Raw genomic sequence first — 56,278 nt, 5'->3', positions numbered from 1 at the left:
AATGCGATTGCATCAGACCCGACCTGAACTCAAAGCCCTTGATGGGGATCGAAATGAGAAAGCTCCGCTTGCTCCAGTCGACGACGCCGCTTGCCTTTTTGTTGACCGCCTCGATGTCTTCAAGGGGCGCCGAGGAGAAGAAGGAAACCACCGGGTTGCTGAGGCGTGCCACGCTTTGGGCGCGACCACTGGCGGCTGCGAACAGGAAGACGGATGCGAGCAGGGTGCGGGTGAGGATTTTACTTACCATGATTTTTTCTTTTTGCCTTTGAGGACAAAGTCTCTCGAGATATTGAAGCCCAAATGTATCCCGCCGTTGCCCCAGGATTCAGAAGATTCTGTTATAAATCCTTTTTCGACCATCGACAGCGAGTTGGTGAGGTGCAGCTGGAACACGTGGCCGCCGGTTTCGATATCGAAGCCGACCGACAGCGAGTTGTAGTTGTTTTTCCAGGCCGGCGAGGCCGTGTTGGCGGGCGGTATGCGGGCGATGTACTCCAGGTTGAAGGAGGTGCGCCGTGTCAGCTTGACGCGTGCGCCGGCGCCGACGGCGAAGATGTTGTTGGCGTCGGAGATAAAGTCTACCTGGTTCTTGTGAATCCAGGTAGGGGCGAGTTCCAGCGAAAAGCGCTCGCTGAACTTCCGCGCCAGCAGCAGCTGGTGGCAGTAGGAATAGCGGTAGCCCGACCCGTTCTTTTGCGTCGGGTCGATGTCATGCTGGCTGCGGTAGACCACGCTTCCGAAATAAGCAGCCGACAGGGGCATCCGTGTTGCGCCGGTCGACTGGCGGAGCAGCGTCACTTTCGTGTAGGCGTCCCAGTTCTTTTCGAGGGTGCTGCGGCCGATGCCCACCACGAAGGCGCGGTGAACGCCATATTCGAGGCCGAGGCGCATCGTGGCCTGGTCGAGGCCGAAGAATTCGTAACCCCCGCCGTCAACAGCCCCGAAGCGGTGCTGGATGAGCAACTGGAGCGTTCCGGGCGCTGCCTTTTCAACCGACTGAAGGTTAATGACACGCGTGCCCTTGAAGGTGGCGGTGGTGTAAACCGTTTCGGGCTTTTTGCCGGCGGCGAGCAGGGAGTCGAGGCCGTCCTGCGCCCCGGCCTGGGCGACGGCGCCAAGTGCGCCTGTAAGGAAAAGTAATCTCAGGTTCATAAGTATCTTAATTGTTGAGGGCGCCGGCGGCTACCCAGTTTTGGATTCGGGCAATGGTGCAGTCGTCGAGCTTTTGGCCGCCCTGCGGCATCGCCGGCGCGCCGGGTGCATGGCTGATGACCTTTACCAGTTGGCCATTGAGTGCCCAGGGTTGCAGGTTGGCATGGCCTTCGAGCACGACGCCGCGACCCGAGAAGGCGGCGACGACCGAGGCATGGCAGCTGAGGCAGGCGTTCTGGATAACGCCCTGCACAAAGCCGCTGTAGGTGGTGGCGGTAGTGGCGCAGCTTTCAACCGGCTGGTTGAGCGCCTCACGCTTGTTGTTGTAGCAGGCCGTCAGCAAAGGCAGCAGGGGTACGACGATCAGGATCCGGTTCAACTTCATAATTGGGAAGCCTCCTTTTTAGATTTGAAGGCGGCTCGGAGTTTATAAACGCAGGGGAGGGGGGCCGGGGTTGCCTGTGGGTAAAAAATGGCCGGCACCGCGTGGGCCTGCCTTAATTTGCGGGCATGCAGCAGTACCACGATCTTTTGCGGCACATCCTGGCCCATGGCGCCGCCAAGAGCGACCGCACCGGCACGGGCACCATCAGCACCTTCGGCTACCAGATGCGCTTCAACCTGCAGGAGGGCTTCCCGCTGGTGACCACCAAGAAGGTACACCTCAAAAGCATCATCCACGAGCTGCTTTGGTTCCTGCAGGGAAGCACCAATACCGCCTACCTCAAAGAACAGGGCGTCTCGATCTGGGATGAGTGGGCGGATGCGGACGGCAATCTCGGCCCGGTGTACGGCAAACAGTGGCGCAGCTGGGAAGGTGCCGACGGTAATACCCACGACCAGATCCGCGACGTGCTGCAGCAGATCAAAACCAACCCCGACAGCCGCCGCCTCGTGGTGAGCGCCTGGAACGTGGCCGACATCCCGAAGATGGCACTGGCGCCCTGCCACGCGCTGTTCCAGTTTTATGTGAGCGAAGGCAAACTGAGCTGCCAGCTGTACCAGCGCTCCGCCGACGTATTTCTCGGTGTGCCCTTCAACATCGCTTCCTATGCGCTGCTGACGCTGATGATGGCGCAGGTATGCGGCCTGCAGCCCGGCGACTTCGTGCATACCTTCGGCGACGTGCATATCTACCAGAATCACCTGGAGCAGGTGCATACACAATTGCAGCGCGCACCCTTCCCGCTCCCGACTATGAAGCTGAACCCCGAGGTCACGGATCTCTTTGCATTCCGCTTTGAAGACTTTACACTGGAGAATTACCAGTCGCATCCCGCCATTAAAGCCCCTGTTGCCGTATGATGCTCAGCCTTGTGGTGGCCGCCGACGCCGGCAATGTGATCGGGAAAAACAACAGCCTTCCCTGGCGCCTGCCGGGCGACCTGAAATACTTCAAGAACCTCACCTGGGGCGCCCCCATCCTGATGGGACGTAAGACCTTCGAGTCGATCGGCAAGCCGCTCCCGGGTCGGTACAGCATCGTCATCACCCGCAATGCCGGCTGGCAGCGCGAGGGTGCCGAGGTGGTGCATTCTTTCGAAGCCGCGCTGGATGCCGCGAAGGCGCGCGATGTGAAGGAGCTTTTCGTGGTCGGCGGCGCCGAGATCTTCCGCGAGGCGCTGCCGCTCGCAGGGCGTGTATACCTTACGCGTATCGAGCACCATTACGACGGCGACACCTATTTCCCGGAACTGGGAGCGGAGTGGCAGCTTGTTCGCGAAACCGTAGTGGAAGCCGATGGCGACGCACCGAAGCACCGCTTCCAGGTTTGGGAACGGAGCAACCAACCCCAGAACCCCAGAACCTCAGAACCCCAGAACCCCTAAGGCATGCATTCTGCCTTTCAGCTCGCCCGCAAATACATCCGTTACTACCTCACTGCCATGAACGGTAAAGGACACGGCATGCACTCGCCCTTCGTGTTTGCCTTCATACTCGATGTTTTGAACAACCGGCCCCGCTATGTGCCGCCGGTGGAAATAGAAGCGCTCCGGCAGGCCTTGCTCCGCGACAATACGGTGCTGACGATCGAAGACCTCGGTGCGGGCTCGCGCAGCGGTGCCACGAAGCAGCGCAGCGTGGCGCAACTGGCGCGCACGGCTGTGAAGCCGCCGAAGTGGAGCCACTTCCTGTACCGGCTGGCCGCGCACTACCGGCCGCGCACCATCATCGAGCTGGGCACGTCATTGGGTGTGAGCACGGCCTACCTCGCAAAGGCGGTACCCGAAGCGACCGTGCATACGATTGAAGGCAGCGCCGCCGTGCGCGGCCGCGCGCAGCAGCATTTCGCGGCGCTCGGTCTTGATAGGATCCTATCGCATGTCGGCAACTTCGACGACGTGCTGCCGCAACTGCTCGCCGGTATGGAGACAGTCGACCTTGCTTATATCGACGGCAACCACCGCCGGGAGCCGACGGTGCGCTACTTTGAGCAGCTTCTGCCGCACTGCGGCAACGATAGCATACTCGTATTCGACGACATTCATTGGAGTGGCGAGATGGAAGCGGCCTGGGAAGAGATCCGGCAGCACCCGCGCGTGCGCTGCACCGTCGACCTTTTCTTTATGGGGCTCGTGTTTTTCCGGGAGGAGTTCAAGGTGCCGCGGCATTTTGCAGTGCGTTTTTAAATCTTACCACTGGCCCATCGCCGTCCCGACCTCACCCCCGACCCCTCTCCCTGAGGGAGAGGGGTGACTCCCGGCAATCGTTACTATCGTTTGAAACAGCTTACGGTTTGATCCTAATACAAAGAGTCGTGCCAAAGGCATCCGCTCTTTGCTTTTGAAGTTCAGGAAAAAGAAAAGCAACAAAATGTAATGAATGTCCAACAGAGGCACCCCTCTCCGCTCCGGAGAGGGGCCGGGGGTGAGGTCTGAAGTGCGTCGCTATCGTTTGCGTAAATATTTACCCTTGTACCGGCTACACGTTGACGGAGGGGCGGGTATTTTTTCTTTACCTTTCGCAAGTAACACAAACCAATGTATTTATGACGATAGGCGTGCTGAAAGAAGCGGCCCCTGAAACGCGGGTATCGTTGCTGCCGGAGGCGGTGGCGGCGCTCACAAAAAAAGGACACACGGTGCTGGTGGAAGCCGGTGCCGGCACATCGGCATTTGCCGCCGATGGGGACTATACGGCGGCGGGAGCCCGTATTTCTACGGGAGACGAAGTCGCTTCCGTAGCCGACATCATCCTTTCCATTCACCGCCCGGCGCGTACCCTGGCAACCGGCAAGGTGCTCATCGGCGTTTTCGGGCTCCTGGCCGATCCCCGGACGGCGCAAGCCTGGTCGGACGCCGGTGTTACCGCCTTCAGCCTCGACCTGCTGCCGCGCACCACGCGCGCGCAGAGTATGGACGTGCTCTCCTCGCAGGCCAATATCGCGGGCTACAAGGCCGTGCTGATGGCCGCGCAGCTCTACCCGCGCTACTTTCCCATGTTCATGACCGCCGCGGGCTCCATCGCGCCGGCCAAGGTACTCATTCTCGGTGCGGGCGTTGCCGGCCTCCAGGCCATTGCCACCGCCCGCCGACTCGGCGCCGTAGTGGAAGTATTCGACACGAGGCCGGCCGTGAAAGAAGAAGTGATGTCGCTCGGCGGCAAGTTCGTGGAAGTGGAAGGCGCGGCTGATGCTTCGAAAGCAGGCGGTTATGCCGTGGAGCAGAGCGCCGAGTTCCAGGAAAAGCAGCGCCAGCGCATCGCCGAGAGCGTGGCCAAATCGGATATCATCATCTGCACCGCCCAGATCCCGGGCCGCAAGGCACCGATACTGGTTACCGAAGAAGCTTTTGCCCGGATGCGCGCCGGTTCGGTCATCATCGACCTGGCCGCAGCCACCGGCGGCAACACGCCCTATACCCGCAACAACGAGAACGTGGTGCGCAACGGCATCACCATCGTCGGCAACAGCAACCTCCAGGGTACCATGCCTTCCGATGCCTCGAAGCTTTATGGCAAGAACATCCTCAACTTTCTCGCGCTGCTCACCAGCAAGGAAGGCGGCCTTCACCTGAACTGGGAGGACGACCTCGTAAAAGGCAGCTGCGCCACCCACGAAGGCAAGGTGGTGCACGAGCGCGTACAGTCATTGATCAACCCCGCAAACTCTACTCCCGCATGAATAATATAGTGACCTGGATCGCGAACAACCGCGAAATGTTTTACATCGTCATCCTGATGATTTTCGTCGGGATCGAGATCATCGGCCGGGTGCCTTCGGTGCTGCATACACCGCTCATGAGCGGCGCCAACGCCATCCACGGGGTGGTGATCATCGGCGCCATTATCGTTATGGGCAGTGCCGAGCCGAACGATTACCTCGCGCTGAGCCTCGGCTTCCTGGCGGTGGTGCTCGGAACGCTCAACGTTGTTGGTGGCTTTGTAGTGACCGACCGGATGCTGGAAATGTTCAAATCGAAAAAGAAGAAATAAGCCATGGAAGAAAATCTCAATGCCCTGGACAGTATACTTACGTTCATTTATCTCATCGCCTCCATCACGTTCATCATCGGTCTTAAGATGCTCTCGCACCCCGAGACCGCGCGGAAGGGCAACCTCATCGCCGCCGGCGGTATGACCCTCGCCGTGTTCGGTACCATCTTTCTTTACCAGAACCCGCTCAACTCCTTTGAGCGCGTGCGCCTGCAAAACCTGCCGCTCATCTTCCTGGCACTCGTGGTGGGCAGCATCATCGGCGTGGTGAGCGCGCGAAAGGTGAAGATGACGGCGATGCCCGAGATGGTGAGTCTCTTCAACGGCATGGGCGGCGCCTGCGCGGCACTCATCTCGATCCTCGAATTCAACCATCTTTCCAAGACCCATTTCACCGAAGGCTTCCTTATCGAGGACGATTTCTCCGTCATCGGCCAGGGCGACCTGCCGGTGGCTTACGGCAAGCTCGCGGTGATCTTTGTCGGGCTGATCATCGGTGCCGTTTCTTTTGCCGGATCCATGATCGCCTGGGGCAAGCTCAATGGCCGGGTAAAGGACTATTCCTTTCGCGGTCAGCACATCGTAAACCTGGCGCTGCTGGCGGCGCTCATCGGCATCAGCGTCACCCTGCTTTCCAACATTTCCTCGTCATTTACCTACGATCACGGAGCGCTCACCAATACCGCCAACAAGGTGGTACTCAAGTCGCCGCTCAACCTGATCCGGATCAACACCTCGGTATATGTGCTGTTCTACGCCCTGCTGGTGCTGTCGCTGGCCTACGGGGTGCTCTTCGTGCTGCCTATCGGTGGCGCCGACATGCCCGTGGTGATCTCCCTGCTTAACTCTTTCACGGGTGTGGCGGCGGCCTGCGGCGGCTTTTTGTACGACAACAAGGTAATGCTCACCGGCGGTATCCTCGTAGGCGCCGCGGGCACGCTGCTCACCATCCTGATGTGCCGCGCCATGAACCGCTCGCTCAAAAACGTGCTCATCGGCTCCTTCGGTGGCGGCAGCACGGCCGCCGCGGGTGGCGTGTCGAAAGACCAGGGCCACTTCAAGGAGGTGAACCTGGCCGACGCCGCCGTGGTGCTGGCCTATGCCAATAAAGTGATGATTGTTCCGGGCTACGGCCTTGCGGTGGCGCAGGCCCAGCATGCCTGCCACGAGCTGGAGAAGCTGCTCAACGAAAAAGGGGTGGAGGTGAAATACGCGATTCACCCCGTGGCCGGCCGTATGCCGGGACATATGAACGTGCTGCTGGCGGAGGCCGACGTGAGCTACGACAAGCTCCAGGAGATGGAGCAGGCCAACGAGGAGTTCCCCACCACCGACGTGGTGCTGGTACTGGGCGCCAACGACGTGGTGAACCCGGCCGCCAAGCGCGACCCCGGCTCGCCGATCTACGGTATGCCCATCCTCGACGTGGAGGCGGCCAAGTCGGTCATCGTGAACAAGCGCTCTATGAAGCCGGGCTATGCCGGCATCGAAAACGACCTCTTCTTCGAGCCGCGAACCTCGATGCTTTTCGGCGACGCCAAAAAGGTGCTGCAGGATCTTATCGGGGAGATCAAAAACCTGTAGGAATATCGGATAACGAATATCGAATTTTGAATATCGAAGCGGGTGGCCGGGTGGCTGCCCGCTTTGTTTTTGCCTCGGGCTTCAGCCAGAGGGGTGGAGAATGCGCGCTCCCCTCTCCCCCGGGAGAGGGGCTGGGGGTGAGGGGAGAGGAGCGACCGCACCCGCCAACGGCGGTTCAGGGTCCCCGACACTACCCATGCGGCGACACCGACACCCGCCGGGGGCCTCATGAGGCCAACTCACAATTTTGTGAGTGGCATGGATCAGCCTGGCGGTGCCACTCACAGTTTTGTGAATGGCATAAACTGACTGCGGACTGGCGCTCACAGTTTTGTAAGTGGTATGAATCCGTACGGGGATCGCACTCACAGTTTTGTGAGGGGAGGGGCGCCGTCATTTATCTCCCGCTGCTGCGCTACCTTGCGGTTGATGAAACTCCCCGAAGCCCTGCTGCGCTCCCTTGAAGGCCTCCCCGGTTATGACCACGACGCCTTTGTGCAGGTGCACGAGTCGGGCGCCCAGGTGACGTCCATCCGCCTTAACCCGGCCAAGTCGCAAGCTCCCGGTGTTCTGTTTCAGGATCTCAGATCTAAGATCTCAGATCTGAGATCTGAGATCTTAGATCCCGCCAGCCGGATTCCCTGGTCGCGCTACGGCTACTACCTTCCCGAGCGGCCTTCTTTCACTTTCGACCCTCTTTTTCACGCGGGCGCCTACTACGTGCAGGAAGCCTCGAGCATGTTCGTGGAGCAGGCCCTGGCGCAGCATGCCGACCTGTCGGCGCGGCTGCGGGTGCTCGATCTCTGCGCCGCGCCGGGCGGCAAATCCACGCACCTGCAGTCGCTGCTCGCCCCGGGCAGCCTGCTGGTGAGCAACGAGGTGATCAAGGCCCGCGCGGGCATCCTGTCGGAAAACCTCACCAAGTGGGGTGCCGGCAACAGCATCGTTACCAGCAATGATCCCGCGCATTTTGCAAAGCTCGAAGGCTTTTTCGACGTCATCGTGGTAGACGCGCCCTGCAGCGGCAGCGGTCTCTTCCGCCGCGACCCCGACGCGATCGCCGAGTGGAGCCCCGCCAACGTGCAGCTGTGCCAGGGCCGCCAGCAGCGCATCCTGGCCGACGTATGGCCTGCACTGAAAGAAGGCGGGCTGCTGGTGTATTCCACCTGTTCGTATTCGGCCGAAGAAGACGAGGTAATCCTCGACTGGCTCACTACAACTTTCCAGGTAGTACCGCTCCAGCTGCAGTGCCCCGACGCCGGCATTGTAGAAGTACGGTCGCCGGAGGGCGCCTGGGGCTACCGGTTTTACCCCGACAAGATTCGGGGCGAGGGCTTTTTTCTCGCTGCCTTCCGCAAGCTCGATGTGGCCGCCGCGCCGCGCTACAAACCGAAAGGAGCCGACCTGCTTTCCGCGAAAGAAACGGCGCCGCTGGAAAAGTGGATGGATACGGAAGGACTGAAGTTTGTGCGCCATGGCAGCCGCGTGCTGGCCCTTCCGGAAGATCGTGTCTCCGATTTTTCGATTCTCCAAAGCGCCCTGTATATCCAGCAGGCCGGCACCGCCGTGGGCGAGCCGATCCGCGACAAGCTCGTGCCCGATCATGCGCTGGCCATGAGCCCCCGGGTGGGAGGCGCGGTGCCGCGCGTGGAGCTGTCCTACCCCGACGCGATCCGCTTTCTGCAGCGGCAGGACTTTCATATCGACACCGAACGCGGCTGGCAGCTGGTGACCTTCGCCGGCGCGCCGCTGGGCTGGATCAACGCACTGCCCAACCGCATCAACAACTATTACCCGCGCGAATGGCGCATCCGTGCGCAAGGGCCTTCGGGCGGAACCCAGACGTAGGGGTACTTTTGAAAAATAATCTTCATATTTGTGATCCACCGCAAACCGGCCTCAGGGCCGGTGACCGCTAACCCTGAAAACAAAACCGTCACCATCATGAAAAAGATCTTTTTCTTCCTCTTCCTGCTTCATTTCGCAATGGCCGGCATCAGCCAGCAGGCCCTGCAGGTGCAGCATGGCGATAAAGGCCTGTACCTGGTGCACACCGTAGCACCGAAAGAAAACTGGTACTCCGTGGGCCGCCTCTATGCAATCTCTCCGAAGGAAATCGCTGCCTTCAACAACACCGAGATGGCAAAGGGCCTCAACATCGGTCAGACCATCAACATCCCGCTCACCGCCGCTAATTTTTCGCAGGCATCAGCCGCATCCGGCCGGCCGGTGTATTACACGGTGGGTGAAAAGGAAGGCCTGTACCGCGTGAGCCTCAAAAACAACAAGGTGCTGATGGCCGACCTGCGCAAGTGGAACAGCCTCCGGAGCGACGCCATCACCACCGGCCAGAAGCTGATCGTGGGCTACCTCGGTGCCGCGCAGCCCGGTCCGGCCGTGGCTGTAACGCCTTCGGGCGGCACGCCGCATTCGACCGAAGTGCAGAACCCGCCCGCTTTGCCGCGTAAGGATACCACCGTGAAGACCGAGCGTCCGCCCACCGAAGACCCGGGCAGCGCCGTCATTCCCGCCAAAAAAGTAGAGGTGGTGCCCACGCCGGCGCCTTCGTCTTCAACACCGCGCACCGCCAGCAGCGATGGCCGTGGTGGCTTCTTCCGCACGCAATACGAGCAGCAGGCAAAAGGTGGTACCAGCAAGGATGCCACCGTTACTTCCGGCATCTTCAAGACCGCCAGCGGCTGGCAGGATATGAAGTATTATATCCTCATCGACGGTGTGGAACCGGGTACGCTCGTTAAAGTATCCAACACAGCGGGCAGCAAAACCATCTATGCCAAAGTGCTGGGTGGCATGAGCGGCATCCGCCAGAATACAGGCTTCGACGTGCGCATCTCCAACGCTGCCGCCAACGTGCTGGAAACCGGCGACGCCGAGAAGTTCCAGGTGCGTGTTCAATATTGATCCCGATGACCCAGGCAGAAGCCCGCGCGCTCTTGCTGGCTGCCGGCCCCCGGCATTACCGCAAGCAAGGCCATTTTCGCTATAAAGTCGCAGACCGCGAAGAAGAAGTTGTTTCTGTCATCGATGGCGTTGAGGAAACGCGCAACCGCGCTTTTCCCGGCGATTATATCGTGACCGGCACGCGTGGGGAGCGCTTCGTGGTGAAGCCGGAATCGTTTCGCAAGCGTTACCGCGACAAAGGCAATGGTATTGCCGAAGCAGCAGGCGAATGCTGGGCGGCGCGCTACGATGGGCCTTCGTTTGAATTCGATTCGCCCTGGCAGCAAGGCGCCCGCATCTTTTGTGCGCCCGGTGATTACCTGGTGGCGCCCGACGCGGAGTTCAGCGAAGTGTACCGCATCGAAGCCGCCGTGTTTGCAGAAACCTATGTTCCGGTCAGCTGAAGCGATAGCCGCGTAGGAATTCTTCCACGCCCATCCGCTTCTTTCCTTCCAGTTGTAGTTCTACAATGTTGAGATCGCCGTCGGCGCAGGAAAAGCGCAGGTAGGTCTTGCCGTCGGTGTCCGGCTCGCCGGGCATGTCCGCAGCTTTTCCGCCCGCAACGGTACTGCGGAAGATCTTGAGCGTTTTCCCGTTCAGCGTTGTAAAAGCGCCCGGGAAAGGGGAGAGGCCGCGCACCTGGTTGTGCACATCGGCAACGGTGCGGGTCCAGTCGATGCGGCAGGTATCGGTAAAGATCTTCGGGGCGTGTTTGAGCGTGGCCGGGTCGAGGTGCGACTGCGGCGTTTCGGAGATGCTGCCTTCGGCGAGGCCTTTTACGGTGCGCACGAGCAGCGCCGCGCCGAGCTCCTTCATGCGGTCGTGCACTTCACCGGCGGTTTCGTTTTCGCCGATCGGCATACGGTCTTGCAGCAGGATATCGCCGGTGTCAATTTCGTGCTTGAGGCGGAAGGTGGTGACACCGGTTTCGGGCTCACCGTTAATGATGGCCCAGTTGATCGGCGCGGCGCCGCGGTATTGCGGCAGCAGCGATCCGTGTACGTTGAGGGTGCCCATGGGCGGCATATTCCAGACGATCTCCGGCAGCATCCTAAAGGCAACCACAACCTGTAGGTCGGCGTTGAGGGCACGCAATGCTTCCACGAACTCCGGTGCTTTCAGCTTCTCCGGCTGCAGCAGGTGCAGTCCTTTCTCCACCGCATACTTCTTCACGGCGCTTCCCTGCAGCTGCATGCCACGGCCGGCGGGCTTATCCGGCGCTGTAATGACGCCAACGATGTTGCAGCCGGCCTGCACCAGCGCATCGAGCGAAGCGACGGCAAATTCAGGTGTGCCCATGAAAACGATCCGGAGGTCCTGGTAGTTCATGGCGCAAATGTAGGCCCGCGGTCGGGCGGAGCGAAAGAACGCAGATTTTTTATGATCTGTCAGGATTGAAGCGGATATCGGTCGCGGCATCCGCCTAAATCATAACCAATCTGCGTATCCCGCTTGCGGGATCAGCGTTCTTTATCTACTGCTCCGGGTACAGCAGATACTTCTTCCGGATCGCCTTGAAATTCGAAAGCGCCGGCTCCCATGAAGCGCGGATCTCGGCTTCTGTCTTGCCATCCCTGATCTGTTGCTGCAGCACGTCGTTGCCCGCGAGGCGGTTGAAGGTGCCGCGGAAGAAGCTGTCTTTTTGCGGGTAGAGGCGGTAGGCTTCCAGCAGGTAGCGGAGCTGCAGCTTGCCCGAGTTTTGCGGCCAGCTTGCGGCGGGCTCGGCAGCGAGGTTCCAGCCATAGCAGGCCTGCCCGTTATAGCGCGGCTTCGGCGCGCCTTCTGTGGGATGGGGGGTGAAAGCATACAATCTTTTCGGCAGCTGCGGCGCGCCCACGATGGCGAAGGGACGTTCCGTGCCGCGGCCCTCGGTGATGGCCGTTCCCTCGAAAAGGCAGGTGGACGTATACCAGTAGATCGCAGGCATATCGGGCAGGTTGGGAGAGGGACGCACTGGCAGGATATAGCGGCTGCTGTGGGTATAGTTGGCACAGGGCACCACCTGCAGGCTGAAGTGGCGGGCACCGGCCCGGTAGCGCGCCCGCTGCACCACGTCCCAGGCGCGGTTGGCTTCTTCGGAAAGCATCTTTTCGCGCAGCAGCATGGTGGCGTATTCACCGGGCGTCATCCCGTATGCGATAGGCACCGGCTGGAGTCCAACGAAGGTCTTGAACTTCGGGTCGAGCACGGGGCCGTCCACCAGGTTGCCGACGGGGTTGGGGCGGTCCAGGATCAGCAGCGGCACGCCGTTCTCGAGCGCAGCTTCCATCAGGTATTGCAGCGAAGAGATGTAGGTGTAAAAGCGTGCACCCACATCCTGGATGTCGTACACCAGCAGGTCGATATCCCTGAGGTCGGCAGGCTCGGGCTTGAGCTTTTTGCCATAGAGTGATACCACGTGCACACCGGTGGCAGGGTCGGTGCTGTTCTCGATCTTGTCGCCATCGGGTGTATTGCCGCGGAAGCCATGCTCGGGTCCGAAGATCACCTGCAGGTTGACGCCCTTCGATTTGAGAAAGTCCGCCAGGTGCTGCCGGCCGACCATCGAGGTCTGGTTGACGAGGATGCCCACGCGCTTTCCTTGCAGGAGGGGCAGATACTGGTCGGGGCGGTCGGCGGCGGGTTGTATGATCCGCGGCAGGGCCGGTTTGGCGGTGGCGGCTCCTTTCTGCTTGATTTTGATCTTCGTTTTCTGTGCGCCGGCGTCCGTAAGAGGTGCCGCGAACAGCAGAGCCACAAGGCAAAAGCGTGCAAACATGGTATTCATTTTGTGCGCTTCAAATTTCCGGTTTTTTCATGCTGAAAGCGGTAAAGACTTACCTTTCCGCTTTTGGCCCACATTAAATAACAACTATGCAACAGGTGCAAAACGGCGACAAGGTTCGCGTACATTACCATGGAAAGCTGCGCAGCGGCGAAACCTTTGACAGCTCCGAGGGACGCGAGCCGCTGGAATTCACAGTGGGCAGCGGCCAGGTCATCCGCGGCTTCGATGATGGTGTGAAGGGTATGCAGCCCGGTGAGAAGAAAACGGTTGAGATTCCCGTGCAGGACGCCTATGGTGAGAAGAGCGAGGAGATGCTCATCGAGTTTCCGAAGAACCAGTTCCCCCCCGAGATGCAGCCTGAAGTGGGCATGCAGTTGATGATGAATAACAGCCAGGGCCAGTCCTTCCCCGTGCAGGTGGCCGAAGTGCGCGAAGACTCCGTGCTGCTCGATGCCAACCACCCGCTGGCCGGCCAGGACCTCATCTTCGACCTCGAACTGGTGGAGATCGTTCCGACCTCGCGCATCATCATGCCGTAAAGAATATCGATCAAGGAATATCGAATAACGAAATACGAAGTAAAGGCCCCGCACCGCGGGGCTTTTTCATGTACCACCATTTTCTATTACCCCATTCCCCCATTCTCCAATTACCGCATTACCGCATTACCACATTACCCCATTACATTTGTCTCATGTTCCAGAACTACGCCTTTACCGCAGCTGAACGCTTTATGCGTTACGTGCAGATCGATACGCAAAGCAACCCGCAGTCCACCACCCAGCCGACCACTGAAAAACAAAAGGACCTCTCCCGGGTGCTGGTGGAGGAACTGAAGGCCATGGGCATCGCCGACGCGGAGCTCGACGAGCACGGGTATGTGTATGCGACGGTTCCGTCGAACGTAGATAAGGATGTGCCGGTGATCTGCTTCTGCTCGCATGTAGACACGGCGCCCGATGCAAGTGGCACCGGAGTAAAGCCGCTGTTGCACCGTAATTATACGGGACAGGATATCGCGCTGCCCGATGATCCCTCGATCGTGATCAGCAAGGCCGACTTTCCTTACCTGGAACAACTCACCGGGCATGACATCATCACCGCTTCGGGCACAACACTGCTCGGTGCCGACGACAAGGCCGGCGTAGCCGAGATCATGGATGCCGCGCACTTCCTGATGACGCATCCCGAGGTGAAGCACGGTGCCATCCGCATCCTGTTTACACCCGATGAGGAAGTGGGACGTGGTACCGCGAAGGTAGATATGCAGCGTCTCGGCGCGCGCTTCGGTTACACACTTGACGGCGGAGAGGCCGGCTCGCTCGAAGACGAGACCTTCAGCGCCGACGGCGTTACCATTACGATCAACGGAGTTATCACACACCCCGGATACGCAAAGGACAAGCTGGTAAATGCGCTCAAGATTGGTGGTGAGCTGCTGGCGCGCCTGCCGAAAACGGAGCTCTCGCCCGAGACCACCAACGGCAAGCAGGGCTTTGTGCACCCGGTTCGCTTTGAAGGCATCGCGGAGCGCTGCACGCTTGAGTTCATCATCCGTGATTTCGATACGAAGCTCCTCAAACCGAAAGAAGACTTTCTGAAAGAGTTCACCGAACTGGTTCTGGAGGCCTACCCGGGTGCCACCTTCGAGTTCAAAGTGACGGAGCAGTACCGCAACATGAAGGAGGTGCTCGACCAGCATCCCGAGGTGGTGGCGCACGCAAAAGAAGCAATCCGCCGCGCGGGGCTGGAGCTTAAAATGGAAAGCATCCGCGGCGGCACCGACGGCAGCCGGCTTTCCTTTATGGGGCTGCCCTGCCCGAACCTGTTTGCCGGCATGCAGGGTATCCATTCGATGAAGGAGTTCGTAAGCGTGCAGGACATGAACAAAGCCGTGGAAACGATCGTACATTTATGCAGCATCTGGGCTGAATAACAATTCGTTGATACTTCCACCCGGTCCCGGTGCGTTACCGTGTATGCGACAGCTTCTGCTCTTCCTGTTCCTGTTTGCGGCTGCCGGGGGGCGGGCCCAGGGCCTGCTGCTCAACGGCGGCTTCGAGGAGGAAAATATCTGCACCGAGTACAAGCAAAACTGTGCTCCCGAAGTATGGCTCAGCACGACGCCCACCTATCCCTATTTCTACGAGGACCCGGAAAATGCCTTTGAGGGGTCACGCTATATCAGCGTGTCTACGGGTAATGCGCGGATGAACCTGCAGCGTGGCTTTATCCGCGCACGCCTGCTTTGCGCGCCACGCGCCGGGGCCCGCTACCGCCTGCAGCTCCATGTGCGCACCGACTATCCCGGTGCGCTCGACAGTATGGGCGTGCTGTTTTCGCCCTTCGATTTTTTGTGCAATAAAACCGAGAACAAAGACCTGAAGGCGACGCTCTACTTCCGCGATGCGGCCCGCGCGCCGGCCGGAAGGGGCTGGATCCGTTACACGTTCGAGTACACGGGTGAGGGTGAAGAAGGCTACCTGGTGCTGGGCAATTTCCGCCGCGGCGAGTGGAATACCGGCGCCGCCGGCCGCACCGAGCGCTTCCAGGTATTTATCGATGCGGTGTCGTTGCTGCCGGAAGATCCTTACGAGCGTCCCTGCAAGGACTGGCAGGAACAGAAAAAAGCAATTTATTCCGAGAACGACCGCCATGAATACCAGATCCGGCACATGTACAGTTGCAGCCGCAAGCCGCAGGCGCCGGTGGTGCTGCCACCCGACATCCTGGTGCAGGTGGACACACTGGTGGTGCCCGACGTGTTATTCAACACGGCGTCGTACGAGCTGAACCGGCGTGCCGTGGCCCTGCTCGATTCACTCACCCGCAAGGTGGGGCCGGGAGGGCTTGATTCCGTTGTAGTGGAAGGCCATACCGACAGCCAGGGCGACACGGCTTACAACCAGGAGCTTTCCGAAAACCGCGCGAAGGCCGTAGGGCAGCACCTCGAATACTCGCTCAGCGTGCCCGTGCTGACGCGCGGCTACGGGCCGATGCGGCCGGTGGCCGATAACAAAACACCCGCCGGGCGAAAGCGTAACCGGCGGGTGGAGATCTTTTTGTTCCGGCGCGTGTAGCGGCAACGGCCGAATGGAGAAATACAGCCGCGTATTGTTCCGACTTGCTAACTTCCCGTTTCAAAACAACCTCGCTTATGGAATTCCTGCAACACTACTGGTGGCTGATCCTGCTCCTGATCATCCTGTTTTCCGGCATCTTCACCATCAACCAGGGTTATATCGGCGTCATCACGTTTTTCGGAAAATACCAGCGCGTGGTGCGGCCCGGCCTCAACTTCAAGATCCCGGTGCTGGAGCAGCTGTATAAGAAAGTGTCGATCCAGAACCGCTCGGTGGAGATGGAGTTCCAGGCCGTAACGCAGGACCAGGCCAATGTTTACTTCAAGAGTATGCTGTTGTACGCGGTTCAAAATGCCGATGAGGAAACGATCAAGAAGGTCGCTTTCAAATTCATGAGTGAACGGGAGCTGATGCAGGCGCTGGTACGCACCATCGAAGGCAATATCCGCTCCTTTGTAGCGACGAAGAAACAGGCGGAGGTGCTTGGTTTGCGCAAGGACATTGTAGAATATGTAAAAGTGGAGATCGATCATGTGCTGGAGGAGTGGGGCTACCACCTGCTCGACCTGCAGATCAACGACATCACTTTCGACAAGGCCATTCTTGATTCGATGAGCAAGGTGGTGGCATCGAATAACCTGAAAGCTGCGGCGGAAAACGAAGGCCAGGCGCTGCTCATTACCAAAACCAAAGCGGCCGAGGCCGAAGGCAATGCCATCAAGATCGCTGCTGAGGCCGAGCGTGAGGCGGCGCGTCTGCGCGGCCAGGGTGTGGCGCTCTTCCGCCAGGAGGTGGCCCGCGGCATGACCGAGGCCGCCGAACAGATGAAGCAGGCCAACCTCGATACCAACGTGATCCTGTTCAGCATGTGGACCGAAGCGATCAAGAACTTCGCGGAGTACGGCAAGGGCAACGTAATCTTCCTCGACGGCTCCTCGCAGGGCATGGAAACGACCATGAAGCAGATCCAGGCGCTGATGGTGAAGCACGCGGGGCAATAGAATAACGAATATCGAGCAAGGAATAATGAAAGTTGAAGGTCAAGGGCGTCGCACAAGCGACGCCCTTGGCATAAGTAAGTAGCGAGACGACGGCCTCCGGCCGTCATTGCGAGCGGAGCGAAGCAAACTCCAGCGTTACGCAGGGTGACAGCAACCAAGAGCCACTTTATCCGAGAGGCTGCTCGCGAAAGGCAATCTTAAGGTGGCGGAGTTTGATTTGCTGTCGGCTACGCATCCCCAACGGCTTGTTAAAACGACATCGGTCTTAAACAACCGCTCCTCATTTTCCTCTTAATTTGAAAAATAAGCGCGTGCCGGGTGCGTTATTCCCGCATACACTACATTTACGACCCCAAAGACGAATTATGCTGTACCTGCTTCAAGCCCTTGACACCGCCACCCGCGCAGCCCAGGTTACCACGGATGCCAACCACGACGGAAATATCAGCTTATACGAGCTGCTGACCCTGGGGGGCTGGCTGATGATCCCGCTGGCGGTACTTTTCCTGCTGACGCTTTACGTGTTCTTCGAGCGCCTCGCCGCAATCCGCAAGGCATCGCAGATCGACGACAACTTCATGAACATCATCCGCGACCACATTGTGAGCGGTAACGTCGGCGCCGCGCGCAGCTTCGCCAAGAACACCAACAACCCCGTGGCCCGCATCATCGACAAGGGCATCCAGCGCCTCGGTAAGGACATTGACGTGATCGAGAAAAGCATGGAGAACGTGGGCAAACAGGAAGTGTACCGCCTGGAGCGCAACCTCTCGGTGCTCTCGCTGATCGCCGGCATCGCGCCCATGTTCGGCTTCCTCGGCACCATCGTGGGTATGTTCAAGCTCTTTTACAACCTGGCATCCACCGGTGACTTCACCATCCAGACGATGGCCAACGGTATCTATACCAAGATGATCACCTCTGCGTCCGGCCTCATCATCGGTCTGCTGGCCTATATCGCACACAACTACCTCAGCACACAGGCGGATAAAACGGCCAACCGCATGGAGGCCTCCAGCGCTGAATTTCTCGACATGCTCCAGGAGCCCGCCCGCTAAGCCTTTTAACCGGTAACACTATGAACATCCGAAGAAAACTAAAGGCGCATACGGAGATCCATACCGGGCCGCTGAACGATATCCTGTTCATCCTCCTGCTGTTCTTCCTCATTGCAGCCACGCTGGCCAACCCCAACCTCGTGCGCGTCAACAACCCGCGCAGCGGGAAGGATACAAAGGCAAAGCAACATATTATCGTGAGCATCGATAAGAACCACCAGTTCTTTATCGGTACCGCTCCCGTGGCCACCAACCAGATCGATACCCTGCTCAAACAGCAGATTGAGCTCCAGCGCAAGGCCGTGGATACACCTTCGGTAGTGGTCAATGCCGATACCGCCGCCTATTACGGCGAAGTATTCCGCATCATGACCATTGCGAAAAAGAATAATGCGAAAGTGGTCGCACTGGTGAAATAGAATGTGATATTGCGGTAATGTGATAATGCGGTAAATGCCGTTCCATCATATAGGAAAGCCGCTCGGGGAGCGGCTTTCCTATACATCTGATTATCGCATTACCGCATTATCACATTACCGTATTACCCGCACCATCCGGTCCTTCCCCTGCATGTCTTTCCGTAGTTCTACCGATTCATAGCCGGCTTCCCGGAATAGCTGTACAACCGCATTCCCGAGGTCTTCGTGGATTTCCAGGTAAATGCGCCCGCCCGCGTGAAGGCGCCTGGGGGCGAAGCGGGCAATGGCGCGGTAAAAGAGCAGCGCGTCGTTGTCGGGCACAAAGAGGGCGGTATGCGGCTCCCATTCCACTACATTGCTGTGCATCGAGGTTTTGTCTTTCAGCGGGATATAGGGCGGGTTCGACACCAGCACGTCAACCGAAGGCAGCAGGCGCTGCTGGGCCTCATCCAGGAAATCGACGCCCTGGAAGTCGACGCGGATATTATTGTCGGAGCCGTTGCGACGGGCTACGTTGAGCGCTTCATCGCTTACATCGCAGCCCCACACTTCGGCGCGCGGCATCTTGCTTTTAAGCGCCAGCGCAATACAGCCGCTTCCCGTTCCCACATCGAGGATCTTCAGCAAAGCCGTTGCATCAGCCTCCGTTTCTTTTTTGTCGAACACCGGCAGACCCAGTTCCAGCAAGTCTTTCACGATCCAGTCTACGAGCTCCTCCGTTTCGGGGCGCGGGATGAGTACGGAAGGATTCACATACAACTCAAGGCCATAGAAGAAGGAGCGTCCGCTGATGTATTGGATCGGCTCCTGGCGCAGCAGGCGGGCCGCGGTATCCCGGAGCGCCTGCTCTTCTTCGCCGGAGAGCGGCTCTTCGCGGCGCAGCAGCCATTCGCCGCGGCGGAGGCCGGTTACATGCTCCAGCGCCAGGGCGGCAATGGCGGCGCTTTCGCCGGGGTCGTACATGCTTTCGAGCTGGTTTCGGAGCCAGGCTTCCGCTTCGCCGTTTTTCATGGTTCAAACATAATCCTTTCTTTATTTTTGGCTCCTGCCGCTTATGACCCCGGGCCACGAAACCTATATGCAACGCTGCCTGCAACTGGCGCGCCTCGGCGCCGGGAGTGTTGCGCCCAACCCCATGGTTGGCGCGGTGCTTGTTCACGGACACCGCATCATCGGCGAAGGCTACCACCGCCGCTATGGCGGTCCGCATGCCGAGGTGAATTGCGTGAATGCCGTGGCCGAAGCCGACCGGCACCTCATTCCGGAAAGCACACTGTACGTATCGCTCGAACCCTGCGCGCATTTTGGAAAAACACCGCCCTGTGCCGACCTGATCGTGCGGGAAAGCATCCCGCGCGTGGTGGTCGGCTGCCGCGACCCTTTCCCTTCGGTGAATGGCAAGGGCATCGACAAGCTGCATGCCGCGGGCATCGAAGTGATCAGCGGCGTGCTGGAAAGCGAGTGCCGCGAGCTGAACCGCTTTTTCTTTACCGCCCACACCCGCCACCGGCCCTGGATCACGCTGAAGTGGGCCCAAAGCGCCGACGGCTTTATCGCCGGCGCAAACGGCCGCCCGGTGGCCATCTCCGGCGCCCTTACGGCCCGCTATGTGCACCACCTACGCGCCACACACAGCGCTATCCTGGTGGGCACCAATACCGCTTTTTTCGACAATCCGCAGCTCAACACCCGGCTCTGGCCCGGCCCCGATCCGTTACGCATCGTACTCGACCGGCAACTACGCCTGCCCGCGTCTTTGCACCTTTTTAACGGCGAGCAGCCAACGCTGGTGCTGAACGAGCTGCGCACCGAGCAGCACCACAACCTTGAATATGTGCGGCTGGAGGCAATGACCGGTCCGAACCTGATTAAACGCCTCGGGAGTATGCTGTACAGCCGCGGCGTACACAGCCTGCTGGTGGAAGGCGGCGCGCAGGTGCTGCAGCACTTTATCGATGCCGGCTTTTGGGACGAGCAGCTGATCATCACCGCACCGGGCATGCGTCTTCAGAAAGGCATTCCGGCGCCAAAGCCGTCGGGTGGTGCGCTGGAGGGTAGCGACCACTTCGCCGGCGACCGGGTAGACCGCTACCGCAATCCCGCGAATCCGTACTAAGTTTGCGCCCTCTGATGACGCATTTTCACACGATCGAAAAAGAGGCCCTGGCCGAATTCCGCGACCGCGGCAGCACCTTCCTGGCCTATGCCTTTCCTGTCGCCTCGGCCGACGAGTTCAAGAAGCGGCTCAAGGAGCTGAAGGAAGAACATCCCAAGGCAGCGCACCATTGCTTCGCATACCGCATCGGCACCGACGGCAACAACTTCCGCGCCTCCGACGATGGTGAGCCCTCCGGCTCGGCCGGCAAGCCGATCCTGGGGCAGCTGGATAGCAAGGGCGTCACCAATACGGCTATCGTGGTGGTGCGCTATTTCGGCGGAACACTCCTCGGAGTGCCGGGCCTGATCAACGCGTATAAAACGGCCGCTTCCTTTGCCCTGCAACTGACGCCGCTCATTCAGCGGCCGGTGCTGGTCAACTACGAGCTGAATTTCGATTATACACTGATGAACGATGTGATGATGGTGGTAAAGCGCTTTGGCTGCACCGTCATCGAAAACGAGGCGCAGCTTTTTTGCCGCATGGTGATCGGTGTGCCGAAGAAGGATGAGGAATTATGCCGGCAGAAATTGCGGGATATGCATACACTTGATGTGCGACCGGTGAAGTAGGAGGTGGGTGTTGGCCTGCTGGGTTTGCCTGACGGCGGTATTTTTTAACGCTAAGGATATTTTCGGGGAGGTGGACTTGGGTGCGGTCACGCTGCTGCTTTTGGAAGTGCAGTTAGTCTTATAGTTCGTGGTTGCGGAAGGCGCGCTAAGCGGGGCCGGGCGCTCAGGGGCACCCGGTGTGCTCTTTTGGGTCAAGGCATCACTGCCCGATGATTCTGCGCCTTTACGCGTTAATTATTGGATGCCTGCCGCAGGCAGACATAGCTCCCGCAACGCACTGACCGGGATCATAGGACATTAGCCGACCAGTAAAACTGCCTCCCCAAACGGTAGTCGTAGAAAAAGCCTCCGTGCCCTCTGCGAAACGCTCTGCAAACTCTGCGAGAAAAAACCTCGTAGTCTGAGGCACTACCACTTCCGTGCTAAGTAGGCCAGCAGCAGGCAGCCCGCGATGAACAGCAGGATGTTGATCAGGTAATCAACGCGCGAGGAGGGAATCTCGTGCTCGGGATATTCGATGTTCCAGTAGCCGGCGTTGGCCATCTCCCAAAGCATGAGCGGGGTAACCGGGATGCGCTGCACGCGCTCGTAGGGCGGTTTGTAGAACATGCCGCCGATGCTGTGGTCTTCTTCGTTGGTATGAAAGTACCACTTGTAGTTGCTGACGTCAGCACCGAAGCGCATGCTGAAGTGCTCCACCAGGTCGGTGAACTTTTTGCCGGTGCAGCCCAGGTCCTCGAAGAGATCCTGTTCCGCTTCCGCGTCGGGGCGTCCCGTCTTCCAGCGTACGAAAGACAGGACGTCCGCGAGCGGGATGCCGTGTTGTATTTCTCCGGTATTATTTTCTGAATCCTGCACTGACTACAAGGTCTTTGCTGCCGGGAGTATAGGTGTAGAATCCTTCGCCGCTCTTGGCGCCGAGCTTGCCGGCGGTTACCATATTCACCAGCAGCGGGCAGGGCGCGTACTTCGGGTTGCCGAAGCCGTCGTGGAGCACACGCAGGATTGAAAGGCATACGTCGAGACCAATGAAGTCGGCCAGCTGCAGCGGGCCCATCGGGTGCGCCATACCCAGCTTCATCACGGTGTCGATCTCCTCTACGCCCGCAATGCCTTCGAAGAGGCAGGAGATCGCTTCGTTGATCATCGGCATCAGGATGCGGTTGGCGATAAAGCCCGGGTAGTCGTTCACCACGCAGGGAATCTTGCCCAGTTGCTTGCTGAGCGATACGATCGTTTCGCTCACTTCTGCTTTTGTTGCATAGCCGTTGATGATCTCCACGAGCTTCATCACCGGCACGGGGTTCATGAAGTGCATCCCGATCACGAGCTCGGGACGCTTTGTTACCGAGGCGATTTTCGTGATGGAGATGGATGAAGTATTGGAAGCAAGGATGCAGCCGGCGGGTGCGGCCTCATCGAGCTGGCGGAAGATGTTCAGTTTGAGATCCACGTTTTCCGTGGCGGCTTCCACCACGAGTTCCGCGTCTTTCACGCCATCGGCGATGGCGGTAAAGGTGGTGATATTGGCAAGGGCCGCAAATTTCTGCTCCTCGGTGACACTGCCTTTGGCCACCTGGCGGTCGAAGTTCTTACCAATGGTAGCAACCGCCTTATCGAGCTGGGCCTGCGACACGTCGATCAGTGAAACCGAAAAGCCCGACTGGGCGAAAACGTGGGCGATGCCGTTTCCCATGGTGCCGGCGCCGATCACTGCAACTTTCTTCATATGCAAGATTTGAGTGCCGCAAAAATAAGGTTTTAAGGTTGTGGGGTTCTGAGGTTCTACGGTTAGGATACCGGAATCTGGAAACTGCGACCCTGAAGCACAAGTGAAAATTTCGGGCGTCCGGAAGGGTTGGTAGCGAATAAGTACCAATTAACCAATAGACCAATTAACCAATAGACTTTTATCTTCGCCGGTCCATGCAAAACACCAAAGCTACCTCCCTAATTTACGTATTACGCCTGGAAACGCGCCGCCCCGGGCTGACGACGCCGGCCCTCGAGCTTATGTCCTTCGACCCGGCAAAAAAGCTCTATGGCATCCCTGAAAAAATTACTACCCGCGCCATCAAGCAGCACTTCGGCACGGCGCCGGTAGCCGTGCAGCAGGCGCTGACCGCTTTTTCTGAGGAGGCGCTCAAAGCGAAGCGCGAAGAGCTGGCCAAAAAGCACAAGGCAGGTCGCAACAGCCAGACGCTGGCAGCCTTCACCACGGCGGCGATGCAGCGCTACGGACAGGAATGCTTCGCGGCCCTGCGCGAGCAGGCCCCGGCGCTGCGCCTCATGCATGCCGTGCCGCTGGAAGGTTCCCGTGTTCGCCTGCAGTCTTTTCGCTTTCTAACCGAGCAGCCGCGCCTTTCTTTTGTTGTAGAACGGGAAGGCGCCGCCCTCGCACTGCGGACGCTGGTAGACCTTGGCGGCGGGCCCGAGCCGCTGGAGCAGTTCCTGCGGCACCACTTCCTGCTGGAGCGCAACAACGAGTATGCCCTGCTGGCGCAGCGCGACTATGCCACGCTGCTGTGGCTGCACAAAACCTGCCCGGGCACCTGGGAGGGCGACCCGCTGCAGTTTTCCGAGCAGGTGCTCGACTTGCTCGACAAGCAATACAGCGTCAACCGCAACAATTGCTTCGAGGAAAACATCATCGAATGCGTTCCGGAAAACCGCGTTTACCTGAGCGAGATGATGAATAAATACCTCGTGTTCACGCCCGCCTGGAACTACGAAGGCATCGAGCTCGATGGCGTTGGCAAGACCGAGGAACGCCGCAAGGCCGGCGGCCGCGAGTGGCTTATCCGGCGGCACCGCGAAACGGAAAATGCCTTCGTGGAGGAGCTGCGCGCCCTGCATCCCAACTTCGCCAACCAGCTCAATGGCTACTTCCACCTCGACTTCAAAGACGCCCAGCACAAGGGCTGGTTTCTCAATGCCTTTTACAAACTGCTCGACCGCGACGTTGCCGTGCTCGGCCTCAGTATGCTGCAGCATTTCCGCTGCTCCGAGCACAAGCCGGTGACAGAGACAGAACTCCTTTCCGCACCCGACGATCCGCAGATCCGCGTGCGCTTCAGCCTGCGCTTCGGCGCCGAAGCGGTGGCCCTGCCGGCGCTGCAGAAAGCGATCTTTTCGGGACAGCGTATTGTATTACTACGGGACGGCGCCATGGGCGTGTTGCCCGCCGAATGGTTCGATACCTGGGCGACGCTGATCCGCCATGCGCGGATCGAGAAAGACGTGTTTACGGTGCCGCGCTGGCTGGCCCTGGCGGGCGACGAAGGCGAATCATCCGTACTCAAGCCGGTGATCAATACCGGCTGGTGGACACGCTGGCAGCAATGGCAGAAAAGCGAGGATGCGCAGGTGCCCCTGCCGTCGCTGCTGCAGGCCCGCCTGCGACCCTACCAGCAAAAAGGCTTTGAATGGTTGCTGCTGCTTCGCGACGCGGGTGCTTCTGGCCTTCTTTCGGACGATATGGGTCTCGGCAAAACGGTGCAGACGATCGCCTTTATCTGCCGCCTGCTGGAGGAAACGCCGGGCGGGCAGCACCTGATCATCTGCCCGGCCTCGCTGGTGTACAACTGGAAGCAGGAGTGGGAGCAGTTTGCGCCTTCGGTGCGTGTTGGCCTGTTTCAGCGCGAAGGCAGCGACGCCGATGCCGCGCCGCCGCAGGTGCTCATCGCCACCTACCACCTGGTGCGCAACCATGCGGCAGTGCTGGAGCAAACCATGTTCGACTCGATCATCCTTGATGAAAGTCACCAGATCAAGAACCCGGCGGCACAGATCACGCGCGCCGTTTGTGGCCTCCAGGGCCGCTTCCGGGCTGCGCTGAGCGGCACACCGGTGATGAATAACACCTTCGACCTTTACGCGCAGCTGCACTTCCTGCTGCCCGGGATGTTCGGCTCGCGCGAGTTCTTCCGCCAGCAATATGCCGATGCCATCGACCGCAATGGCGACGCCGAAAAGATCGCCGCGCTGCGTCGCCTGACGGCGCCCTTTATCCTTCGTCGTACGAAGAACCAGGTGGCTACCGACCTGCCTGCCAAGACCGAGCAGGTGCTCTGGTGCAGCATGGGCACCGACCAGCGGATGGCTTATGAAAGCGTAAAAGAAAAGATCCGCAGCAACGTATTGCTGGAGATCGAGCAGCGGGGCCTCGAGCAGGGCAAGATGAGCGTGCTTGCCGGCATTACCCGCCTCAAGCAATTGTGCTGCTCGGCCGAGCTCGTTCGCGACGAAGACGTGTTCACACAGGATTCGGTAAAAACCAATGTGCTGCTCGAAGAGCTCGAACAGCTGGTAACGGATCACAAGGTGCTGCTCTTTTCGCAATACACCGGTATGCTCGACCTGCTTGGCGATGCGCTTCAGAAAGCCCGCATTCCCTTTCTTCGTCTCGATGGCAGCACGCCCGCCGAGGCGCGACAGGGCCTCTGTAACCGCTTCAACGACGAGGCGTCGCCGGAACGCGTCTTCCTGCTTTCACTCAAGGCTGGCAACGCCGGTCTCAACCTGATGGCGGCCGATTATGTCTTCCTGTTCGATATCTGGTGGAACGCCTCCGTGGAGCAGCAGGCCATCGATCGTACGCACCGCATCGGGCAGACGCGGCCGGTATTTGCCTACCGCCTCATTTGTAAAGACACGATCGAGGAGAAGATCCTGCAGCTGCAGCAGCGCAAGAGCCACCTGTCGTCGGAACTGATCCAGGCGGAAGAAGGCTTTGTGAAAAGCCTGACGCTGGAGGATGTGAAGTTTCTGCTGGATTAGGTTGATTAGACGTTATAAATGAACCCCTATATGACCAATCAAAATTTTATGTTCACTAATCTCTTGTAGACCTTCATGGAAATATATCCGGTATTGATAATGTTTTGAATCACCAAGATTGTCACTTTGTGAAAGTCTCAAATGTGGGTAGCAAGTCACATCTATATTTTCCCCTCGATTATTTTGAAATGTAAAAGTGAGTTGACGTTTTGCCGAATTTTTGTCTTTTGACGCCGCTGGCTCTTCTAGATTACACTCACTCGTCAGTGTTTGGTATTTGATCGACTCATTCTCAAATCTCCTTTGGCGGTAATAAAAAAAGACGTCATTCAAATATCCGAGATGTTTTACTATTGACTTTGCGAAATCAGGAAGTATCGCAACTACAGTATTGTTGACCCTTGGATGAAAATAGAGGTTGGGAAAATATATGCTACATTCACTTATGAAATCTTGATTCGGATATTGCGCTAAAAAATACCTTCGAAATTTATACCAGCCCTCTATCCCGTATATCAGTTGCGACTCTTCTGCTACACCATCGATTCTATGAAACGCTATTACTCCATGACAGGTATTGTGATCATGAAGTGGTAATAGATCTTGGATGACTTCTTCGGATGTAAAGTTCCTATTATTTGCTCTTTGAAGTAAACCAAGAAGAGCGTTGACTACGTCTCGATCAATGATTTTTTTCAGTTCATCGGCGCGCTCAAAGAAGTCGCTAACTAAAAAATCGCCATAGAAACTAACAACATAAATTAAATCATAGTTGACATAAAGCTTATTCCGGTCTGCATGTTCATTAATGTATGTAAAATCAATTGCAAGTTGCTTTATCTTATTTTCTATTTCAATTGCAGAATAAGTGTTATTATGCTGAAAAGATTCCGGTATTATGTACAGCTCTGCAATCATGCACTATTTGCCTAGTTTAAAGATTTTAGCTAAATCAATCTCTTGTTGATCAAAAAATCCGGCGGGCCAATTGTCTATTTTTCCTTTTTCTTGGATAGTCAGTAGGGTTGGACGAAAGTTTTCGTTGAAATATTGAATAGTGATGTCCTCTCGATCGAGTGAAATATTTGGGTTTAAAGCACTTACTCGTAGGCCATTCAATATGTGCTCACTGTGCGATTCAATAAATACTTGAACACCGCAGGATGCAACTTTTGAAAAGAACTCGGCGATTCTAGATTGTGCTCTAGGATGAAGGTGGGCCTCAGGGTTTTCAATGATAATGACATCGCCTTTTTGCGCAATCAAACCAGTCACAATTAGTGGCAAAATGTAACTGTAGCCGAATCCAACGTTAGTCGGTTTGTAATTATGGGAGGTATTTCGATTATTAATTAACATCCAAAGGACACTGCTGGATTTTTCCATTCCTTCCAAACGGATTTTCGCCCCTTCTAGAATGTAGGACAACCATTCCTCTGTTTGTTGTCTGACTGAGTTGGCATTCTCTCCGATATATAAGTTTTCATGAACAGACGGTAAGTCCGGCCTCGATAAAACATTTAAAACGTATTCTCCCTTTGGTCCAACATTTTGGAAGTCTTCGCCCTTCAATCTTGCTTTGTCAACATACTTAACAGGACCTAATCGATCGGCGCTTATGTAGTGAATGTTTTTAATTCCTTGGTTGAAAAATATCTTCTTCGATTCGATAAACATGTGAGTTGGATCCGGGATGCCTTGGAAAGAGTCCTTTAAGTTTTCTTGAAAGAGGCCTAAGATTTGATCCAATTTAGAAATTTCCTCGAACTCTTCGCTTACTATGACTTCATACTTTCCGGATTTAGCAATTAGGTCATCGGTTTCATCTTCATCAAAAGTCAAATTTGCTTTGAGATGATCATTCACGCCGATATTGAAGCTAATTGCAGTATTTCTAGGGGTATCGCTATTTTTAATATCATCAAAGTTTCCTAGTTGAATATAACGCCCGTTAAGGACAAGCTTTTCGATTTTTCCAGTTGCTTCAAATGATTGAGAAAGTAATAGGATACTTTGTAAAACTGTTGATTTCCCTCGCCCGTTAATTCCGGTTAATAAATTTAGTTTTCCGAAGTGGAACACCGGCGATTCTTGAAAGCATTTGAAATTGTTTATCTGAATAAAATTTACCATTTCTATGGATTTAGTAGTAAATGTGCCAATCGAAAGCGGTCGATAACTTTTTGCCTATTGCCAGTTGATTTCGTTACAGCCTCTAAATAGACTTTATCAGCTATCAATGTAAAATAATTGTGATAAATTATATGTTCATTCTCTACTAAGAATTGGTCATCTTTTGATGATAAATAATTGCAGACGCTCTCTAGAATAGCAGTATTAATTGTACCTCTGGTATGTTGTGTCGGAATACGGAAGTTCTTATGTCGCCAAATACGAAACGACCAGTTCATTACTCTTTCGAAGTCATCTATCATGTCGTCAATTTGATGATCTTCCATGATATTTATTTTTCGCATAGCTGCCTCTACATAACTACTCATATCCCCAGTATATTCAGAGTTGTAATCGAACCATCTAAACGCGAGGTATCGAAGAACAACCTCTCGATCCTTCATTCTATTATCGCGCACACCGAAATCAATTGCCTTTCGGAAATATGGTTTTTCCGAAAGGTCCTTAAGCAATCTGGTCGACTTGCCGATGAAAATACAGTTTCTAACTTCTTGCCGATTTAATTGAGTTCCACCGGTGTTAATCCTATTAAATAAATCATAAATAACAACCATGGGTGTAGATGGCTTCAAAACGAACACAGTGAGCTTTTTATCTTCAAATTTCGATTGAAGACTTTCAGGTAGATCCTTGAAATATTTCCCATTATATTTAGGTAGCGCCTCGATACCTTCTAACGCAAATGCTCCGTCATAATATTCTTTTAGAGCTGTAGTTCGCTGCAGTCCATCAATAACAATGTATCTAGATTCCTTTGTTTCGTTTAAGTAAATAGGAGGAAGGGGGAAGTTTAGAATAATTGACTCAATAAACTTGCTTTTCTGGTGGATTTTCCAAACTTGGTTTCTCTGGAAATCAGGTTGAATTGTAATTTTATCTTTCTTTAGCTGACGTAAATATTCATAAATAGTAAATGGCGTGTCACCGATTTCAATATCTGTGAACGCCGGATCATATGGATATATTCCGCCATCATTATTATCTTCTTCCTCTGTATCACTATCTAATTCGATAATGTCTTTTTCTTCCAACATATGGTCGTTTTGCGATCTAAATGTAAAAGATTTGAATTAGACGATTATTTCATGTTGCAAGATTCTCAGTTCGAATAATTCCCTACTATTCCGACTTTTTCTTAAAATCCCCGCGCTTCCAGGCCTTGATGAACTCTGCCCAGGCCGCCGGGTTGAAGATGTTCTGCGGCGGCATCTGGCCGGAGTAGACAGCCTTGTTCGCGATGTTGCGGAACTGCATATTGGTGGCTTCGCGGCCGTCGGCAGGCATTGTTTGCATCAGCACGCGGCGCTTGGCCACGTCGTTGTTGCGACGGGCGATCTCGATATCGTCATCGGGCACCTTGGTGTTGACGAAGTCGCGGCCGAACTGCTGCGGGGTGGGGCGGGGGCGGATGATCGTAGCCGGGAGATACACCGTGTCTTCCACCATCAGCTGCACCATGCTTTGCTGGTTCTCCTTCAGGTCGCGGGGGATGACGACGGTTTTGGGCTTGTAGCTCACGTGGGTGAATTCCACGATATCGCCCTTCAGCACCACGATGGAGAAAACGCCCTGGTTGTTGGTGATGGTGCCGCGGTTCTGGCCTTTGATGGTAATGCTCACGGCCGGGATGCCAACCAGCGAATCGGCGGTCATAACAACGCCGTAAAGCTGCACCACGGAGTCTTTGACGCCTTCAAACTGGGCACTGGCTTTTTGGGCAAAAAAGAGGAGCAGCAGCAGGGGTAGCCATTTTCTCATCACCTCAAAAATAGCCCGATACGGCCGTTCGGCATCCACCGGGCAAGCGGCTTTGTGCTAACTTTGCGCATTCGTTAACAAAAATAACGCCGCCGCCATGACCCGTGAAGAAGTGCTCAAAGCGCTGGGCAACGTACAGGAGCCCGACCTCGGCAAAGACCTTGTCACCCTCAATATGATCCGCGATCTGGAGATCAGCGGCAACGATGTTTCCTTTACCATCGTCCTCACCACACCTGCCTGTCCCATGAAGGACATGATGCAGAAGGCCAGCATCAATGCCATCAAGCTGCTGGTGAACAAAGAGGCCAATGTTACCGTCAACTTTACCTCCAGCACCACCACCATCCGTGCCGACAAGAGCAGCGTGCTCCCGGGCGTGAAGAATATCATTGCCGTAGTGAGCGGCAAGGGCGGCGTGGGCAAGAGCACCGTGTCGGCCAACCTTGCCCTGGCCCTGGCGGCCGGCGGCGCCTCGGTAGGACTTCTCGACGCCGATATCTACGGCCCCAGCGTGCCCATCATGTTCGGGGTGCGCGGTGAGCGGCCCATGATGACGCAGATCGGCGAAAAGGCCTACATCGTGCCCCTGGAGCGCTATGGCATCAAGCTGCTTTCCATCGGCCTGCTGGTGAACGAAAAAGACGCCGTGGTATGGCGCGGCCCGATGGCCTCGAGCGCCATCCGTCAGTTCATCACCGACGTGCACTGGGGTGAGCTCGATTACCTGGTGATCGACATGCCGCCCGGCACCGGCGACATCCACATGACCGTGATGCAGACCGCGCCCGTAACCGGTGTGGTGGTAGTGACGACACCGCAGGACGTGGCCCTCGCCGACGCGAAGAAAGGCATCGCCATGTTCGGACAGGCGCAGATGAACGTGCCCATCATCGGCCTTGTGGAGAACATGAGCTATTTCACCCCCGCGGAACTGCCCGATCACAAGTATTTCATCTTCGGAAAGGAAGGCGGCAAGCGCCTCGCCGACGAATACGACCTGCCCTTCCTGGGCCAGATCCCGCTGGTGCAAAGCATCCGCGAGGGTGGTGATATCGGTGTACCGGTGATGATGACCGACGACCGCATCACGCGGACGGCCTTCGAAGAATTTGCCGGTCTCGTGGCCCGCTCGGTGTCGATGCGCAACGCGCACTTCAATCCTGAGCAGATCGCCGATGTCGTGGAATAAGCGATTCATCCCCCGAATTGCCGGAGTTAAAAGATTCGATGCAGCGTTCACAGCGCTGCATTTTATTTTTGAGCCATGTACAACCTTCCTGAATTCAAGGAGCAAGATGCAGCGCTCGTGAAGCAATTCATTACCGAACATCCCTTTGCGATGGTAATCGGCGTATCCGGGGAAGGTCTTCCCGTAGCTACACAGATCCCGGTGCTGGTGGAAGAGCGGGCGGGCAAACTGTTTCTCTCCGGTCATATGATGCGCAAGACCGATCATGAGCTGGCCTTCAGCGCCAACCCGAATGTGCTGTGCGTTTTCAGTGGCGCGCATGCTTATGTCAGTGCCAGCTGGTACAGCAACCCGCAGCAGGGTTCCACCTGGAACTACCGCTCGGTGCATGCCCGCGGCCCGATGCGTTTTCTTGACGACGCAGGATTAATCGAAGTGATGCGCAGGACGAGCCTGCACTTTGAAGGCGGCAATGCAGCATCTCCCACGGCATACGATAACCTGCCCAAAGATTACACGAGCCGCCTGGTAAAAGCAATCCGTGGCTTTGAGGTGGACGTAGAAAGCCTCGAGCACGTTTTCAAGATGAGCCAGAACCGCGACCAGGAGAGCTACCGCAATATCATCGGCAAGCTCCGCGAAGGTGATTCCGAAGCGCAGGCCGTTGCAAAAATCATGGAGGACGGCGAAGAGCGCCTTTTTACGAAATGAGTGCCGCGCATCACGGCAAGGCCGTTTTTCGAACACAACGAATTCACCGTGTTAAGACAGCAGGAGGTGCCCCTTGACGGCGCGGTGCTCCACAACTTCCGGATGCGGAAAGCGCTTATTTACTGAGCATACCCAGGACGGCGCCGTCGGGGTCTTCGAGCTCCAGCGAATCGGCGGTGACCTTCAGCAGCCTGAGGTCGTTGATGTCCGGCTTCCCGTTGCGGCCCGTAACCGTGGTTATGATGCGTCCCGACTCCTTATTCAGTTTCCAGATGCCTTTGTCGACCTGCCCGTCCATGCCCTGCTGGTAGGCACCATCTTTCCCGAAATACATCCAGGGACGCTTTGCCGGCGCCGTTTTCAGCGGCGGCTCCACTGCCTGCCCGTTGAGGCGCATGTAGCCGAAATACCAGCGTTTGTCGAAAAGCTGGTCGTTCTGGTCGCGGACCGTAAAGGCCGTCAGCAGCAACAGCGCAAAAAGGAGTAGACGCATAATTACCGGTTTATGCCCAGCCAGTCGAGGGCGTTTTCAGACAGGAATTTAGCACGCGTACCCGGATCGGTCACCAGGTTTTCCACGAGCGCGCCGGGATGATGTTCGCCGAGGGGGAAGGGATAGTCGGAGCCGACGCAGATCTTCTCATCACCCACTGAGGCACGCAGAAAGGCAAAGGCGGCGGGATCGTGCACCAGGCTGTCCACCCAGAAGCGTCCCAGGTAATCGCGCGGGTTGACGGTGTTGTCGACCTGCACCAGGTCGGGACGAACGGCATAACCGTGCTCGATGCGGCCGATGGTGTAGGGGAAGGAGCCGCCGCCGTGGGCGAAGGCGATCCGCAGCTTCGGAAATTTTTCCAGCACGCCGCTGAAGATGAGCGAGCAGAGGGCGCGCGTGGTTTCAGCGGGCATGCCCACCAGCCAGGGCAGCCAGTATTTCTGGATGTCTTTTTCGCCCATCATCTCCCAGGGATGCACGAAGAGCGCGCAGCCGAGCCGCTCCGCTGCTTCAAAGAAGGGCAGCAGCGACGGGTCGCCGAGGTTGAGCCCGTTGACGTTGGTGCCGATCTGCAGACCCGGCATCCGCAGCTCTGTCATGCAGCGCTCCAGCTCGCCGATGGCCAGGTCCACATCCTGCAGGGGAACCGTGCCGAGGCCGATAAAGCGCTCCGGCGACCGGTCAACGGTTTCGGCTATATGATCGTTGAAAAAGCGGGAGGTTTCGAGGGCGTCCGCAGGCTTTGCCCAGTAGTTAAAAAGCACCGGTATGGTCGACAGCACCTGCATCGTGACGCCCGTGGCATCCATTTCGGGCAGGCGCGCCTCGGGCTTGAAACAGTTGTCCTCCACCTCGCGAAAGAGCTTGTCGCCCTTCATCATGCAGGCCCTGCAATTGCGGTGCTCGAGATGAATGAATTCGCCATAGCCGAACTTTTGCACCCAGTTGGGCATCCGCTCGGGCATGATGTGGGTATGAATATCAATCTTCATATCGCTGATGTCTGATGTCTGATTTTGCTGACGCATGCAAAGGTGCGGGATAACCTGTCGAAATCCGGAGCTAGGATCTAATAATTACAGACTTCCAGCTTTATTGGTAAGACTGACTAAAAAATCAGACATCAGCGATCAGACATCAAAAAATTATTTCTTCACCGGTGGTTCCATCACGTGCCCGCATTTCTTGCAGGTGCGGAGGTCGACGTTTGAGTAGAAGCGCTCCATGATGGGCGGGAGTTGCCTGACGATGTCTTTTACAAAAACATATTCTTCATAAAGCTTGTTGCCGCATTTTTCGCAAAACCACATGAACGCATCTTCCTCGTTCTCTTCTTCGTTGCGGATTTTTTCGATGACGAGGCCCACGGTGCCCGCGCCGCGCTGGGGCGAGTGGGGGGTGTTCGGGGGCAGCAGGAACATATCGCCCTCGTTGATCGGGATGTCTTTAGGAACTCCCTCATCGATGATCTTCAGCACGATATTGCCTTCCACCTGGAAGTAGAGTTCCTCGCTTTTGTTGAAGTGGTAGTCCTTGCGCGCGTTGGGGCCGCCCACGACCATCACGATAAAATTCTCGGCATTCTTATACACGCACTGGTTGCCCACCGGTGGCTTCAGCAGCTCGCGGTTGGTATCGATCCATTGCTTCAGGTTGAAGGGCGCGGTGACGGCCATGGTTGCAAGATTTGCCCTAAAAATAAGCGCTCCGCCGCTTACGGAAAACAAACTAAGTTTGAGGCCATGAATCTTACCCTCGAAGGCAAACGGGCGCTGGTTTGCGGCGCCAGCCAGGGCATCGGCCTGGCCATCGCCGCCGAGCTGGCCCTGATGGGCGCGCAGTGCATCCTGCTGGCCCGCAACGAAGAGCTGCTCCGCTCCGCCGTAGCGCGTCTTGACAATACGCTGCAGCAGGTGCATCGCTACCACGTCGTCGATTTCAATGATGCCGCCGCAACGGAGGCGCTGCTCGCGTCGATCGTGGCCGAAGGGCCCGTGCACATCCTGGTGAATAACTCCGGCGGCCCCGCTGCCGGTCCTATCACGGAGGCGACCGAAGACCAGTTTCTCCAGGCTTTCCAGCAGCACCTGCTCACCAACCACCGGCTCACAAAAGCGGTGATGGGACGTATGAAAGAAGAAGGCTACGGACGCATCATCAATATCGTTTCCACCTCGGTGAAGATCCCGCTCAAAAACCTGGGTGTTTCCAACACCATCCGCGGCGCGGTTGCCTCCTGGGCCAAGACGATGGCCAATGAGCTCGGGCAATTCGGGATCACCGTCAACAATGTGCTGCCGGGCGCCACGCGCACCGGCCGCCTCGAGGCGATTGTTAACAACGCGGCACAGAAAAAAGGTACCGGCACCGCCGAAGTGGAAGCCGAAATGATTGCCGAGATTCCCGCGCGCCGCTTCGGCGATCCCGCGGAGATCGCGGCGGTGGCGGCCTTCCTCGCCACACCGGCGGCTGCCTATGTCAACGGTACCAGCATCCCGGTGGATGGCGGCCGCACAGGGAGCATCTGATCGTCTGGAATCTGAAAATCTGGAATCGAGGTGGAATAGATTCCAGATTCAAAAATTCCAGATAAATGACAATCAACATACGAAGCACCATGCTTGATCTCACCACGCCATCTTATCTCGAAAACTATATTGACGGGAACCTGACCGGCCCGCTGAGCGGCCGTTTTATCGATAACGTGAACCCGGCCACGGGTGCGGTTTTTTGCCAGATACCCGAGAGCGATGAGCGGGATGTGGAACTGGCGGTAAGCGCCGCGAAGAAGGCCTTCCCGCAGTGGTCGGTGACGCCCGCCGAGGAGCGCTTCCGTATTTTAAACCGCATCGCCACGCTCATCGACGAAAACATTGATGCCCTGGCGGAGGCGGAAACGACCGACAATGGCAAGCCGCTCTGGCTGTCGAAGCGCGTCGATATTCCACGGGCTTCCGCCAACTTCCGCTTCTTTGCCACCGGCATCATGCATTTTGCTGCCGAATCGCATACGATGGAAGACAAGGCCATCAATTACACCATCCGCCAGCCCATCGGCATTGTGGGCTGCATCTCGCCGTGGAACCTGCCGCTTTACCTTTTTACCTGGAAGATCGCTCCGGCCCTGGCGGCGGGAAATTGCGTGGTGGCAAAGCCTTCGGAAGTAACGCCGCTAACGGCTTTCCTGCTGGCGCGGATTTGCCAGGAAGCCGGACTGCCCGCGGGCGTGCTCAACATCGTTCACGGCACCGGCCCCGGCGCGGGCGAGGCCATCGTGCGGCACCCGTTGGTGAAAGCGATCTCCTTCACCGGCTCCACCCGCGCGGGCGCGCGCATCGCCGAGATCGCCGCACCGGTATTCAAGAAGCTGTCGCTGGAGCTGGGCGGAAAAAATCCCAATATCATTTTCGCCGACTGCGACTTCGACAAGATGCTGAAAACGACGGTGCAGTCATCCTTTGCCAACCAGGGCCAGATCTGCCTTTGCGGCTCACGCGTTCTTGTAGAGGAAAGCATTTATGAAAAATTCAAAACCGCCTTCCTCGAAGAAGTAAAAGCACTGAAGGTCGGCGATCCGATGGACCCCGGAACGAAGCAGGGCGCCGTGGTGAGCAGGATGCATTTCGACAAGGTGATGGGCTGCATCGAAACGGCAAAAGGGGAGGGAGGACGGATCCTCGCCGGCGGCAATGCTGTGCGTGCCGAAGGGCGCTGCGCGGAAGGCTTTTTTATCGAGCCGACCGTGATCGAAGGCCTTGGGCCGCAGTGCCGCACCAACCTCGAGGAGATCTTCGGGCCCGTGGTGACACTGCAATCGTTCAGGACGGAGGAAGAGGCCCTTGCCCTTGCCAATGCGGGCCATTACGGGCTTTCGGCCACCATCTGGACGCAGGACATCTCCCGCGCCAACCGCGTGGCGGCAAAGGTGGATGCCGGCATCACCTGGGTCAACTGCTGGCTCGTCCGCGACCTGCGCACACCCTTTGGTGGAATCAAAAATTCCGGTGTCGGCCGCGAAGGCGGCTGGGATGCGCTGCGTTTTTTTACGGAAGCGAAAAATGTGTGTGTGCAGTTGTGAGAAGTGTGCTAGTGTGCTAGTGTGCTAGTGTGCTAGTGTGCTAGTGTGCTAGTGTGCTAGTGTGCTAGTGTGCCGAAAGGTGGTAGCGAACAAGTTACCAATAGACCAATTAACCAATAGACTAATTCACTAATAAACTGAATTCCTGATGTCAGATATTATCAAGACCGATACCGCTGCAAAGCCGCTGGGTGCTTACCCGCACGCACGGAAAGTGGGCAACCTGCTTTTTCTCTCCGGCATCGGGCCGCGGAGTGCCAAAGACAACAGCATCCCGGGGCTGGTGCAGGATGCGGAAGGCAATATCGTTTCGTACGACATCGAGGCCGAGTGCCATTCTGTTTTCGCCAACGTGAAAGCCGTGCTGGAGGCCGCCGGCAGCAGCTGGGACCGCATGGTGGATGTGACCGTGTTCCTGACGAATATGAAAAAGGATTTCCCGGTTTATAACCGCATCTACGGCGAGTATTTCCATAGCATCGAGGCCTGCCGCACCACCGTTGAGGTGAAAAGCCTGCCTACTCCGATCGCCATCGAGCTGAAGGTGATTGCGACGGTGGAGGGATGATGTGTAAGTTGTATAGGTGCGCAGCCGACAGCGTAGCTGTCATTGCGAGCAGAGCGAAGCAAACTCCTCATTTTCGCAGAATGATCATGTCTGAAAAGAAGTTGCGAATTGAAGCTTTCACGAGCTTCGATCAGTTTTAAGGTCAGGGAGTTTGCTTCGCTACGCTCGCAATGACGGCCTCCGGCCGTCGCTTCGCGACCAATACATTCACGATTAACGATTGACGATTCACGAACTATCTTAGCCCGCCATGCAATACGAAAACACATTGGAATTCGCCCGGCAGCAGGATGCCGCAGACCCGCTGAAATCTTTCCGCGAAAAGTTTTTCATCCCGCAGCACAACGGAAAGGATACCGTCTACCTTACCGGCAACTCCCTTGGTTTGCAACCCCAATCCACCCGCGAATACATCCAGCAGGAGCTCGACGACTGGGCGCAGCTGGGCGTGGAAGGGCATTTCCAGGCAAAGAATCCCTGGCTGCATTACCATGAGCTTTTCCCGTCACTGCTGGCGCCCATCGTAGGTGCCTTGCCCCACGAGGTGGTGGCGATGAACCAGCTCACCGTGAACCTGCACCTGCTGATGGCCACCTTTTACCGGCCCACGAAAGATCGGTTTAAGATCCTTTGTGAAGCCAAGGCATTTCCGTCTGATCAGTATGCGCTCGAGTCGCAGGCCCGCCTGCACGGCTTTGATCCGAAAGAGGCGGTGGTGGAAGTGGCGCCGCGCCCCGGCGAGTACTGCCTGCGCGAGGAAGACATCATCGATGCCATCAACCAGCATGGGCCGCAACTGGCGCTGGTGCTGTTTGGCGGCGTGAATTACTACACCGGGCAGGTGTTGCCGATGCAGGCCATCACCGATGTGGCGCACAATGTGGGCGCGCTCGCCGGCTTCGACCTGGCGCATGCCGCGGGGAATATCCGGCTCCAACTGCATGATTGGGACGTGGACTTCGCCTGCTGGTGCAGCTACAAATACCTCAACAGCGGACCGGGTTCTGTAGCCGGCGCCTATATCCACGAGCGGCATTGTACAAATACGGAGCTGCCGCGCGCGGCCGGCTGGTGGGGCTATGAAAAGGATACGCGCTTCCAGATGAAGCCGCTTTTCAAGGCCATCCCCACTGCCGAGGGCTGGCAACTGAGCAACGCACCGGTACTTTCGATGGCCGCGCACCGGGCATCGCTCGACATCTACGCCGCGGCCGGCATGGATGCGCTGACGCAGAAAAGCAAGACGCTCACCGGCTATCTTTTTCATGTGCTCGACGAAATCAACGCGGCGCAGGAGGTGAAGGTGATCGAGGTCATCACCCCGCGCGGCGCGGGTGAGCACGGCTGCCAGGTGTCGCTGCTGATGCTGCAGAAAGGCCGTGAAGTATTCAAGGCGCTCACCGAGCGCGGCGTGATCGCCGACTGGCGCGAGCCCAACGTCATCCGCGTGGCGCCGGTGCCACTTTATAATTCCTTTGAAGACGTGTGGCGCTTCGGGGAGATCATCCGGGAAGTGTTGTGAGAAAAACAACAGGAAAGAACGCTGATTTCCTATGATTTTTATGATTGGCGCTGGTTAGTTTCGACAAAAGCGCTGGCCATGTACGATAACTATCTGCACGCAGATCTAACGAGGAAAATCATCAAGGCTTTTTATGTCGTTTACAATAAACTTGGTTACGGATTTCTTGAAAAGATCTACAAGCGGGCGCTGCTGATAGAGCTCCGGAAGATGGGCTTGCACTGTGTTGAAGAAGCGCCTGTTCGTGTGTATTATGATGGTGAACTTTTGGGTAATTTTTATGCAGTTATCGTGGTTGAGGACAAAGTAATAGTCGAGCTCAAAACAGCACACGATTTTTGTGATGCCGATGAAGCGCAATTGGTAAATTACCTTCGGTCAACCGACGTTGAGGTTGGCCTGCTTTTGAATTTCGGGCCTGAACCCGAATGTCGCCGACGCGTATTTTCAAATGATAGGAAGAAGTTGCCGGGCAACCCCCAATAATCTAAAAACGGGTCATATCGACGACTAGAAAGTATCTTAGCGAATCATAAGCATCTTATAAAATCTGCGTTCCTCCGCCCATGGCAACTCCAACCAAATCCATCCTCATCACCGGTGCCGGCCTCGTCGGATCGCTTCTTTCCATCTACCTCCGCCGCCGCGGCTACGAGGTGAGCATCTACGAGCGGCGGGGCGACATGCGCAAGGAAACCGTGGAAGCCGGGCGCTCCATAAACCTGGCGTTGAGCGACCGCGGCATCAAGGCACTGCAGGGTGTCGGCATCGCGGAAGAAGTATTGCAGATCGCCATACCGATGCATGGCCGCCACCTGCACCAGCCGGATGGCTCGCACGCTTTTCAGCCCTACGGCAAAGAGGGACAGTATATCAATTCGGTGTCACGGCACGAGCTCAACTGCAAATTGCTCGACCTCGCCGAACGCGAAGGCGTGCACCTGCATTTTCACCAGCGCTGCGACCATGTGAACTGGAAGAAAAAGGAAGTGCATTTCGCCGGCCCCAATGAAACCAGCACTGTACCGTTTGATCTTCTTTTCGGGGCCGATGGCGCTTACTCCGCCACGCGGCTTTCGCATATGCTGCAGCACCAGAAGTTCGATTACCAGCAGTATTACATCGACTGCGGCTATAAGGAGCTTTCCATCCCGGCGGGTGCCGCTGGTGCTTTCCAGCTTGAAAAGAACGCGCTCCACATCTGGCCACGCGGCAATTATATGCTCATCGCCCTGCCGAACCTTGACGGCTCTTTTACCGGTACGCTCTTTTTCCCCTTCGAAGGAGAAACGTCGTTCGAGCGGCTGAAAACAGAGGCGGATGTAGAAGCGTTTTTCAGGCAGACTTTTCCCGACCTGGTGCCGCTCGTTCCCGACCTCGCGCGGCAGTTCTTTCATAATCCCACGTCTTCGCTGGTAACCGTGAAGTGTTTCCCCTGGGTGCGTGGCGATCACTTCGCGCTCATCGGCGATGCGGCACATGCCATCGTGCCCTTCTTCGGTCAGGGCATGAATGCGGGTTTTGAGGATTGTACCGTACTGGCCGAACTGATGGAGCAGTGGGGCGACGACTGGGAGCCCATCCTGGCGGAATACCAGGCCCTGCGCAAGCCCGACGGCGATGCCATCGCCGACCTGGCCATCAACAATTTTACCGAGATGCGCGCCCGCACCGCCGACCCGAAGTTTCTCCTGCAGAAAAAGATCGAGGCCTGGGTGCACGAATCGCATCCCGACCAATGGATTCCTGCCTATTCGCAGGTGACCTTCAGCCCGCATATCCGTTACAGCGAGGCACTGCGCAACAGCCAGCGGCAGGAGGCCATTATGCAGGAAGTAATGAAAGACCCCGATATAGCCGAGAACTGGAAGCGGGAGGACGTAAAAGAAAGAATCCTGGCGGCGCTGAGAGGGTAATGCGGTAATGCGGTAATGCGGTAATGCGGTAATGCGGTAATGCGGTAATGCGGTAATGCGGTAATGCGGTAATGCGGTAATGCGGTAATGCGGTAATGCAAGGTGGTAGCGTACAAGTTACCAATAGACCAATTAACCAATAGACTAATTAACTACTTAACTTTTTTCACGTGACGCGGCAACAATTGATCGACCAGATTTTTTCCAAAGGCACTTACCTGTGCGTAGGACTCGATACCGATCCGGAGAAATTGCCGGAGCACCTGAAGGGACGGCCCGACGCGGTATTCGAATTCAACAAGGCAATCATCGATGCTACGCTTGCGTATTGCGTGGCCTATAAGATCAATACGGCTTTTTACGAAGCGCAGGGACTGAAGGGCTGGGATGCGATGGAAAGGACGGTACGCTATATCCCGGACACGCATTTCAGGATCGCCGATGCGAAGCGGGGAGATATCGGGAACACCTCCACGCAATATGCAAAGGCGTTTTTTGAAGCGATGCCCTTCGACGCCATTACTGTAGCGCCCTACATGGGGGCGGATTCGGTACTTCCCTTCCTGGAATATGAAAACAAGTGGACCATCCTGCTGGGGCTGACTTCGAATTCCGGAGCGCGCGACTTTGAGCTCCTCGACTGCAGCCGCAGCCAGGACGTCCTCGTCGACGGTGTACACACACAGCCCACGGAGCACGGCAAGCTTTTCGAGTTTGTACTGCGCAAAGGCAATGAGTGGGGGAGTGCCGGCAACCTGATGTTCGTGGTGGGTGCCACGCAGGCCGATGCCTTTGCCCGTATCCGCGAGCTCACGCCCGACCACTTCTACCTGGTGCCCGGTGTAGGCGCGCAGGGCGGATCGCTGAAAGATATTTCCGAGCAGGCGCTTAACAAAGATTGCGGGCTGCTCGTAAATGCAAGCCGCGCGATCATCTATGCTTCGGAAAAAGAAGACTTTGCACAGGAGGCCGGCGCCATCGCACAGCAATACGCCTACGAAATGAAAGGCTACCTCGCCGCGCTGCAACGCTGAGCACCGGTTTTTGCGGCTGGCTTTCGTCCTGTTAAAATTGATAACAGGAAAGTATACGTGTCACCGGCTGGCTTACCTTTCGGAAAACAACGCACATGCGCCGCATACTCTCCGCCACTGTCCTAAGCCTGCTCCTGGCCGGCGCCGCTGCCGCCCAGATCGCTGCCAGTCCCGAACTGCAGGCAGGTGCGCGAATTGCATCGGGCATCCAGACTGAAGCACCGGCCATCCCTTCTGCCGACGCCGTGCTGGCAGAGGCGCGCAAGGTTGCTGCGGCCGACAAGAAAAAGATATTGGTGCTCTTCCACGCATCCTGGTGCGGCTGGTGCAAGAAGCTCGAGAAAGCCCTCGATGACCCGGAAATGAAGCCGCTGTTCCAGAAAAACTATGTCATCCGCTGGCTCACGGTCTATGAGTCGCCGAACAAAAAAGCACTTGAAAACCCCGGCGCTGAAGACCTTCTGAAGCAATACAAAGGCAACGACCAGGGCATTCCGTATTTCCTGGTCTTCGACGGCAAAGGAAAAATGCTGGCGGATTCGCAGAAGTCGCCCGGTGAGAATATCGGCTGCCCCGCCGAACCCGATGAGATCGCGCACTTCGTGAAGGTGCTGCGCAAAACGGGGCAGTTCACCGACAGCGAGCTGCAGCAGATCGCGGAGCGTTTCAAAAAGAATAAAAGCTAAGCCTGTTGTTGAGGGCACGCCACCAGCAATACCATGTAGCCCGAACACATTAATTAGTCCGCCGAAAGCGGACTTTTGCGTTGCATCCGTTTCCTTACATTTGCCCGCATGGCAACCGATCAATTCACATCCCCCGACTATTTTCTGGTAGATGAACTGCTGACCGACGAGCACAAACTGATTCGCGAAACGGTGCGCAATTACGTGAAGAAGGAGATCTCCCCGATCATCGAAGACTATGCGCAGCGGGCGGAGTTCCCCGAGCAGATCGTAAAGCAGCTGGGAGAGCTCGGATGCTTTGGTCCCACCATCCCGGCAGAGTACGGCGGCGGCGGCCTCGACTATATTTCCTACGGCCTGATGATGCAGGAGCTCGAGCGCGGCGACAGCGGTGTGCGCTCCACGGCCTCCGTGCAGGGCTCGCTGGTGATGTTTCCCATTTATGCCTACGGCTCCGAAGAGCAGAAGCGCAAATACCTGCCTAAGCTCGGCTCGGGCGAATGGCTCGGGTGTTTCGGTCTTACCGAGCCCGACCATGGCTCCAACCCGGCCGGCATGATCACCAATATCAAGGATGCCGGCGACCACGTGATCCTCAACGGCGCCAAGATGTGGATTTCCAACGCTCCTTTTGCACAGGTGGCGGTAGTTTGGGCGAAGGATGAGGCAGGCGATATCCGCGGTCTCATCGTAGAGCGCGGCATGGAAGGCTTCCAGACGCCCACCACGCACGGCAAGTGGAGCCTGCGCGCCTCTGCCACGGGCGAGCTGGTATTCGACAACGTAAAGGTTCCGAAGGAAAATATCTTCCCCAACGTTAAGGGCCTCAAAGGCCCGCTGGGCTGTCTTTCCAAAGCGCGTTACGGCATCGCCTGGGGGGCACTCGGTGCGGCAATGGATTGCTACGATACGGCGCTTCGCTATTCGAAGGAGCGCATCCAGTTCGGCCGCCCGATCGGTGGCTTCCAGCTGCAGCAGAAGAAGCTCGCCGAGATGATCACCGAAATCACCAAGGCACAGCTGCTCGTGTGGCGCCTCGGTGTGCTCATGAACGAGGGCCGGGCTACCCCCCAACAGGTGTCGATGGCGAAGCGCAACTCCTGCGAGATCGCCACCAACATTGCCCGCGACGCCCGCCAGATGCTGGGCGGCATGGGCATCACCGGCGAATACTCCATCATGCGCCACATGATGAACCTGGAAAGCGTCATCACCTACGAGGGCACGCACGACGTGCACCTGCTGATTACGGGGATGGACGTCACCGGTTTTAACGCTTTCAAGTAAACCCTTTCGCCACATTTTTCGTTCTTACTGGTATGCCTGAAATCCTCCATACGACGACATCACCGGCCGATACCGCCGGCAACGGCCCGGGACGCATCTTCCTGGTGGGCTTTATGGGCTGCGGCAAAAGCCACTGGGGGCGCCAGCTGGCACCGGCGCTCGGCGTACCGTTTATCGACCTTGATGAAAAGATCGAGGAGAGCGCAGGCAAGAGCATCAACGACCTTTTTGCCGAGGAGGGAGAGGAGTACTTTCGCCAGGTAGAAAAGGAAACCCTGCACCTGCTCACTGAAAGCCATCCCGAATTCGTGATGGCCACCGGCGGCGGCACGCCTTGTTTCTATAAGAATATCGACTATATGAAGCAGGCGGGCCGCACCGTATGGATCAACTGCTCGGTGGAATGCCTGCATACCCGCCTCATGAAGGAGCGCGACAAGCGGCCGCTGGTGCGCGACCTCGGCGAAGACCAGCTGCGCGCCTATATTTTCCGCAAGTTCGGCGACCGCCGGATCTTTTACCAGCAGGCCGATATCATCGTGGAAACCGACGACCTGCAGCTGGCGCACCTGATGGACCGGATCGCACACGCGTGAGGGAATCTTTCGATTTACGATCTCCGATGTCTGATTTGTTTGGTGATCCCGGATTTGGCTGCCGCACGACCGGATCCGAGATCTGACATCTGACATCTCACATCCTCATTGTAGCTTTGCTGCAATGCACAAGACTTTTCTTTCCCTCGGAACGATACTCGCCGGCCTCGGCGTCATTCTCGGCGCCTTCGGGGCGCATGGGCTGAAGAAATATGTGGGCCCCGACGTGATCGCCACCTATCAGACCGGCGTTCAGTACCAGATGTACCATGCCTTTGCGTTGCTGCTGGCAGGCATCCTCTACGAGCGCTTCGGCGGCAGCGCCCTTAACTGGGCGGGCTGGTTGTTCCTCGGTGGCATCGTGCTGTTTTCCGGCTCGCTCTATGCGCTCGTTGCACTCAAAGCCACCAACCAGGTGGGGCTGCGCGGCATCGGCGCAATTACGCCTCTGGGCGGACTGCTGTTCATCGGCGGCTGGATTGCCCTGCTGGTGGGTATCCTGCGGCGATAATTTTTAATATATTGGCCGAAAACCGCTACCGGTCCGGCCGGGCGAATTATCTTTGTTTTATGGCGAACCGGCTGAAAACCCCACCACCACCCCCGCCTGCAGCGGATGAAATTGAAGTGCCTGCAGAAACCCCCGACGTAAAGGAGGCCGCGCCTGCCAAACCCAAAACGGCACGCAAGACCGCACCCCGCAGCAAAGACGCTGCCGGTAAGGATTCGGGCAAATTCAAGAAAGACCGCGAGGAATCCATCGATTTCAAAAAGCTCGCACGCGACGAGCGCACCTGGAAGATCATCGGCACCCTTTCGCTGCTGATGTCCATCTTCCTGTTTATCGCCTTTGTTTCCTATTTCTTCACCTGGAAGGAAGACCAGGACAAGGTGCTCCAGAACAGCGCCGGCTTCCTGGTGGACGATGAGTTGCGCGTGAGTAACCTGCTCGGCCGCCTCGGCGCCTGGGTAGCGCACTTTTTCATCTACCGCGGCTTCGGCATTTCGTCGCTGCTGTTCTGCACCTTCTTCTTTGTATGCGCCATCAACCTGCTCTTCGAGCGCAAGGTGTTCTCGGTATGGCGCAACCTCAAGTACATCACGTTTGGCCTGGTCATATCATCGGTGGCCTTTGCCTTTATTCTTCCTTCGCACTACCAGGGTGGCTACGAGTTTCCCTTCGGTGGACGCGTGGGCAATATGATCTCCGACTGGCTAGGCCGCTTTATCGGCTCGGTAGGCACCGGCGCCCTCCTGCTGGTGGTGGGTGCGTCCTACCTCATCTGGCAGTTCAACCCCAGCTTCAAAATGCCGGAACGCAAGCCGAAGCCGGCGCCTGCTCTGGCCGATACGGGCGACAGCCCCTTCCTGGAAGAAGTTCCCGAACCGCTTTCCTACGAGGAGCGCGAAGAATCGGAGCCGGTCAACGGCGCGAAGCTGATGATCGCCCCGGGCTTTGAAGACAAGCTGCGCGAGCCCGCCATCGAAGAAGAAGACCAGCCCGAGCGGCCCAACCAGCTGAAAGGTGAGGGCAGCATGCAGTTCATTCCTTCGGTCAACGATGCCTATGCCAACGTGGCCTTCGAGGTGATCGAGCGCGAAGAGGAAGGAGAGCCGGCTCCGGACCCCGAGCCGGAACCCGAACCGATGGAAGAAGAGCTGCCGCAGGAAAAAGAAATCGTTGCCGACATCCTGCATACGCACGACCAGGAGCCCGAGCCGGAGCCGCAGCCCAAAGTAGTGGTGCTGCCCCCGAAACCCGAGCCCAAGGCCGCGGCGGTGGAAAGCCTTGCCCTCGAGATCAAGGAAGCCGAGCCCGAGCCGGAGCCGGTTGATCACGAGGTGCTGCAGGAAGGTAAAGGCTATGCCGACCTCGCTCCTTACGACCCGGCGCTCGACCTGCGCGACTATAAGTACCCGCACATCGACCTGCTGGAAGTGCATGGCTCGGAGCGGGTGGAGCATGATCCCGCCGAGCTGGAAGCCAACAAGAACCAGATCATCAACACGCTGAGCAACTACGACATCAGCATCCAAAAGATATCGGCCACCATCGGGCCGACGGTAACGCTCTACGAGATCGTACCGGCGCCGGGTGTCCGCATTTCGCGCATCAAAAACCTCGAAGACGATATCGCGCTTTCGCTGGCGGCGCTCGGCATCCGCATCATCGCGCCCATCCCAGGCCGCGGCACCATCGGTATCGAAGTGCCCAACCACAAGAAATCGGTGGTGAGCATGCGAACCATGCTGGGCTCCGAAGAGTTCCGCAACAGCGGGATGCAGCTGCCCATCGCCATCGGCAAGAAGATCGACAACAAGCTGTTCGTTGCCGACCTCGCCACGATGCCCCACCTGCTCATGGCCGGTGCCACGGGCCAGGGTAAATCGGTCGGTCTCAACGCCATCCTCGTGTCGCTGCTTTACAAGAAGCACCCCTCGCAGCTGAAGTTTGTGCTGGTAGACCCGAAGAAGGTGGAGCTTTCCATCTACCGCCACATCGAACACCACTTCCTGGCCAAGCTGCCGGGCGAAGAGGAAGCGATCATCACCGACACCAAGAAGGTGATCTCCACGCTCAACGCGCTTTGCATTGAGATGGACAACCGCTACGACCTGCTTAAGGAAGCCGGTGCGCGTAATATCAAAGAGTACAACGAGAAATTCACCAAGCGCCGCCTCAACCCGCAGAAGGGACATCAGTACCTGCCCTTCATCGTGCTGGTAATCGACGAGTTTGCCGACCTCATCATGACCGCCGGCAAAGAAGTGGAGATGCCAATTGCGCGTCTTGCCCAGCTCGCCCGCGCCATTGGCATTCACCTCATCATCGCCACGCAGCGTCCTTCGGTTAATATCATCACCGGAACCATCAAAGCCAACTTCCCCGCGCGGATCGCCTTCAAGGTGTCGTCGAAGATCGACTCGCGCACCATCCTCGATACCGGCGGCGCCGAGCAGCTGATCGGAAAGGGCGACATGCTGATCTCCTACAACGGTGAGCTCGTGCGTCTTCAGTGTGCCTTCGTGGATACACCCGAGGTGGAGCGGATCAACGACTACATTGCCGACCAGCGCGGCTACCCGCAGGCCTTCCTGCTGCCCGAATACGTGGATGAGAAGGAGCTCGAGAAAAGCGGCGACTTCGATCCCAACGAGAAAGACCCGCTCTTCGAAGATGCCGCAAAACTGATCGTGGGTAACCAAATCGGTTCTACTTCGCTGCTGCAGCGCCGCATGAAGCTGGGCTACAACCGCGCCGGCCGCCTGATGGACCAGCTGGAGCGCGCCGGTATCGTCGGGCCGAACGTCGGCTCCAAGGCACGCGAGGTGCTGTTTAAGACGGAGACGGAGCTGATGGAGCACCTGATTATGTTAGGATAAAGAACAATTGAACAGGGAATAAAGAACAGGAAATTAGAAATAGAGTAAGGCAGTTGCTATAAGCAGCTGCCTTTTTCATTGAGTACGCGATCGGTTTCCCACTTCCCTGGTCCTTATTCCATATTCCCTGTTTTCCGCCGGCTCGTTAATTAAGGTTAATATCCTCGTTACAACGCTGTTAATCCGGGTTCAGCGCGGCTATATCGGTACATATCTTGCCCAAGGGCGGACGTTAATGGGCTATATTTGCCCGGCTTTTAAACCACCGGCACGCCAACGTGTCTTATAATCCTGATGAGTACTATGAAACGATTTGCTACCCTTGTTTTCGCCGTTGCAGCCCTGTCTGTACAGGCTCAAAAAGTGACCTCCAATAACCCCGTCAACAGCGACCCGGAAGCCAAGAAGATCCTCGACGCCGTGAGCACCCGTTTCCGTTCTTTTTCCGCCCCGAGCGCTTCCTTTACCTATAAGATCGAAAACGCCCAGGGCAAGAGCCTGTCGGCTAAGAAAGGTACCGTTGTGATGAAGGGACAGAAGTACCATGTTACCATTCCCGGTATGGAACTGTTTTCAGATGGGAAGCTGAGCTGGAGCTACGACCGGAGCGCCAACGAAGTGACCGTTAAGGATGTGGAAACCGCAACCGGCGAGATCACTCCGCAAAAGCTCTTCACCAACTTCTACGACCGCGACTTCCTTTATAAGCTCAACGGCGAGAAGAAAGAAGCCGGCAAAACGCTCCAGGAAATCGAGCTGACCCCGACCAACAAAACACGTCCCTACCATAAGGTGTACCTGTGGATCGACAAGAGCGCCAAAACCTTTTACAGCGCCCGCATCCTCAACAAGGACGGCAACCGATACAGCTATACCATCAACAGCATGAAGCCCGCTTCGGGTGCGTCGGATGCGGAGTTTGTATTCAACAAGGCGAAATTCCCCGGCGTGGAGGTTGTTGATCTCCGCTAACCGAAAAGACATAAAAATGAAAAGCCCCGGCGATAACGTCGGGGCTTTTTGTTGAGACGAGATTCCGAAAACCCAATTCACACACACTTAACCCGGATTTCTCACTCAAATACGTCGTTTATTTATTCGGGCGCTTCGGTCCACTCTGGCCGTTGCGCTGCTTCATGCTTTCGTTGTGATCGTAAGAAACACCAGCGCCATCGCTGTTCTTCAGCGGGCCGCGCTGCTCTTCGAAGTTCATTCCTTCAAAGCCTGCGGGGGCTTTCTGGCCCGGTTGGCTTTGCGGGCGTCCGGTGTTGCGCCCCTGGTTTCTTTGGTTTTCCATATCAGCTTGTTTGGTACCAGTAAGACGAAAATGGTGCCTCTTTTTGATAAAGGCGGCCAATGCTGCCCGTTGCGGAAAATGTGGGGCGCTGCTCCCCAAAAGTTGTTAAGCGGCTTTAACAAGGTGGGGTGTATCGCCTGAAATCTTAAACTTCAGATGAGGTACGGCAAACTCAAAACTCCCGTTTACCTTTGCACCCGCAATATGAAGTACCAGTCCGAGATCCAGAAGCGGCGCACATTCGCCATTATTTCGCACCCCGACGCCGGCAAAACGACCCTGACGGAGAAATTCCTCCTCTTTGGAGGCGCCATCCAAGTGGCCGGCGCTGTTAAAAGCAACAAGATCAAAAAGGCGGCGACCTCCGACTTTATGGAGATCGAACGGCAGCGGGGTATCTCGGTGGCCACCTCGGTAATGAGCTTCGAGTACCAGGGTACCCTCGTCAACCTGCTGGATACGCCCGGTCACAAAGACTTCGCAGAGGATACCTTCCGCACGCTCACCGCGGTGGACTCCGTTATCCTGGTGATTGACTCGGTGAACGGTGTGGAAGAGCAGACCCGCCGCCTCATGCAGGTGTGCCGGATGCGCAAAACACCGGTGATCGTCTTTATCAACAAGCTCGACCGCGACGGTAAAAACCGCTTCGACCTGCTCGAGGAAATTGAAAAAGAGCTATCCATCTCCCTGCACCCGATGACCTGGCCGATCAACCAGGGAAAGGACTTCAAGGGCGTATACGACCTGCACAACAAGAGCCTGCGCCTTTTTACGGCGAATACAAAGGCTACTGAAGACGATACCATTTCGATTACCGACCTGGGCGATTCCGTGCTTGACGACAACCTCGGCGAGCGCGATGCGGCCCAGCTGCGGGAAGACGTGGAGCTGATCGACGGCGTTTATGGTGAGCTCGACCCGGAAACCTATCGTGCCGGCGACGTGGCGCCGGTTTTCTTCGGCTCTGCTGTGAACAACTTCGGCGTGAAGGAAATGCTCGATGCCTTTATCCGCATCGCCCCGCCGCCGCAGGACCGCGAGACAAATACACGTCACCTGGCGGTGAGCGAGGACAAGTTCAGCGGCTTCATCTTTAAGATCCACGCCAACCTCGACCCGAAGCACCGCGACCGTATCGCCTTCCTCCGCGTATGCTCGGGCCGTTTTGAGCGCAACAAGTATTTCCACCACGTGCGCCTCGACAAGGACGTGCGTTTTTCGAACCCCTACACCTTCCTCGCCCGTGAAAAGAGCGTTGTCGATGATGCCTACCCCGGCGACGTGGTCGGTCTCTTCGATACCGGCAACTTCAAAATCGGCGATACGCTGACAGAAGGGGAGGACTTTTTCTTCACCGGCATTCCCACCTTTTCTCCGGAGATATTCAAGGAGGTGGTGAACAAAGACCCGATGAAAACGAAGCAGCTGGAAAAAGGACTGCTGCAGCTCACCGACGAAGGTGTGGCGCAGCTCTTCACCCAGTATGGCGGCAACAAAAAGATCATCGGCTGCGTGGGTGAGCTCCAGTTTGAGGTGATCCAGTACCGCCTGCTGCACGAATACGGTGCTTCGGTGGTGTTCAATTCCCTGCCTTTTTACAAGGCTACCTGGCTGAGCAGCAAAGACCCGAAAAAGCTCGATGAATTCGTTCGCTTCAAAAGTAACAACGTAGCGGAAGACAAGGACGGCCAACTGGTGTACCTCGCGCAGAGCGAGTGGTTCCTCAACACCGAGCGCACCAATAACCCCGATATCGAGTTTCACTTTACGAGTGAAGTGCATAAGTCGTAAAGCTGACCACTGATAAAAAAAGAAAGGATGCCTTTGGCATCCTTTCTTTTTTGCCGCGCATTGCGGTTTCATGATTCACGTTCAGAACTGCGGCGTGACTCCCGTATAATTCTCCGGCGTGATCTTCTTCAACTCTTTTTTCAGCGTGGCTTTCACATCGAGCCCGTCGATGAATTTGTGAATGGTTTCTTTGGTGATCTTTCCCTTGCCGCGCGTGAGCTCTTTGAGTGCTTCGTAGGGGTTGGGGTATTTCTCGCGGCGCAGGATGGTTTGCACCGCCTCGGCTACCACGGCCCAGTTGTTCTCCAGGTCGGCGCGGATGGCGTCGTTGTGCAGCACCAGCTTGTCGAGGCCTTTTTCGATCGAGCGGAAGGCCAGGATGGTATGTGCGAAAGGCACGCCGATATTGCGCAGGACGGTACTGTCGGTGAGGTCGCGCTGTAGGCGCGAAACGGGCAGCTTGGCTGCCAGGTGCTCCAGCAGGGCGTTGGCGATGCCGAGGTTGCCTTCGGCATTTTCGAAGTCGATCGGGTTCACCTTATGCGGCATCGCTGATGAACCGACCTCGCCCTTCTTGGTTTTCTGTTTGAAGTAATCCATGGAGATATAACTCCAGATATCGCGGCACAGGTCGGTAAGAATGGTGTTCACCCGCTTCATCGCGTCGAAGCCGGCGGCGAGGTTGTCGTAGTGTTCGATCTGGGTGGTGAATTGCTGTCGCTGCAGGCCGAGGCGCTCCTCGACGAATTCGTTGGCCAGCGCGATCCAGTCCTTTTTCGGATAGGCCACGCTGTGTGCATTGAAGTTGCCCGTGGCACCGCCGAACTTAGCGCTGAGCGGGATCTGCAGCAGTAATTCCACGGCGTTCTGGATACGTTCTACAAACACCATCAGCTCCTTGCCGAGGCGGGTCGGAGAGGCCGGCTGCCCGTGGGTGCGCGCCAGCATCGGCACCCCTTTCCACTGCACTGCCAGCAGGCGGAGCTCGGTGTTGAGGTTGAGCAGCGCCGGCAGGTACTCAAATTCAAGCGCTTCCTTCCAGGAAAGCGGGATGGCGGTGTTGTTGACATCCTGCGAGGTGAGTCCGAAGTGCACCCACTCTTTGGCCGCGGCGCCACCGCCTTTTTCGAGTTCCTCTTTCAGAAAATATTCCACCGCTTTTACATCGTGGTTGGTAGTGGCTTCGATCTCCTTGATGCGTGCTGCCTGCTCCGGGCTAAAATCGGCCTCAACGGCTTCGAGGTGGCGCGCCGCCGCGGCCGGCAGTCGGAAAAAGCCTTTGTCGGCAAGAAAGCGGAGATAGGCGATCTCGACGCGCAGGCGGTAGCGGATAAGGGCAAATTCAGAAAAATAGTCGGCGAGGCCGGAAAGCTGCCGGCGGTAGCGGCCGTCGATGGGAGCGAGGGCGGTAAGGGGACTCAGTTCCATACCGCGAAGTTAATGGGGTAATAGGGTAATGGGGAAATGGGAGAATCCAACGACGACAAAAGAAAACATGGTATACCCGCGGCGGCTTATTTGCTGATCGAGATTCCTGTAACCGATGTTGTCGGAATGTTATTACCCCCTCACCTCATTCTCCCATTACCCCGTTCTCAGTCTATCTTTGCGGCCTAAATTCGAAAGCCCTTGAAAAAGATCCGTGTGGCCGCCGTGAGTTACCTGAATACAAAGCCGTTGTTGTATGGTGTGAAGCGACACGAAGTGCTTGATGAGATAGAGCTTACCGAGGACTATCCTTCAAAGATCGCGCAGCAACTGATCGACGACGAGGTGGATATGGGACTCATCCCGGTGGCGGTGATCCCGCGGCTGCGAGAAGCGCATATCTACACGGATTTCTGCATCGGGGCCTCATCGCCCGTAGCATCGGTTTGTCTTTTCAGCGAAGTGCCGCTGGAAGAAGTCACCGAGGTATATCTCGATTACCAGTCGCGCACTTCCGTGATGCTGGCAACGATCCTGCTGAAGGAATACTGGAAAAGCAGTGCCACGCTGGTACGTGCCTCCGGCGAGGATTACCGCGAAAAGATCAAGGGTACAACAGCGGGCCTCGTGATCGGCGACCGGGCCTTTGAGCAGCGCCTCCGGTCCCCGTATATCTACGACCTCGCCGAAGCCTGGATGGCCCATACAGGACTTCCCTTTGTATTTGCGGCATGGATTGCCAACAAGCCCCTGCCGCAGGATTTTATAGCGCGCTTCAATGAGGCCAACGCCTTTGGGCTGGAGAACATCGATGCGGTGATCGCTGAAAACCCGTACCCGCATTATGACCTGAAGGTGTACTTCACCCGCAATATCGATTACCGGCTGGACGAGCCGAAACGGCGCGCGCTCGAGCTTTTTGTCAGCAAGGTCCGGCAATATTCCTGATGTGGACTATAGACGGAGCCAGGTGCCTGGGATGAGGTTCTGCGTGTCTTTCGGACCTTCGTTAAACCAGGTGTTCGGGGCAATGACCATCTTCTGCGCGTTGTCGTTCAACCAGGCGCCCCACCAGCTGAAGGAGCTGTTTGCTATGATATTATGCCTGCATTGCTGCATCAGGTAAAGGTCTTCGAAATGCGTTGCGCTAACCGGTCCCGAAACCAATTGCGCACCTTCAATGCTCAGGTTTTTGCGCACCCAGCCGGGATCATCTGTGAAGATGTAAAAGAGGGGTGCATTAATCCGTTCGCGGAGTAACTGCACTGCCGCTTCATAATATGCCAGCGGCTGAATGCCATGTACGCGCAGTGTTTCAGGATTCTTATAGTCGCCGCGACGGATATGAATAGAAACTGATTCTTCCGAGCGAAGCCGGCGACCCAGCTCTTCCACGGCCGGTGGCATTGGCTGTTGAAAGCGGAATTCCTGTCGGATAATCTCTGCCACCGGCTCAAAATAACGTGCGCTCTGAAAGTATCCGCGCAGGTAGACTTTCGCCGGCAACCTGAAAAACTGCTTGTCGTAATGAAAAAACGGCTGCTTGTAAAAGCGTTTGCGCTCATAGGGTGCAAGCCGGTTGCGTAAGCGGTCGAAGAAGCTATGCGGTTTCAGCGCCGCTACCTCTCCGCTGGTAGCCTTTCGTGCCGCCACTTTCATATGAAGCAGCTCAAAGTTGCGGAGCTGGTCTTCGTGGTAGTGGGTCGCATCGAAGGCAACTCCGGTACCATGCTTTGCCGCCAGGGCGCGGGCCGCAGCGTATTGGAACAACTGGTTTCCAAGCCCGCCTTTTAATTCCACAACGATCATAAACCTACCCGGCGCTTTTGAAATAAATGTCTCCGAATGATGTCGAAGTGAACGCCTCCGTGCGGATATGCAGCACAAACTCCTCGTAGGACATCCATTGCGGCAGCGCCCATTGCATCCGTTCGCCGATGCAATAGTTAAAACTACCCGTAGGTGCCAGCTCATGGAGCAAGTTCACGCAGGTGCGGAGGCCTTCCGCCACCTCTGGTACGCAATATTCCAGCGATACAACAGGTAACGGCTGGTGCAATCCCTTCAGCACCTCCGGCTCGAAGCCTTCCACATCGATCTTGCAAAAGCCCGGGACGCCGTGCTTCGCCACCAATGCATCGAGTGTGCTGATGGGCACCTTAATGGTATCTGTCCACCGGCTGTATTTAAAACGCTCTTTAGTATTTTCTATGAATTCAGTGCTGAAGGTGGAAACAGTGCTGTCGGTAGAAAGATGCATCTCCAGTTCACCGGGCGCGCCGGCCAGCCCGATGTTTTCGATCGTAATGCGATCGGCAAATTTCTGGCGGAGCACTGCTACGCAGGAAGGCTGTGGTTCTACGGCCACCACGCGGGCGCCACAGGCCAGAAAAGCATCTACGCGGTTGCCGACGTTAGCTCCGATATCAAATACGGTATCACCTGGCAGAATCAGTTTCTGGTAAAAGGCCACCCGGGCCGGCGCCAGCCCTGCCTCCAGTGCCGCCTGCGCAGCTTCGGCCTTCCGTTTCTTAAAAGCCAGGTAGGTTTTGTAGAAAGGCGTTGGTCGCAGCAATTTTTCAAGCAGTCCCATGATCGCTTATTTTTTTCGGGCAAAAACGTGAACGCCATACGACAGCAGTTCCGAAGAGCCTTTGTCTTTTTCCGACAGTCCTTCCAGCACCTTCAGCCAGAGATGCTGCACGCTTTTTTGGAAGAAACTCAGTTTGACTCCGGAATACCTGGAGGCCATTTGCTTCACGCGGCGCGTTTCCTGGGCAACAAACTCAAAATAGTTTCCATTCAGCTGCAGGTCCTCAATCGCAAAGCCAAAGTCAGGCAGGTGCTTCTCGTAGAAATACCGGTTGAAGCCGGTAGCGAAATGATAAGGTGCAAAGTGAGTAATCGACGCAAAGGGCGCCGTCAAAAGCAGGTAGCCGCCGGGCTTCACCAGACGTGAAAACTCACGGATCGCCGCCACTGCATCGGGAATATGTTCGAATACTTCCGTACACATAATGGCGTCAACCGATGCGTCGGGAAGCGGGATGGCAGTGATATCGGAAACGATGTCAAGCTTCGAGTTGTCCCAGGTGCCGGTATGGAGCCCCACTTCGCCCTCGCCATGATATTGTCCGAAATCCTGGGCAATGTATTTCAGGTGCCCGCAGAATTTTTTGAACTGGCTTTCACCCGCGCCGGCATCAAGCAGCGTGAGACCGGCAGGAATTTTCTTGAGTGTTTTTTCAATCCATTCAACCCGAACGGATTCATTGGTCGTACCTACAGAGAACATGTTGGCTTATTTGGTGAACCAGAAGCAGCCGCAGCCATAGTGCTGGCGGGAAACGAGGGCGGGATCGGCATTGTAGATGATACCGCCTTCATCGGGAATCAAAGAAAACTCATTTAGCCGGAGTGGCGCAAAATATTCCGTAATCTGCTCGAAGCTGTATACGCGGTGTGCGTTATACTCGATACGCGGTCGGCCTACGGGTGTTACAAAAAGAAGATGTCCCCCCGGTGCCAGCACACGCTTCAGCTCCGCGATGGCCTTGAGGTCGCCTTGCGGGTCGAGCGGGTCGCCATAACGGGCGAGACCAATGTGCTCAACGGTATGCATACAGGAAAGACTCGCAATGGAGTTGTCTTCAAAGGGCAGCTTTGTAAGGTCGGCAAACCCCGTCGTGAATCCCGGCTGGTGAAACTCCGCGGGCCGGTAATCATAAAACTCCGTCGGTACAAATGCCGAAATGATGGTGGAGAAACTCAGGATCGACGAGATGTCGACGTGCTTCTCCGGACGGATCTCCGCCACTTTGCGCGCCGCCCAGGCCGGGTGGTGCGTATAGTGCTGGTCGAAAGGCGTGTACTTGATCTTGTCGGTGAGGCAGGGATACAGGTCCTTCGTGTCGATCGTGAAACGTCCGTCGTTGAGGGCTCGAAAGCGGGACAATTCCCTTAGGAACTCAACCGAACGGGCCACCCGCTTCGGAAAGCGGATCAGCACGTTCTTGCCCGTCCGGATCACGTAGTCTTTGAAATACATGGGCGCGAAGTTACGCTTCCCGGCCCGAAGCCGCGCCGCCGCAGCCCGAAAGCGTTTACCTTTGCGCGTATGACCGGAACGAAAAAGGCCCTCATCACGGGCATTACCGGGCAGGACGGCGCCTACCTGGCCGAACTGCTGCTCGCGAAAGGCTACGAGGTACACGGCATCAAGCGCCGCACCTCCCTGATCAACACCCAGCGCGTCGACCACCTGTACCAGGATCCCCACGAGCGTAACCTGCGCTTTATCCTGCACTACGGCGACCTCACCGACTCCACCAATGTCATCCGCATCATCCAGCAGGTGCAGCCCGACG

57 protein-coding genes (2 of these 57 only partly in view) are annotated in these 56,278 nt (G+C 56.7%); 36 read left to right on the top strand and 21 right to left on the bottom strand.

The window, feature by feature from the left end; all coding sequences use genetic code 11:
- The 3 genes in view from EPD60_RS04800 to EPD60_RS04790 are tightly spaced (at most 7 nt apart) and all read right to left on the bottom strand, a layout consistent with a single transcriptional unit that may run on beyond the window.
- A protein-coding gene (locus EPD60_RS04800; RefSeq protein WP_131447395.1) for a YceI family protein crosses the window boundary here: on the bottom strand, positions 1 to 250 show its 5' end (the start). The gene continues 302 nt to the left of window position 1, outside the view; the window shows 250 of its 552 coding nt (coding positions 1–250); its start codon is at positions 248 to 250; its stop codon lies beyond the left edge, outside the window.
- On the bottom strand, positions 244 to 1,155 hold the full coding sequence (locus EPD60_RS04795; protein ID WP_131447393.1) for a DUF5777 family beta-barrel protein: 912 nt from the start codon (positions 1,153 to 1,155) through the stop codon (positions 244 to 246). Before EPD60_RS04795 ends, EPD60_RS04800 begins: the two co-directional genes overlap by 7 nt.
- Before the next feature lie 7 nt (positions 1,156 to 1,162).
- Entirely contained in the window at positions 1,163 to 1,540 is a 378-nt protein-coding gene (locus EPD60_RS04790) for a hypothetical protein (protein WP_131447391.1), read from the bottom strand.
- Between the two features lie 125 nt (positions 1,541 to 1,665).
- Here EPD60_RS04790 and EPD60_RS04785 point away from each other — a divergent pair, with 125 nt between their 5' ends.
- From EPD60_RS04785 to EPD60_RS04745, 9 genes are all read left to right on the top strand, one after another.
- Positions 1,666 to 2,460 (top strand): thymidylate synthase, encoded by a 795-nt coding sequence (locus tag EPD60_RS04785; RefSeq protein ID WP_131447389.1) that lies wholly within the window; start codon positions 1,666 to 1,668, stop codon positions 2,458 to 2,460.
- Entirely contained in the window at positions 2,457 to 2,984 is a 528-nt protein-coding gene (locus EPD60_RS04780) for a dihydrofolate reductase (RefSeq protein ID WP_131447387.1), read from the top strand. The genes EPD60_RS04785 and EPD60_RS04780 overlap by 4 nt, the downstream gene beginning before the upstream one ends.
- A 3-nt stretch (positions 2,985 to 2,987) precedes the next feature.
- Positions 2,988 to 3,785 carry an O-methyltransferase gene (locus EPD60_RS04775; protein ID WP_131447385.1) on the top strand — a complete coding sequence of 266 codons (798 nt, stop codon included), beginning with the start codon at positions 2,988 to 2,990 and terminating at the stop codon, positions 3,783 to 3,785.
- A gap of 359 nt (positions 3,786 to 4,144) precedes the next feature.
- Positions 4,145 to 5,278, top strand: a complete 1,134-nt coding sequence (locus tag EPD60_RS04770; protein WP_131447383.1) for an NAD(P) transhydrogenase subunit alpha — start codon at positions 4,145 to 4,147, stop codon at positions 5,276 to 5,278.
- Positions 5,275 to 5,589: an NAD(P) transhydrogenase subunit alpha part 2 gene (locus tag EPD60_RS04765; protein WP_131447381.1), complete on the top strand. Its 315-nt coding sequence runs from the start codon at positions 5,275 to 5,277 to the stop codon at positions 5,587 to 5,589. The genes EPD60_RS04770 and EPD60_RS04765 overlap by 4 nt, the downstream gene beginning before the upstream one ends.
- Positions 5,590 to 5,592: 3 nt before the next feature.
- The gene (locus tag EPD60_RS04760; RefSeq protein ID WP_131447379.1) at positions 5,593 to 7,173 is read left to right on the top strand and encodes an NAD(P)(+) transhydrogenase (Re/Si-specific) subunit beta; all 1,581 of its coding nucleotides are present in this window, start codon (positions 5,593 to 5,595) and stop codon (positions 7,171 to 7,173) included.
- Positions 7,174 to 7,602: 429 nt separating this feature from the next.
- Complete coding sequence (locus EPD60_RS04755) at positions 7,603 to 9,021, top strand: methyltransferase RsmF C-terminal domain-like protein (protein ID WP_131447377.1); 1,419 nt, start codon at positions 7,603 to 7,605, stop codon at positions 9,019 to 9,021.
- A 96-nt stretch (positions 9,022 to 9,117) separates the two neighbouring features.
- Complete coding sequence (locus EPD60_RS04750; RefSeq protein WP_131447375.1) at positions 9,118 to 10,095, top strand: muramidase family protein; 978 nt, start codon at positions 9,118 to 9,120, stop codon at positions 10,093 to 10,095.
- A 5-nt stretch (positions 10,096 to 10,100) separates the two neighbouring features.
- Positions 10,101 to 10,538: a PGDYG domain-containing protein gene (locus EPD60_RS04745; RefSeq protein WP_131447373.1), complete on the top strand. Its 438-nt coding sequence runs from the start codon at positions 10,101 to 10,103 to the stop codon at positions 10,536 to 10,538.
- On the opposite strand, the gene fmt is transcribed toward EPD60_RS04745, so the two are convergent.
- Positions 10,531 to 11,463 carry a methionyl-tRNA formyltransferase gene (gene fmt, locus EPD60_RS04740; RefSeq protein ID WP_243647762.1) on the bottom strand — a complete coding sequence of 311 codons (933 nt, stop codon included), beginning with the start codon at positions 11,461 to 11,463 and terminating at the stop codon, positions 10,531 to 10,533. The genes EPD60_RS04745 and fmt overlap by 8 nt on opposite strands.
- Before the next feature lie 145 nt (positions 11,464 to 11,608).
- Positions 11,609 to 12,892, bottom strand: coding sequence for an exo-beta-N-acetylmuramidase NamZ family protein (locus EPD60_RS04735; protein WP_131447371.1), 1,284 nt, complete (start codon positions 12,890 to 12,892; stop codon positions 11,609 to 11,611).
- Between the two features lie 95 nt (positions 12,893 to 12,987).
- Between EPD60_RS04735 and EPD60_RS04730 the strand changes: the two genes are divergently transcribed.
- The 6 genes from EPD60_RS04730 to EPD60_RS04705 all read left to right on the top strand — a co-directional run bounded on the left by EPD60_RS04730 (position 12,988) and on the right by EPD60_RS04705 (position 18,462).
- The gene (locus EPD60_RS04730) at positions 12,988 to 13,440 is read left to right on the top strand and encodes an FKBP-type peptidyl-prolyl cis-trans isomerase (protein ID WP_131447369.1); all 453 of its coding nucleotides are present in this window, start codon (positions 12,988 to 12,990) and stop codon (positions 13,438 to 13,440) included.
- Between the two features lie 155 nt (positions 13,441 to 13,595).
- A complete protein-coding gene (gene pepT, locus EPD60_RS04725; protein WP_131447367.1) occupies positions 13,596 to 14,837 on the top strand; it encodes a peptidase T in 1,242 nt (413 codons plus the stop codon).
- A 43-nt stretch (positions 14,838 to 14,880) separates the two neighbouring features.
- Positions 14,881 to 15,981, top strand: a complete 1,101-nt coding sequence (locus EPD60_RS17330; protein ID WP_131447365.1) for an OmpA family protein — start codon at positions 14,881 to 14,883, stop codon at positions 15,979 to 15,981.
- A gap of 77 nt (positions 15,982 to 16,058) precedes the next feature.
- Entirely contained in the window at positions 16,059 to 16,985 is a 927-nt protein-coding gene (locus EPD60_RS04715) for an SPFH domain-containing protein (protein WP_131447363.1), read from the top strand.
- A gap of 365 nt (positions 16,986 to 17,350) precedes the next feature.
- Complete coding sequence (locus EPD60_RS04710) at positions 17,351 to 18,043, top strand: MotA/TolQ/ExbB proton channel family protein (RefSeq protein ID WP_131447361.1); 693 nt, start codon at positions 17,351 to 17,353, stop codon at positions 18,041 to 18,043.
- A gap of 20 nt (positions 18,044 to 18,063) precedes the next feature.
- Complete coding sequence (locus EPD60_RS04705) at positions 18,064 to 18,462, top strand: ExbD/TolR family protein (RefSeq protein WP_131447359.1); 399 nt, start codon at positions 18,064 to 18,066, stop codon at positions 18,460 to 18,462.
- Between the two features lie 114 nt (positions 18,463 to 18,576).
- Here the strand turns inward: EPD60_RS04705 and prmC are convergent, their stop codons facing one another.
- On the bottom strand, positions 18,577 to 19,473 hold the full coding sequence (gene prmC / locus EPD60_RS04700; protein WP_131447357.1) for a peptide chain release factor N(5)-glutamine methyltransferase: 897 nt from the start codon (positions 19,471 to 19,473) through the stop codon (positions 18,577 to 18,579).
- A gap of 67 nt (positions 19,474 to 19,540) precedes the next feature.
- Here prmC and ribD point away from each other — a divergent pair, with 67 nt between their 5' ends.
- Complete coding sequence (gene ribD, locus EPD60_RS04695; protein WP_165871413.1) at positions 19,541 to 20,578, top strand: bifunctional diaminohydroxyphosphoribosylaminopyrimidine deaminase/5-amino-6-(5-phosphoribosylamino)uracil reductase RibD; 1,038 nt, start codon at positions 19,541 to 19,543, stop codon at positions 20,576 to 20,578.
- Between the two features lie 14 nt (positions 20,579 to 20,592).
- Positions 20,593 to 21,192, top strand: a complete 600-nt coding sequence (locus EPD60_RS04690; protein WP_131447353.1) for an IMPACT family protein — start codon at positions 20,593 to 20,595, stop codon at positions 21,190 to 21,192.
- A gap of 408 nt (positions 21,193 to 21,600) precedes the next feature.
- Here the strand turns inward: EPD60_RS04690 and EPD60_RS04685 are convergent, their stop codons facing one another.
- Entirely contained in the window at positions 21,601 to 22,050 is a 450-nt protein-coding gene (locus EPD60_RS04685) for a DUF1493 family protein (RefSeq protein ID WP_131447351.1), read from the bottom strand.
- Positions 22,031 to 22,921 (bottom strand): 3-hydroxyacyl-CoA dehydrogenase family protein, encoded by an 891-nt coding sequence (locus EPD60_RS04680; protein ID WP_131447349.1) that lies wholly within the window; start codon positions 22,919 to 22,921, stop codon positions 22,031 to 22,033. The genes EPD60_RS04685 and EPD60_RS04680 overlap by 20 nt, the downstream gene beginning before the upstream one ends.
- A 197-nt stretch (positions 22,922 to 23,118) precedes the next feature.
- Between EPD60_RS04680 and EPD60_RS04675 the strand changes: the two genes are divergently transcribed.
- On the top strand, positions 23,119 to 25,971 hold the full coding sequence (locus tag EPD60_RS04675) for a DEAD/DEAH box helicase (protein ID WP_131447347.1): 2,853 nt from the start codon (positions 23,119 to 23,121) through the stop codon (positions 25,969 to 25,971).
- A 12-nt stretch (positions 25,972 to 25,983) separates the two neighbouring features.
- On the opposite strand, the gene EPD60_RS04670 is transcribed toward EPD60_RS04675, so the two are convergent.
- From EPD60_RS04670 to EPD60_RS04655, 4 genes are all read right to left on the bottom strand, one after another.
- Positions 25,984 to 26,889 carry a hypothetical protein gene (locus EPD60_RS04670; protein WP_131447345.1) on the bottom strand — a complete coding sequence of 302 codons (906 nt, stop codon included), beginning with the start codon at positions 26,887 to 26,889 and terminating at the stop codon, positions 25,984 to 25,986.
- 3 nt (positions 26,890 to 26,892) lie between these two features.
- Positions 26,893 to 28,104: an AAA family ATPase gene (locus EPD60_RS04665; protein ID WP_131447343.1), complete on the bottom strand. Its 1,212-nt coding sequence runs from the start codon at positions 28,102 to 28,104 to the stop codon at positions 26,893 to 26,895.
- A 2-nt stretch (positions 28,105 to 28,106) separates the two neighbouring features.
- Positions 28,107 to 29,198, bottom strand: a complete 1,092-nt coding sequence (locus EPD60_RS04660) for a DUF262 domain-containing protein (protein WP_131447341.1) — start codon at positions 29,196 to 29,198, stop codon at positions 28,107 to 28,109.
- An 85-nt stretch (positions 29,199 to 29,283) separates the two neighbouring features.
- Complete coding sequence (locus EPD60_RS04655) at positions 29,284 to 29,922, bottom strand: carboxypeptidase-like regulatory domain-containing protein (protein WP_131447339.1); 639 nt, start codon at positions 29,920 to 29,922, stop codon at positions 29,284 to 29,286.
- Positions 29,923 to 30,019: 97 nt separating this feature from the next.
- Between EPD60_RS04655 and EPD60_RS04650 the strand changes: the two genes are divergently transcribed.
- The gene (locus tag EPD60_RS04650; protein ID WP_131447337.1) at positions 30,020 to 31,114 is read left to right on the top strand and encodes an Mrp/NBP35 family ATP-binding protein; all 1,095 of its coding nucleotides are present in this window, start codon (positions 30,020 to 30,022) and stop codon (positions 31,112 to 31,114) included.
- Positions 31,115 to 31,189: 75 nt separating this feature from the next.
- Entirely contained in the window at positions 31,190 to 31,825 is a 636-nt protein-coding gene (locus EPD60_RS04645; RefSeq protein ID WP_131447335.1) for an FMN-binding negative transcriptional regulator, read from the top strand.
- A gap of 115 nt (positions 31,826 to 31,940) precedes the next feature.
- Here the strand turns inward: EPD60_RS04645 and EPD60_RS04640 are convergent, their stop codons facing one another.
- The 3 genes from EPD60_RS04640 to EPD60_RS04630 form a co-directional block, all read right to left on the bottom strand.
- Positions 31,941 to 32,318, bottom strand: a complete 378-nt coding sequence (locus EPD60_RS04640; RefSeq protein ID WP_131447333.1) for a hypothetical protein — start codon at positions 32,316 to 32,318, stop codon at positions 31,941 to 31,943.
- Between the two features lie 2 nt (positions 32,319 to 32,320).
- Positions 32,321 to 33,313, bottom strand: coding sequence for an amidohydrolase family protein (locus EPD60_RS04635; RefSeq protein ID WP_131447331.1), 993 nt, complete (start codon positions 33,311 to 33,313; stop codon positions 32,321 to 32,323).
- A 153-nt stretch (positions 33,314 to 33,466) separates the two neighbouring features.
- Positions 33,467 to 33,997 (bottom strand): 3-hydroxyanthranilate 3,4-dioxygenase, encoded by a 531-nt coding sequence (locus EPD60_RS04630; protein WP_131447329.1) that lies wholly within the window; start codon positions 33,995 to 33,997, stop codon positions 33,467 to 33,469.
- 66 nt (positions 33,998 to 34,063) lie between these two features.
- Here EPD60_RS04630 and EPD60_RS04625 point away from each other — a divergent pair, with 66 nt between their 5' ends.
- From EPD60_RS04625 to lolA1, 13 genes are all read left to right on the top strand, one after another.
- A complete protein-coding gene (locus EPD60_RS04625; protein WP_131447327.1) occupies positions 34,064 to 34,849 on the top strand; it encodes an SDR family oxidoreductase in 786 nt (261 codons plus the stop codon).
- 65 nt (positions 34,850 to 34,914) lie between these two features.
- On the top strand, positions 34,915 to 36,399 hold the full coding sequence (locus EPD60_RS04620) for an aldehyde dehydrogenase (RefSeq protein WP_207896544.1): 1,485 nt from the start codon (positions 34,915 to 34,917) through the stop codon (positions 36,397 to 36,399).
- A 148-nt stretch (positions 36,400 to 36,547) separates the two neighbouring features.
- Positions 36,548 to 36,967 carry a RidA family protein gene (locus EPD60_RS04615; protein WP_207896543.1) on the top strand — a complete coding sequence of 140 codons (420 nt, stop codon included), beginning with the start codon at positions 36,548 to 36,550 and terminating at the stop codon, positions 36,965 to 36,967.
- Positions 36,968 to 37,217: 250 nt separating this feature from the next.
- Positions 37,218 to 38,489 carry a kynureninase gene (gene kynU / locus EPD60_RS04610; protein WP_131447323.1) on the top strand — a complete coding sequence of 424 codons (1,272 nt, stop codon included), beginning with the start codon at positions 37,218 to 37,220 and terminating at the stop codon, positions 38,487 to 38,489.
- A gap of 78 nt (positions 38,490 to 38,567) precedes the next feature.
- The gene (locus tag EPD60_RS04605) at positions 38,568 to 38,975 is read left to right on the top strand and encodes a GxxExxY protein (protein WP_131447321.1); all 408 of its coding nucleotides are present in this window, start codon (positions 38,568 to 38,570) and stop codon (positions 38,973 to 38,975) included.
- Positions 38,976 to 39,055: 80 nt separating this feature from the next.
- Positions 39,056 to 40,405 (top strand): FAD-dependent oxidoreductase, encoded by a 1,350-nt coding sequence (locus tag EPD60_RS04600; RefSeq protein WP_131447319.1) that lies wholly within the window; start codon positions 39,056 to 39,058, stop codon positions 40,403 to 40,405.
- 170 nt (positions 40,406 to 40,575) lie between these two features.
- Complete coding sequence (pyrF, locus tag EPD60_RS04590; protein WP_131447315.1) at positions 40,576 to 41,439, top strand: orotidine-5'-phosphate decarboxylase; 864 nt, start codon at positions 40,576 to 40,578, stop codon at positions 41,437 to 41,439.
- Between the two features lie 95 nt (positions 41,440 to 41,534).
- Positions 41,535 to 42,125, top strand: coding sequence for a thioredoxin family protein (locus EPD60_RS04585; protein ID WP_131447313.1), 591 nt, complete (start codon positions 41,535 to 41,537; stop codon positions 42,123 to 42,125).
- 108 nt (positions 42,126 to 42,233) lie between these two features.
- A complete protein-coding gene (locus EPD60_RS04580; protein ID WP_131447310.1) occupies positions 42,234 to 43,412 on the top strand; it encodes an acyl-CoA dehydrogenase family protein in 1,179 nt (392 codons plus the stop codon).
- A gap of 32 nt (positions 43,413 to 43,444) precedes the next feature.
- Complete coding sequence (locus tag EPD60_RS04575; protein WP_131447308.1) at positions 43,445 to 44,008, top strand: shikimate kinase; 564 nt, start codon at positions 43,445 to 43,447, stop codon at positions 44,006 to 44,008.
- Positions 44,009 to 44,132: 124 nt separating this feature from the next.
- Entirely contained in the window at positions 44,133 to 44,519 is a 387-nt protein-coding gene (locus tag EPD60_RS04570; RefSeq protein ID WP_131447306.1) for a DUF423 domain-containing protein, read from the top strand.
- 116 nt (positions 44,520 to 44,635) lie between these two features.
- Positions 44,636 to 47,392 carry a DNA translocase FtsK gene (locus EPD60_RS04565; RefSeq protein WP_243647761.1) on the top strand — a complete coding sequence of 919 codons (2,757 nt, stop codon included), beginning with the start codon at positions 44,636 to 44,638 and terminating at the stop codon, positions 47,390 to 47,392.
- A 303-nt stretch (positions 47,393 to 47,695) separates the two neighbouring features.
- The gene (gene lolA1, locus EPD60_RS04560; RefSeq protein ID WP_165871412.1) at positions 47,696 to 48,364 is read left to right on the top strand and encodes an outer membrane lipoprotein periplasmic chaperone LolA1; all 669 of its coding nucleotides are present in this window, start codon (positions 47,696 to 47,698) and stop codon (positions 48,362 to 48,364) included.
- Positions 48,365 to 48,482: 118 nt separating this feature from the next.
- Here lolA1 and EPD60_RS04555 read toward each other — a convergent pair whose 3' ends face one another.
- On the bottom strand, positions 48,483 to 48,689 hold the full coding sequence (locus EPD60_RS04555) for a hypothetical protein (RefSeq protein WP_131447300.1): 207 nt from the start codon (positions 48,687 to 48,689) through the stop codon (positions 48,483 to 48,485).
- A 156-nt stretch (positions 48,690 to 48,845) separates the two neighbouring features.
- Between EPD60_RS04555 and EPD60_RS04550 the strand changes: the two genes are divergently transcribed.
- Positions 48,846 to 50,483: a peptide chain release factor 3 gene (locus EPD60_RS04550; RefSeq protein WP_243647760.1), complete on the top strand. Its 1,638-nt coding sequence runs from the start codon at positions 48,846 to 48,848 to the stop codon at positions 50,481 to 50,483.
- Positions 50,484 to 50,564: 81 nt separating this feature from the next.
- On the opposite strand, the gene purB is transcribed toward EPD60_RS04550, so the two are convergent.
- Entirely contained in the window at positions 50,565 to 51,911 is a 1,347-nt protein-coding gene (purB, locus tag EPD60_RS04545; RefSeq protein WP_131447298.1) for an adenylosuccinate lyase, read from the bottom strand.
- A 201-nt stretch (positions 51,912 to 52,112) separates the two neighbouring features.
- Between purB and EPD60_RS04540 the strand changes: the two genes are divergently transcribed.
- Positions 52,113 to 52,859: a menaquinone biosynthetic enzyme MqnA/MqnD family protein gene (locus EPD60_RS04540; RefSeq protein WP_131447296.1), complete on the top strand. Its 747-nt coding sequence runs from the start codon at positions 52,113 to 52,115 to the stop codon at positions 52,857 to 52,859.
- A 6-nt stretch (positions 52,860 to 52,865) separates the two neighbouring features.
- On the opposite strand, the gene EPD60_RS04535 is transcribed toward EPD60_RS04540, so the two are convergent.
- From EPD60_RS04535 to EPD60_RS04520, 4 genes are read right to left on the bottom strand one after another with little or no spacing between them, the layout of a single operon-like run.
- Positions 52,866 to 53,720 carry an alpha-1,2-fucosyltransferase gene (locus tag EPD60_RS04535; protein ID WP_165871411.1) on the bottom strand — a complete coding sequence of 285 codons (855 nt, stop codon included), beginning with the start codon at positions 53,718 to 53,720 and terminating at the stop codon, positions 52,866 to 52,868.
- 4 nt (positions 53,721 to 53,724) lie between these two features.
- On the bottom strand, positions 53,725 to 54,504 hold the full coding sequence (locus EPD60_RS04530) for an FkbM family methyltransferase (protein ID WP_131447292.1): 780 nt from the start codon (positions 54,502 to 54,504) through the stop codon (positions 53,725 to 53,727).
- Between the two features lie 6 nt (positions 54,505 to 54,510).
- Positions 54,511 to 55,206, bottom strand: coding sequence for a class I SAM-dependent methyltransferase (locus EPD60_RS04525; protein ID WP_131447290.1), 696 nt, complete (start codon positions 55,204 to 55,206; stop codon positions 54,511 to 54,513).
- Between the two features lie 6 nt (positions 55,207 to 55,212).
- The gene (locus tag EPD60_RS04520; protein ID WP_131447288.1) at positions 55,213 to 55,959 is read right to left on the bottom strand and encodes a DUF268 domain-containing protein; all 747 of its coding nucleotides are present in this window, start codon (positions 55,957 to 55,959) and stop codon (positions 55,213 to 55,215) included.
- 69 nt (positions 55,960 to 56,028) lie between these two features.
- On the opposite strand from EPD60_RS04520, the gene gmd reads away from it, so the two are divergent.
- Positions 56,029 to 56,278 carry the 5' portion of a GDP-mannose 4,6-dehydratase gene (gmd, locus tag EPD60_RS04515; protein ID WP_131447286.1) on the top strand. Its footprint extends 872 nt past the window's final position, so 250 of the gene's 1,122 nt are visible here — the first part of the coding sequence; its start codon is at positions 56,029 to 56,031; the stop codon falls past the right edge of the window.

Origin of the sequence: Flaviaestuariibacter flavus, from assembly GCF_004337505.1 — a bacterium.
In the GTDB taxonomy this organism is placed as follows: domain Bacteria; phylum Bacteroidota; class Bacteroidia; order Chitinophagales; family Chitinophagaceae; genus Flavisolibacter; species Flavisolibacter flavus.
The sequence above is the reverse complement of the archived record's forward strand: the minus strand, read 5'-3'. Positions and strand labels throughout refer to the sequence as shown.

Coding starts and splice junctions, on each gene's coding strand:
- EPD60_RS04795 (WP_131447393.1), bottom strand. CDS start 1,155: ATGAACCTGAGATTACTTTTCCTTACAGGCGCACTTGGCGCCGTCGCC.
- EPD60_RS04790 (WP_131447391.1), bottom strand. CDS start 1,540: ATGAAGTTGAACCGGATCCTGATCGTCGTACCCCTGCTGCCTTTGCTG.
- EPD60_RS04785 (WP_131447389.1), top strand. CDS start 1,666: ATGCAGCAGTACCACGATCTTTTGCGGCACATCCTGGCCCATGGCGCC.
- EPD60_RS04780 (WP_131447387.1), top strand. CDS start 2,457: ATGATGCTCAGCCTTGTGGTGGCCGCCGACGCCGGCAATGTGATCGGG.
- EPD60_RS04775 (WP_131447385.1), top strand. CDS start 2,988: ATGCATTCTGCCTTTCAGCTCGCCCGCAAATACATCCGTTACTACCTC.
- EPD60_RS04770 (WP_131447383.1), top strand. CDS start 4,145: ATGACGATAGGCGTGCTGAAAGAAGCGGCCCCTGAAACGCGGGTATCG.
- EPD60_RS04765 (WP_131447381.1), top strand. CDS start 5,275: ATGAATAATATAGTGACCTGGATCGCGAACAACCGCGAAATGTTTTAC.
- EPD60_RS04760 (WP_131447379.1), top strand. CDS start 5,593: ATGGAAGAAAATCTCAATGCCCTGGACAGTATACTTACGTTCATTTAT.
- EPD60_RS04755 (WP_131447377.1), top strand. CDS start 7,603: ATGAAACTCCCCGAAGCCCTGCTGCGCTCCCTTGAAGGCCTCCCCGGT.
- EPD60_RS04750 (WP_131447375.1), top strand. CDS start 9,118: ATGAAAAAGATCTTTTTCTTCCTCTTCCTGCTTCATTTCGCAATGGCC.
- EPD60_RS04745 (WP_131447373.1), top strand. CDS start 10,101: ATGACCCAGGCAGAAGCCCGCGCGCTCTTGCTGGCTGCCGGCCCCCGG.
- fmt (WP_243647762.1), bottom strand. CDS start 11,463: ATGAACTACCAGGACCTCCGGATCGTTTTCATGGGCACACCTGAATTT.
- EPD60_RS04735 (WP_131447371.1), bottom strand. CDS start 12,892: ATGTTTGCACGCTTTTGCCTTGTGGCTCTGCTGTTCGCGGCACCTCTT.
- EPD60_RS04730 (WP_131447369.1), top strand. CDS start 12,988: ATGCAACAGGTGCAAAACGGCGACAAGGTTCGCGTACATTACCATGGA.
- pepT (WP_131447367.1), top strand. CDS start 13,596: ATGTTCCAGAACTACGCCTTTACCGCAGCTGAACGCTTTATGCGTTAC.
- EPD60_RS17330 (WP_131447365.1), top strand. CDS start 14,881: ATGCGACAGCTTCTGCTCTTCCTGTTCCTGTTTGCGGCTGCCGGGGGG.
- EPD60_RS04715 (WP_131447363.1), top strand. CDS start 16,059: ATGGAATTCCTGCAACACTACTGGTGGCTGATCCTGCTCCTGATCATC.
- EPD60_RS04710 (WP_131447361.1), top strand. CDS start 17,351: ATGCTGTACCTGCTTCAAGCCCTTGACACCGCCACCCGCGCAGCCCAG.
- EPD60_RS04705 (WP_131447359.1), top strand. CDS start 18,064: ATGAACATCCGAAGAAAACTAAAGGCGCATACGGAGATCCATACCGGG.
- prmC (WP_131447357.1), bottom strand. CDS start 19,473: ATGAAAAACGGCGAAGCGGAAGCCTGGCTCCGAAACCAGCTCGAAAGC.
- ribD (WP_165871413.1), top strand. CDS start 19,541: ATGCAACGCTGCCTGCAACTGGCGCGCCTCGGCGCCGGGAGTGTTGCG.
- EPD60_RS04690 (WP_131447353.1), top strand. CDS start 20,593: ATGACGCATTTTCACACGATCGAAAAAGAGGCCCTGGCCGAATTCCGC.
- EPD60_RS04680 (WP_131447349.1), bottom strand. CDS start 22,921: ATGAAGAAAGTTGCAGTGATCGGCGCCGGCACCATGGGAAACGGCATC.
- EPD60_RS04675 (WP_131447347.1), top strand. CDS start 23,119: ATGCAAAACACCAAAGCTACCTCCCTAATTTACGTATTACGCCTGGAA.
- EPD60_RS04670 (WP_131447345.1), bottom strand. CDS start 26,889: ATGATTGCAGAGCTGTACATAATACCGGAATCTTTTCAGCATAATAAC.
- EPD60_RS04665 (WP_131447343.1), bottom strand. CDS start 28,104: ATGGTAAATTTTATTCAGATAAACAATTTCAAATGCTTTCAAGAATCG.
- EPD60_RS04660 (WP_131447341.1), bottom strand. CDS start 29,198: ATGTTGGAAGAAAAAGACATTATCGAATTAGATAGTGATACAGAGGAA.
- EPD60_RS04655 (WP_131447339.1), bottom strand. CDS start 29,922: ATGAGAAAATGGCTACCCCTGCTGCTGCTCCTCTTTTTTGCCCAAAAA.
- EPD60_RS04650 (WP_131447337.1), top strand. CDS start 30,020: ATGACCCGTGAAGAAGTGCTCAAAGCGCTGGGCAACGTACAGGAGCCC.
- EPD60_RS04645 (WP_131447335.1), top strand. CDS start 31,190: ATGTACAACCTTCCTGAATTCAAGGAGCAAGATGCAGCGCTCGTGAAG.
- EPD60_RS04640 (WP_131447333.1), bottom strand. CDS start 32,318: ATGCGTCTACTCCTTTTTGCGCTGTTGCTGCTGACGGCCTTTACGGTC.
- EPD60_RS04635 (WP_131447331.1), bottom strand. CDS start 33,313: ATGAAGATTGATATTCATACCCACATCATGCCCGAGCGGATGCCCAAC.
- EPD60_RS04630 (WP_131447329.1), bottom strand. CDS start 33,997: ATGGCCGTCACCGCGCCCTTCAACCTGAAGCAATGGATCGATACCAAC.
- EPD60_RS04625 (WP_131447327.1), top strand. CDS start 34,064: ATGAATCTTACCCTCGAAGGCAAACGGGCGCTGGTTTGCGGCGCCAGC.
- EPD60_RS04620 (WP_207896544.1), top strand. CDS start 34,915: ATGACAATCAACATACGAAGCACCATGCTTGATCTCACCACGCCATCT.
- EPD60_RS04615 (WP_207896543.1), top strand. CDS start 36,548: ATGTCAGATATTATCAAGACCGATACCGCTGCAAAGCCGCTGGGTGCT.
- kynU (WP_131447323.1), top strand. CDS start 37,218: ATGCAATACGAAAACACATTGGAATTCGCCCGGCAGCAGGATGCCGCA.
- EPD60_RS04605 (WP_131447321.1), top strand. CDS start 38,568: ATGTACGATAACTATCTGCACGCAGATCTAACGAGGAAAATCATCAAG.
- EPD60_RS04600 (WP_131447319.1), top strand. CDS start 39,056: ATGGCAACTCCAACCAAATCCATCCTCATCACCGGTGCCGGCCTCGTC.
- EPD60_RS04585 (WP_131447313.1), top strand. CDS start 41,535: ATGCGCCGCATACTCTCCGCCACTGTCCTAAGCCTGCTCCTGGCCGGC.
- EPD60_RS04580 (WP_131447310.1), top strand. CDS start 42,234: ATGGCAACCGATCAATTCACATCCCCCGACTATTTTCTGGTAGATGAA.
- EPD60_RS04575 (WP_131447308.1), top strand. CDS start 43,445: ATGCCTGAAATCCTCCATACGACGACATCACCGGCCGATACCGCCGGC.
- EPD60_RS04570 (WP_131447306.1), top strand. CDS start 44,133: ATGCACAAGACTTTTCTTTCCCTCGGAACGATACTCGCCGGCCTCGGC.
- lolA1 (WP_165871412.1), top strand. CDS start 47,696: ATGAAACGATTTGCTACCCTTGTTTTCGCCGTTGCAGCCCTGTCTGTA.
- EPD60_RS04555 (WP_131447300.1), bottom strand. CDS start 48,689: ATGGAAAACCAAAGAAACCAGGGGCGCAACACCGGACGCCCGCAAAGC.
- EPD60_RS04550 (WP_243647760.1), top strand. CDS start 48,846: ATGAGGTACGGCAAACTCAAAACTCCCGTTTACCTTTGCACCCGCAAT.
- purB (WP_131447298.1), bottom strand. CDS start 51,911: ATGGAACTGAGTCCCCTTACCGCCCTCGCTCCCATCGACGGCCGCTAC.
- EPD60_RS04535 (WP_165871411.1), bottom strand. CDS start 53,720: ATGATCGTTGTGGAATTAAAAGGCGGGCTTGGAAACCAGTTGTTCCAA.
- EPD60_RS04530 (WP_131447292.1), bottom strand. CDS start 54,504: ATGGGACTGCTTGAAAAATTGCTGCGACCAACGCCTTTCTACAAAACC.
- EPD60_RS04525 (WP_131447290.1), bottom strand. CDS start 55,206: ATGTTCTCTGTAGGTACGACCAATGAATCCGTTCGGGTTGAATGGATT.
- EPD60_RS04520 (WP_131447288.1), bottom strand. CDS start 55,959: ATGTATTTCAAAGACTACGTGATCCGGACGGGCAAGAACGTGCTGATC.